Genomic DNA, 57,671 nt, shown 5'->3' with positions numbered 1-57,671 from the left:
TCACCGACCCGGACGAAGCGACGGCCGAGGCCGCCGGTCTGGAGTGGCTCGCCGAGGCCGAAGCCGACGGCGGCACCCGGATCGCCCGCGTGCTGGACCGTCCCGGCCCGACGGTCCTCGACCTCGAACTGATCTCGGACGGATCGCCGACGGCCGCCCAGGCCGAGCGCTTCGGCCGGTCGCTGGCGCACACCCACGCCGCCGGAGCACCGCACTGGGGCGCCCCGTCCCCGGGGTTCCCCGAGCACGGCGAACTCCGGATGGGTCGCTCCCGCACACCCTTCACGACCGCGGAGGACGCGCCGGGGACGTGGGGCGAGTTCTTCGCGGAGTACCGGATCCGTGACTTCGTCCGCCGCATCGTCGACGCCGGCGGCTTCGACCGTGCCGAGGCCGCGGTCTTCGACCGGGTGGCGGACCGCCTCGCGAGCGCCGAGCTCGGGTCGCCGCAGCCGGCGCTCGTCGGGGACCGTCCGGCGCGCCTGCACGGCGACCTGTGGGCGGGGAACGTGCTCTGGCCGACGGACGACGGCGGACCCACCGGTGCGGTGCTCATCGACGCGACCCCGCACGGCGGGCACGCCGAGACCGATCTGGCGCTGTTGTCGCTCTTCGGACTGCCGCGCCTCGAGCGGGTGCTGGCCGCGTACGACGCGGAGTCCCGGATCGCGGCGGGCTGGCAGGACCGGGTCGAACTGCACCAGCTCGCCCCGCTGCTCCTGCACGTGTTCCTGTTCGGCGGCTCGTACACGGGCGCGGCGCTCCGCGCCGCGAAGCGCTACGCCTGACCGGTCTTAGGAAGCGCCAAGGCGGGACATCGGGTCGTTCGGGGAACGCCCGGAATCCTCACTGCCATGACCACGTACCCGATACCCGTGACCGAGCGACCAGGCCGCGCGCACCGTGACGCGCGGGATCGGCGTGGCAAGCCCCTCGCACGCCTGTTCCTCGGCGAGCGCGAGGACGCCCGCTGGCTCCGGCCGGCGTTCTGGGCGCTCCTCGTCGTCACCGCCGTGGTGTACCTCTGGGACCTCAGCGCCTCCGGGTACGCCAACAGCTTCTACGCCGCCGCGGTCCAGGCCGGCACGAAGTCGTGGGAGGCGTTCTTCTTCGGCTCGCTCGACTCGTCGAACTTCATCACGGTCGACAAGCCCCCGGCATCGCTCTGGGTGATGGTGCTCTCGGCCCGGCTGTTCGGTTTCTCGAGCTTCAGCCTGCTGCTCCCCCAAGCCCTGATGGCGGTCGGTTCGGTCGCCCTGGTCTGGGGCACGGTCCGGAGGACGCTGGCCAGGCTCGGCGCCACGACGGCGAACGTCGGAGCGCTGCTCGCGGGCTTCGTCGTCGCGGCCACCCCGGCGGCCGCGCTCATGTTCCGGTTCGACAACCCGGACGCGCTGCTCGTCCTGCTCATGACCGCGGGTGCGTACTGCACCGTGCGGGCGCTCCCGCGGGGTAGCTGGAAGTGGATCGCCCTCGCCGGCGTCGCCCTCGGGTTCGCGTTCCTCACGAAGATGCTGCAGGGACTCCTCGTCCTGCCCGCGTTCGGGCTCGTCTACCTGTTCGCCGCTCGCACGACGTGGGCGAAGCGGGCGATCGGCCTGGTCATCGCCGCCGTCTCCCTCGTCGTGTCGGCCGGGTGGTGGGTGCTGGCCGTGTGGTTGTGGCCCGCGGAGTCCCGCCCCTACATCGGCGGCTCGACGAACAACACCGTGCTCGACCTGGTGTTCGGGTACAACGGCCTCGGGCGCATCTTCGGCGGCTCGGGCAACGGCGGTGGCGGCGGCATGGGCGGCGGCACCGCGGGTGGCTCCTTCGGCGGCTCGACGGGTCTCGACCGCCTGTTCTCGTCCGAGATGGGTCTCGAGATCTCGTGGCTCCTGCCCGCGGCGCTCCTCGCCCTGGTCCTCGGTCTGGTCGTCGTCGGCCGACGCGCTCTCGCCGACCCCGCCCGCGCCGGCCTCGTCCTGTGGGGCGGGTGGCTGCTCGTCACCGGACTCGTGTTCTCGTACATGTCCGGCACGATCCACCCCTACTACACGGTCGCGTTGACCCCGGCGATCGCCGGCCTCGTCGGCACCGGCGGCGCGCTGCTCTGGCAGGCGCGGGAACGCTTCACCGGGCGCATCGGTCTTGCCGCGATGATCGGGATCACGGCCTTCTGGGGCTGGTGCCTGCTCAACGAGAACCCGACGTGGCTCCCCTGGCTCCGCTGGGTGATGCTCTTCGGCGGTCTGCTCTCCGCGGCGGCGATCGTGATCGGCAGCGTCCCGACCCTCCGCCGGCTCGTCACGGTCGGTGTCCTCGCCGGCACGCTGTTCGGGCTCACCGGCACCACCGCCTACGCCCTCGCCACGACGACCGTCGCGCACTCCGGATCGATCCCGAGCGTCGGTCCGTCGGGCAGCGGCTCCGGCGGGATGGGCGGCGGCACGGGCGGACAGCCTGGAGGCGCGGGTGGCCCGGGCGGATCGGCCTCCGGTTCCGAGAGCGACGGCTCCGACAGCGCGGACGGCACCCAGCAGGGCCCCGGCGGGACGCCGCCCGAGGGCATGACCGGCGAAGCGCCGGAGGGCATGACCGGCGAAGCGCCGGAGGGCATGACCGGCACGGCACCCGGCGGCTCGACCGACGGGTCGACGGGTTCGTCCGACACGACGACGGACGGCGCTCCGAGCGGAACGGGCGGCGCGGGCGGCGGGACGACGACCTCCTCGGCGCTCGAGAAGCTGCTCGAGGCGTCCGACGCGAAGTGGGCGGCCGCGGTGAACGGCTCGCAGTCGGCCGCGCAGCTCGAACTCGACACCGACACCGCGGTGATGGCGATCGGCGGCTGGTCGAGCGACCCGGCACCGACGCTCGCCCAGTTCAAGGCGTACGTCGCGGACGGCGACATCGGCTACTACATCTCGTCCGGTTCGGGTGGCGGCGGGATGGGCGGGGGATCGTCCACGGCCTCGGCCATCCAGGAGTGGGTCGAGGCGAACTACAGCAGCACGACGGTCGGCGGCCAGACGGTCTACGACCTCAGCGACCCGAAGTGACCGACGACGAGGGCGCGGTGGATAGGCTCCGGGACATGCCCGCGTCACCGCTGCAGCGCACGGACGGCAGTCCGGTCCGCGCCCTCGTCGTCGACGACGAGCACGCCCTCGCGGACGCCGTCGCCCTCGCGTTCGAGGGCGACGGCTGGTCCGTACGGGCCGTGCACCGTGGTCGTGACGTGCTGTTCGCGGCCCGGGAGTTCCAGCCGGACGTGATCGTCCTCGACGTGATGCTCCCGGACATCGACGGGTTCGAGGTCCTCGAACGTCTCCGGGACGCCCGTGACGACGTGCGGGTGCTGTTCCTCACCGCCCGGGACGCCCCGGAGGACCGGCTCGCCGGACTCACCGGCGGCGGGGACGACTACCTGACCAAGCCGTTCGGCATCGACGAGTTGCTCGTCCGGGCCCGGATCCTCGCGCGCACCTCCGCACGGGTGGCGGCGACCGGCGGACCGTCGTCGGTCGAGGTCGGCGACCTGCGGCTCGACGAGGACGCCCGTGCCGTGACCCGAGCGGGCGATGCCATCGACCTCACCCCGACGGAGTACGAGCTGCTGCGGCACCTCGCCCGGAACGCGAACCGGGTGCTGTCGCGGGAACAGCTCCTCGCGAACGTCTGGGGGATGGACTTCGGCACGTCGTCGAACCTCGTGGACATGTACGTCTCGTACCTGCGGAAGAAGCTCGACGCCGGACGCGAGCCGATGCTGCAGACCGTCCGCGGGGCCGGGTACGTGCTCCGCCCGACGACGTGAGCCGGTCCGGGGAGGCGAGTCGCGCCTCCAGACCGACCCGCGTCTCCCGGTCGGAGCGCGCGCGGCGCGTGCCGTCGCTCCGCTGGCGGATCGTTGCGGCGGTGGCGCTCCTGCTCGTCGCGACCAACGTCGTCGTCGGCGCGGTGACGGTCGTCGCGTTCCGCGGGTACCTCGTGGGGCGGCTCGATGCCGAACTGGCGACAGCTGCGGACCGGACGGTCGGCGGCCCGGACGGCGAGCGACCACCGCCGACGAGCGGCACCGGTTCCGGGTCGGATCCCGACAACGCGTTCATCGGCGCTCCGGGACAGTCCGCCGGCACCGTCGTCGCGATCTTCCGCGACGGGAAGGCGGTCCTCGGTGGCTACACCGACGACGAGGGACAGCAGCACGGCCTGACCTCGGCGCAGGAGAAGACCCTCGCGGCGGTCGGCAGCGACGGCGAACCCGTCGCCGTCGACCTGGGGAAACTGGGCTCCTACCGGGCGCAGGCGATCGGCGACGACGGGGACGTGTTCGTCACCGCCCTGCCCCTCGGAGACCTCGACGCGGCCATCGCCCGACTCCTGCTCGTCATCGGCGTCGTCACCGTCCTGGGGCTGCTCGTCGCCGCCTGGGCGCTGACCCTGCTCGTCCGCCGGTCGCTCCGCCCGCTCGAGCGGGTCGCTTCCGTCGCCTCGGACGTCACCGCGCTCGACCTGGAGCGCGGCGACCCGGCGATCCCCGTGCGCGTCGCCCCCGCCGACCTGTCCGCGAACCGGGAGGTCGAGCAGGTCGGCACGGCGTTGAACCGCCTGCTCGGGCACGTCGCCCGCGCCCTCACGGTCCGGCGCGACGCCGAGGCCGGCATGCGCACGTTCATCGCCGACGCCTCCCACGAGCTGCGCACACCCATCGCGACCGTGCGGGCGTACGCCGAGCTCACCGCGTCCTCGTCGGACGTCGACGCCATCCACCGGAACGTCGACCGGATCGGACGGGAGGCCGTCCGGATGGGCGACCTCGTCGAGGAGCTGCTGCTGCTCGCCCGGCTCGACGCGGCGTCCACGGCGTCGGCCGGGTCCGCGCCGGCGGTCGTCGAGCCGGTCGACCTGACGTCGCTCGTGGTCGAGGCCACCATGGACGCCCGCGCGACCGCCCCCGGACACCGGTGGACGCTGCAGGTCATGGACGACCACCCGCTCGTCGTGGCCGGTGACGTCGCGCAGCTGCGGCGGGTGGTGACGAACCTCCTCGCCAACGCGCGGACGCACACACCCGCGGGCACCGCCGTCGTGGTGTCGCTCCAACGGATCGCCGCGTCCGGGAGCGGGCCGGGCGTCGTGCGCTTCGTCGTGGCGAACGACGGGCCGCCGATCCCGTCCGACGCTCTGCCGACGCTGTTCGACCGGTTCACCCGGGGCGAGGCGTCGCGCTCCCGGGAGAACGGGACGAGCGGGCTCGGTCTGGCGATCGTCCGCGCGGTCGTGACGGCGCACGGCGGCGTCGTCCGGGTGTCCTCGGAGCCGGGTCGCACGGCGTTCACGGTCGACCTGCCGGGAGGCGCCGGTTCTTAGGGGCGGCATAGGGCGCTGCAGCGGTCCCCGCATGCCCGCTGCCGAGCATGAGCGGCATGACGGAGACGAACCAACCCCTCGACATCGACATCGTCGTCCCCTGCTACAACGAGCAGGACACCCTCGCCGCCCACGTCCGACGCCTGCACGCGTTCTGCCGGACGTCGCTCCGGAACACCTGGCGCATCACCATCGCGGACAACGCCTCGACGGATGACACCGCACGGATCGCGGACGACCTCGCTGCGATGCTGCCCGACGTGCACACCGTGCACCTCGCCGAGAAGGGTCGGGGCCGGGCGCTGAAGGCGGTGTGGAGCGCATCGCCGGCGGCCGTGCTCGTCTACGTCGACGAGGACCTCTCGACCGACCTCGCCGCACTCGACCCGCTCGTCGCACCCCTGCTGTCCGGGCACTCCGACGTCGCGATCGGCACCCGGCTCGCGGACTCCTCGCGGGTGGTCCGGGGTGGGAAACGCGAGTTCATCTCCCGCTCGTACAACCTGCTGCTCCGGACGACGATGGGGGTCTCGTTCTCGGACGCGCAGTGCGGGTTCAAGGCCATCACCCGCCAGGCGGCGGAGCACATCCTGCCGCTGTGCGAGGACGACGCGTGGTTCTTCGACACCGAGCTGCTCGTGCTGGCCGAGCACGCCGGGCTGCGCATCCACGAGGTGCCCGTCGACTGGGTGGACGACGTCAACTCCTCCGTGCACATCGCCTCGACCGCCACCGAGGACCTCAAGGGCATGTGGCGCGTATCCCGCGGCATCGCGACCGGTCGGGTGCGGATCGGCGAGGTCTACGAGGCGATCGGCCGACGTCCGTTCACCCCGCCGCACGTGGGCATCGTCGGGCAGGTGCTGCGCTTCGGTGCGATCGGGGTGCTGTCGACGGTCGCGTTCGCCGTGCTGTACGCGCTGTTCCGGCCGGCCATCGGGGCGCAGACCGCCGACTTCCTGGCGCTCCTGCTCACCGCCATCGGGAACACGGCACTCAACCGGCGCTTCACCTTCGGCGTGCGCGGCCGTGCGGGGGCGGGACGGCACCACGTGCAGGGCCTCGTCGTGTTCGGCGTCGCCTGGGCCATCACGTCGGGGTCGCTCGTGGTGCTGCACAGCACGACGCCCAGCGCCTCGCACGGCACCGAGATCGTCGTGCTGACCGCCGCGAACCTCGTCGCGACGCTCGTCCGGTTCGTGCTGTTCAAGGCGTGGGTGTTCCGCTCGCGCCGGCGCCCGGAGCTCATCCGCCCGGGGACGACCCCGGCGGCGGACGCGAGCACTGCGGCGACCGAGCCGATCCCCGTCGACGAGCACGCGCTGGAGCGCTCGACGGAGCGCTCAGCCGGTGAGCGCGCGGCGTGACCACGCGGGTCGTGGACGTGCACCGCGACGGCCTGGAGGAACGGTGCGGGTCCGCACCGCGCCTCCCGGCCGTCGCGGTGTTGCGCGGGCGGTATACCGCGCCGTAGCATCACCTCACCGCACCACAACCCCACAGGGCCCGACTGCCACCACCGGTCCGCCCGCGGCGAGCGCTCCACTGATGCAGCCTGGCCGTCCGCTGCCGGCATCGCCCCACTGGACCCGCACGTGAACCCCTCCCCCTTCGGTCTCTACGACCCTGCCCGCGAATCGAGCGACTGCGGCGTCGGTTTCATCACCCGACTCGACGGCACGCCGAGCCACGACGTCATCCGCAAGGGCGACGAAGCGCTCTGCGCGATCCCCCACCGCGGCGGCAAGTCCGCCGAGGGTGTCGGCGACGGCGCGGGCGTGAGCGTCGACCTGTCGGTGGAGTTCTTCAGCGCGATCGCCGGCGAGGCGCTCCGCGCGGGGCACTTCGGCGTCGCGAACTGCTTCGTGCCGTCCGACGAGACCGAGCGCACCGCCGCCGTGCAGGTCGTGACGGCCGCGATCGAGGACGAGGGCTTCGAACTGCTGCTGGTCCGCGACGTCCCGGTGGACCACTCCGTCGCCCGTCCCGAGGCCGAGCGGTACCAGCTGCCGATCGTGCAGTGGGTCTTCCGCGCACCGGACGACTGGGAGCGCACCGAGGTCGACGCCGCGGCCAACCGTGCCCTGCTCGCGATCGAGGCGGTGTCGTACGCGCAGGCCGCCGAGCAGCGCGCCGAGCACGCCGCCCTGTACCCGCTGTCGCTCAGCGCTCGGACGCAGATCCTCAAGGGCCGTCTCAACTCGGGCGAGGTGATCGGGTACTTCACGGACCTGCGGGACCCGCGCCACTCGGTGCGGACGCTCTACTTCCACACCCGCTTCTCGACGAACACCGAGCCGCACCCGACGATGGCGCAGCCGTTCCGCCTGATGGCGCACAACGGCGAGCTCAACACCGACCGGAAGAACCGCCTGTCGGACGACGCGCTCGCTCGTGCCCGCACCCGCAGCATCGTCCGTCCCCCCGGGCAGTCGGACTCGAGCCGGCTCGACCAGACCCTGCAGAGCCGGGTGTTCGACGACGGTCTCGAGATCGTCGAGGCCGTGGTCTCGCTCATGCCGCCCGCGTGGGAGAACGACCGTACGCTGACGCCCGACGTGCGGGACATGCTCGAGTACTTCTCGCTGTACGAGGAGAAGAACGACGGCCCCGCGGCGGTGATCTTCAGCGACGGCGACGTCGTCGGCGCCCGGCTCGACCGCCTGGGGCTCCGCCCGCTGCGGTCGGTGCAGACCAGCGAGTACCTCATGGTGTCGTCGGAAGCCGGTCAGGTCACGTTCGACGCCGAGGACGTCGTGCACCGCGGCCGCATCGAGGCCGGCGGCATGCTCGTCGTCGACCACCGGAACGGCACGCTCATGCGTACGCGCGAGGTGCTCGACATGCTCGCGGCGCGCAGGCCCTACGCGGAGCTGCTCGACGCGGCGCGCGTGAACCTCGACGACCTGCCCGCGCCGGAGTACCAGCGCACCACGTCGACGCTCGGCTACGAGGGCGACCTGTCGCTCGCGGGCCGGTACGTGGCGTACTCGCTGAACCAGGAGAGCTTCCGGTTCATGCTCGACCCGATGCTGCAGAACGGCTCGGAGCGGATCTCGGCGATGGGCTACGGCAACGCGATCAACGCCCTGAGCGACACCGAGGGCGGCATGGCGAAGTACTTCTCGCAGCGCTTCGCCCAGGTGACGAACCCGCCGCTGGACTCGATCCGCGAGGCCGACGGCATGTCGATGCGCGTCGCACTCGGCGCCAAGCCGGACGGGACCGGGTCCACGAGCAGGCAGCTCGTCGTGCAGTCGCCGATCCTCGGGCACCTCGACATGGTGCGTCTCCGCGACCAGGACATCGTGCCGCTCGAGCGCTTCGACATGCTCTACCAGCCGGTGCTCGGCGACGAGCAGGCCAACGCCGACGCCGTCCGCTCGGCGACCGAGCGGCTCGCCGGCGCCGTCGCGGCCTTCGCGGAGCGGACCGGCGGCATCGCGGTGCTCACCGACCGTGGTGTCTCCTCGACGCATGCGCCGCTCCCCGTGATCCTCGCCGTCGCCGCGGTCAACCAGCGGCTCATCGAGACCGGTCTGCGCCTGCGGATCTCCGTCGTCGTCGAGTCCGGTCAGCTGCCATCGTCACACCACGTGGCGACGGCGCTCGGCTTCGGTGCCGCCGCTGTGTACAGCTTGAGCGCCCGGCTGCGTGCGGAGGAGAAGTACCCCGCCGCCCCGGCGCCCGCCGGTGAACTGACCGAGACGGACGCCGCGCTCAAGCGCTTCCGGAAGGCGGCCGAGAAGGCCCTCGCCAAGACCATGGGCCGCGTGGGCCTGTGCACCGCGGAGAGCTACATCGGCGGCGAGTTCTTCGAGCCCAACTACCTCGACACCCGCGACGACCTGTTCGCCCGGGTCTTCCCGCACATGCAGGCCCCGGTCGGCGGTGTCGGCTTCGCTCGCATCGCCCAGGCGGCGACGGACTGGCACGAGCGCGCGCGCACGGTCGAGTCCGAGGGCCAGGTGCCCCTGCTCGGCCTCTTCAAGGAGCGTTCGGACGGCGCCGGGCACTCGTTCGGCGTCGCGAGCGTCCGCGGCTTCGGCGGCATGACCGAGGAGCGACCGGCCTTCGAGCGCTCGGGTGACGCGGACGCGCTGCGCCTGCTCACGCTCGGTCAGCTCGACGATTCGTTCGGCATCACGGACGCCGCGTACCGCAACACCGGCTACGACCGGCTGAGCGACGCCGAGATCGACGCGCACCGGATCACCCCGGGCTACGTGACGTTCCTGCAGACCACGCACGACGAGCGCTCCCGCCGTCCCGCTGCGCTGCGCGACGTGCTCGCGCTGCCCGCCGACGTCACCGGCATCGACACGGCGGAGGACTTCGCCCGCGAACTCGGACGGTTCTCGACGAGCGGCAACGCCAGCGTCACGGTGCGCGGGCTCTCCGGCTCGCGTCCGTCGTCGTCGGACGGTCTTCCTGGAGGAACGGCGCGCTTCCGCCTGGAGCTCGCGTCGACGGGGACCACGGGTGCACTGCGCCACCGGGCCCTCGCGGACGGCCTCGCGCTGCTGCACCCCGGCCAGGTCGACGTCGACTCCGTCGACGAGACCGGGGTGACGCTGCGCGCCACCGGCTCCGCGGTGGAGTTGCTCGCCCTGTTCGAGAGCGCCCCGGACAGCGTCGATCTCGACGAGGTCCAGCCGGCGCACGAGATCACCCGGACCCTGGCGTCCGGCGCCATGAGCCACGGTGCCCTCGTCGCGACCGCGCACGAGGCCGTCGCGCACGGCACGAACATGGTCGGCGGCATGTCGAACTCGGGCGAGGGCGGCGAGCACCACTCCCGCTACGGCACCATCCGCGGCTCGCGCATCAAGCAGTTCGCCTCGGGCCGCTTCGGCATCTGGGCGGGCTACCTCGCGGACCCGATGCTCGAGGAGCTCGAGATCAAGATCGGTCAGGGCGCGAAGCCCGGCGAGGGTGGTCAGCTGCCCGCGCCGAAGGTCACGGTGGACATCGCCGCGGCCCGTGGTGGCACGCCCGGCGTCGAGCTCATCTCGCCGCCGCCGCACCACGACACGTACTCGATCGAGGACCTCGCGCAGCTCATCCACGACTGCAAGGCCGCCCGCGTCCGGGTGATCGTGAAGCTGGTGTCCTCCGAGGGCATCGGCACGATCGCGGTCGGCGTGGCGAAGGCCGGCGCGGACGTCATCAACGTCGCCGGCAACACCGGTGGCACGGGTGCCGCGGCGGTCACGAGCCTCAAGTACGCGGGTCGCTCCGCGGAGATCGGCGTGGCCGAGGTCCACCAGGCCCTCGTGGCGAACGGCCTCCGCCAGAAGGTCACGCTCCGCTGCTCGGGCGCGCACCAGACCGGGTCCGACGTCGTCACGAGTGCGCTGCTCGGCGGGGACTCGTTCGAGTTCGGCACGACCGCGCTCATGATGCTCGGCTGTGTCATGGCGAAGAACTGCAACGTGAAGTGCCCGGCGGGCCTCACCACGAACGCCGAGGCCTTCGAGGGCGACCCCCGCGCGCTCGCGCAGTACCTGCTCAACATCGCGCACGACGTGCGGCAGATCCTCGCCCGTCTCGGCCTGCGCTCCCTGCGCGAGGCCCGCGGTCGCACCGACCTGCTGCAGCTCCTCGACCACCCGGCGTCGGTGGGCCGCCTCGACGTGCGTGCGCTCCTCGCGCAGGTGCCCGAGAAGGTCGTCACGGACCCCGAGTACCTCGAGAAGGACTACCGCACCGACGACGCGCTCATCGAGCAGGTCCGCGCGGCGCTGGTCGACGGGCACGAGCACGTCCTCCGGATCGACGGCGTGCACCTCGGCAACGCGGACAAGTCCGTCGGCGGGCAGCTCGGCATCGACGTCGAGCGCATCCTCAACCACGAGTTGCGCGGCGTCGACCTGTCCGCGCACCCGGCGATCGCGACCGACGACCGCGGGCGTCGGCGCCTGGTCGACGGCGCGGTCACGATCCGGACCTCCGGCTCGGCCGGCCAGTCGTACGGCGTGTTCAACAACGACGGCATCGTGCTCGACCACACCGGCACGGCGAACGACGGCGTCGGGAAGAGCCAGACGGGCGGCCGGATCATCGTCCGGACGCCCGGCGGCGGCAGCACGGGAGCGGACGGCACGGCACCGGGCGGCAACGTCCTCGTCGGCAACTTCGCCCTGTTCGGCGCGACCGGCGGACGCACCTTCGTCGAGGGTGAGGCCGGCGACCGGTTCGCGGTCCGGAACTCCGGGGCGACCGCGGTCGTCGAGGGCATCGGCGACTTCGGGTGCGAGTACATGACGGGCGGTGCCGTGTTCAACCTCGGCACGTTCGGCAAGGGCCTCGGCAACGGCATGTCCGGCGGTTTCCTGTACCAGTACGACCCGTCCGGCCGGGTCAGCGAGCGGGCGAGCACCGACTCCCTCCTCGTGTTCCCGGTCACCGACACGGACCGCGGCGCCTTCCACGAGGCGGCCGCGAAGCTGCTGCTCGAGTGGCACCTCGAGGCCACCGGTTCGGCCCTCGCCGAACGACTGCTCGACGAGTGGGAGACCACGCGCGGGCACGTGTACGTCGGCATGCCGCGCGCGCTGCTGCTCTCCCAGGACTCCGACGAGATCCTCGCGGCGGCGACCCGGAACGAACTGCTCGACGAGCTGGCGAACTCGGTCGCCACCGACAAGCTCCGTGCGTTCAAGGTCGACTACCGCGACCAGCGCACCCTGCTCGGCGGTCGCGCCCCGGCACTCGGCGACCAGGGTGACGACACGTTCTCGCTGCTGTCCTCGTACGCGGTGCTCAGCGTCGCCCAGGAGCTCGCGCTGGAGCGCGTCCCGGGCGCGATGGGCCCGAACGACCCCAGGGTGGCGGAAGCGGTCAGGAACCTCATCCTGACCGAGGACTTCTCCGTGAAGCAGCGCGTGGTGAAGTACCTGCGCTCGACGCTCGAGAAGTTCGCGGACGACGAGCTCGCGACCCTCATCGCGATCAAGCGGCTCGACGACTCCAAGCGCGCGCTCACGCAGCGGAACAACCGCAGCATGGACGCGCCGGGCACCACCGGGTGGATCATGCACCAGAACGCCAAGAACGACGGCCGCGTCCGCGCTGCCCGGTTCGACGAGCTGCTCGCGAACGCGGCGCTCGAGGACATCGCCGGCCGCGCACCGCAGGCCCCGACCGAGGTGGTCTCGGCATGAGCCTGCTCCCCCCGACCGGCTCGCTGATCCCGGTCGACGCCCCGTTCTCCGCCGCCCAGGAGTCCTGGCTCGCCGGGTTCATCGCCGGGATCGCCGCCGCCGGCAGGCGTGCATCCGGCTCCGCCCCGACGACGACGATCGACGTGCTGTTCGGCACGCAGACCGGCAACGCCGAGTTCCTGGCCGACGAGCTCGTCGCCGGTGCGAAGGCCCGTGGGCTCGGCGGGCGGGCCACCGCGCTCGACGCCGTGACGCCGGAGCAGCTCGCCGGGATGTCGCACGTGCTCGTCGTCACCTCGACGTACGGCGAGGGCGAGATGCCCGACAACGCCGGACTGTTCTGGGAGGCGGTCCAGGCGACCACGGTGCCGCGTCTCGAAGGACTGCAGTACGCGGTGCTCGGCCTCGGCGACACCAGCTACGACGAGTTCTGCCAGGCCGGCAAGCTCCTCGACACCCGCTTCGAGCAGCTCGGTGCCACGCGGATCCACGACCGTGTCGACTGCGACGTCGACTTCGAGGACCCGGCCGCGCTGTGGAGCGCGGCGGTGCTGGACCGCCTCGCGGCGGAAGCCGGCGCACAGCCCGGTGCGTCCGTCGCCGACGCGGGGGCGGGTGCCCCCGCGACCGCAGCCGGCGGGGCGGGCGCGAGCCGCGCCTCCCGACCCGGTTCCCAGTGGAACAAGCGCAACCCGTTCCCGTCGCGCCTGGCCGTCAACCGGCTGCTCTCCTCGCCGCGCAGCGCGAAGGAGATCCGCCACTACGAGTTCGACCTCGCCGACTCCGGCATCGAGTACTCGGCGGGCGACGCCCTCGCGGTCGTGCCCGTCAACGACGAGGTGTTCGTCGGGGAGCTGCTCGAGCAGGTCGGTGCGAACGGCGGCGAGGAGCTCGACGGGCAGCCGATCGTCGATCTGCTGCGGACCGACCGCGAGATCCGGACCCCCTCGAAGGACCTCGTCGCGGACCTCGTGCAGCGCGCGCCGGCGAGCGAGCTCGCCGCCGTGGTCGCGCACGGCGACAAGCACGAGCTCGACCGCTGGCTGTGGGGCCGGGACGTCCTCGACCTGCTCCGTGACGCCGGATCCGCGGCGCCCGGACTCGACGAGCTGCTGCCGAACCTCCGGCCGCTGCAGGCACGGCAGTACTCGATCTCGTCGAGCCCGCTGGCGCACCCGGACCGCATCCACCTCACCATCGCGTCCGTGCGGTACGGCGATCCGCACCGCATGTACGCCGGCGTCGCGTCCACGTTCCTCGCCGACCGAGTCTCCCCCGACGGCACCGTCGACGTGTACCTCCAGCCGAACGCCTCGTTCGGGGTGCCGGCGGACGACAGCGCACCGATGATCATGATCGGCCCGGGCACCGGCATCGCCCCCTTCCGCGGGTTCCTGCACGAGCGTGCGGCGTCCGGAGCGACCGGCCGGAACTGGCTGTTCTTCGGTGACCAGCACCGCGAGACCGACTTCGTGTACGAGGACGAGCTGACCGAGTTGCAGGAGCAGGGCGTGCTGGACCGCCTCGACCTGGCGTTCTCCCGCGACCAGGCCGAGAAGGTCTACGTGCAGACCCGGATGCTCGAGCAGGCGTCGGAGCTGTACGCCTGGTTGGAGGACGGCGGCCACGTGTACGTCTGCGGCGACGCCTCGCGGATGGCGAAGGACGTCGAGTCCGCGCTCCTGTCGGTGATCGCGTCCCGGCGCGGGCGCGGTGACGACGACGCGCAGTCCTACCTCGCCGACATGCGCCGCGGCAAGCGGTACGTCCGCGACGTCTACTGACGCCGCCGGGGTTGTGCACCGGTCCACTCAGTCGTAACCTACAACCAAATGGTTGCACGAATCGAACTGAGTGACGCCGAGGTCGACCGGGTCTTCCACGCCCTGGCCGACGCGACCAGGCGCGACATCGTCCGTCGCACCCTCGTCGGCGAAGCGTCCGTGAGCGAGCTCGCGGACGCGTACACGATGTCGTTCGCGGCCGTCCAGAAGCACGTCGCCGTCCTCGAAGGAGCAGGGCTCGTGACCAAGCAGCCCCGAGGCCGCACCCGCATCGTGCGCGCCGAACCGGGACAGATCGACCGGGTCCGCGGACTGCTCGACGCCTACGCGGACCTCTGGCGCGGCCGGATCGACCGCCTCGACGCACTGCTGGAAGAAGACCGAGAGCAAGGGAGCTCATGATGCCGACCACGTCCGTCCACACCGACCCCGAGGAACTCACCATGACCCTCGTGGCCGAGTTCCCCGTCCCCGTCGAACGCCTCTGGGGCGCGTTCGCCGACGCCCGGCAGCTCGAGCGCTTCTGGGGCCCGCCCGGGTTCCCCGCGACGTTCACGACGTTCGAGCTTCGACCCGGGGGTCGAGCCGACTACCGGATGACCTCGCCGCAGGGCGAGCGCTTCCTGTCCCTGTGGCGGATCAGCGAGGTGGACGAGCCCCGGCGGATCGTCTTCGAGGACCTGTTCTCCACCGAGGACGGCGCAGTGGACGAGTCCTTGCCCGCGAGCGAGACCGTCCTGTCCTTCGAGAGCGTCGGCAGCGGCTCCCGCGTGACCGTGCTCACGTCGTTCGCGTCCTCCGCCGACCTCGCCCGGATGCTCGAGATGGGCATGCTCGAGGGGTACGAGCAGGCGTTCGGGCAGCTCGACACGGTCCTCGCCGACCTCCGCGAGTACGCGCTCGGCAAGGGCACCGTCACCGACCTCGTCGACGAGACCCACGTGCGCATCACCCGGGCGTTCGACGCGCCCCGACACCTGCTGTGGCGCGCGCACACCGAGCCCGAACTGATGCGGCGCTGGCTGCTCGGCCCGGACGGCTGGGAGATGACGGTGTGCGAGAACGACCTCGTCCCGGGCGGCTCCTACCGGAACGCGTGGGCCCCGGTCGGGGACACCGAGGGCGAGCCCTTCGGGTTCGAGGGCGAGAACCTCGTCGTGGACCCCGAGCGCCGCATCGTCACGACGGAGCGGATGACCGGAGCGCCCTTCCCGGCCAACACCAACGACCTGCAGTTCGACGAGGCCGACGGCGTCACGCTCCTGACGCTGCTCGTCACCTACCCGGACCAGACGCAGCGCGACATGATCCTCGCCACTGGCATGACCGACGGCATGGAGACGAGCTACCAGCGTCTGGAGCGCGAGGTGCTGCCCGCCACCGCGTGAGCAGGAGACGGCCCGGAGGAGCGGGGCGGCGCCGCCACGCGCCTCCAGGCCGTCGTCCCGCTAGATGACCCCCAGGGCGAGCATCGCGTCGGCGACGCGGGTGAAGCCCGCGATGTTCGCCCCGGCGACGTAGTCGTTCGGCACTCCGTACTCGTCCGCCGTCTCGAGCGCGCGGTCGTGCACCGCCCGCATGATCTGCTGCAACCGCCCCTCGGCGTACTCGAACGTCCACGAGTCCCGCGACGCGTTCTGCTGCATCTCCAGGGCGCTCGTCGCGACGCCGCCGGCGTTCGCCGCCTTGCCGGGTGCGAAGAGGACACCGGCCTCGGCGAGGACCCGGGTGCCGGCCGGCGTCACCGGCATGTTGGCGCCCTCTGCGACGATTCCGACGCCGTTCCGGACCAGGGCGGCGGCGGCGGCCTCGTCGAGCTCGTTCTGCGTGGCGCACGGGAGCGCGATGTCGACCGGGACGTCCCACACGCTGCCGCCGGCGACGAACCGCGCCGAGTCGCCGCGCGCGTCGGCGTAGTCGCTGATCCGGCCGCGCTTGACCTCCTTGACCTCCTTGAGCAGGTCGAGGTCCACGCCGGCCTCGTCGACGACGTAGCCGGACGAGTCCGAGGCGGTGACCACGACGCCGCCGAGCTGCTGCACCTTCTCGGTCGCGTAGATCGCCACGTTGCCGGACCCGGACACCGACACACGGCGACCCTCGAGCGACGAACCGCGGCTGCGGAGCATCTCGTCGACGAAGAACACCAGGCCGTACCCGGTCGCCTCCGGCCGGACCTGCGACCCGCCCCAGGTGAGCCCCTTGCCGGTGAGCACACCGGACTCGTACCGGTTCGTGATGCGCTTGTACTGGCCGAACAGGTACCCGATCTCGCGGCCACCGACGCCGATGTCACCCGCGGGGACGTCGGTGTGCTCGCCGATGTGCCGGTACAGCTCGGTCATGAACGACTGACAGAAGCGCATGACCTCACGGTCCGAGCGACCCTTCGGATCGAAGTCGGACCCGCCCTTGCCGCCGCCGATGGGCAGACCGGTGAGGGAGTTCTTGAAGATCTGCTCGAAGCCGAGGAACTTCACGATGCCCGCGTACACGCTCGGGTGGAAGCGGAGGCCGCCCTTGTACGGGCCGAGTGCCGAGTTGAACTCGATGCGGAAGCCGCGGTTCAGCTGCACCCGTCCCGCGTCGTCCTCCCACGGCACCCGGAAGATCAGCTGACGCTCGGGCTCGCACAGTCGTCGGATGACCTCGGCGTCGCCGTACTCGGGGTGCTTCCGGATCACCGGGCCGAGACTGCCGAGGACTTCGGCCACCGCCTGGTGGAACTCGTCCTCACCCTGGTTGCGGCGTACGACCTCGTCGAAGATCGACTCGAGATGGGCATCCAGCACTGGCATCGGCGGTGTTCCTCATTTCCTCACGTTGCACGACGAGCGTACGGGGTGGGCCGGGCGCGTTACGGAGCAGCCCGACTTCCTGTCAGACCACACAGTCTGCGGTAGGATCGCAAGTTCACCCTCGGGCGCGAAGCCCTGACCACGGGCGCGAAACCCCTGACCACGAAGGAGCCGACCATGAGCACGACCGAGACGACCTGGGTCCCTCCGAGCGTCCTCGAGCGCATGTCCGAAGAACTCGAGACCCTGTCCGCCGACCCCTCCCCGTCGCCGACCGTCGAGGAACGCATCCGTACCCTCCGCGACGCGATCCGGAACGCCGAGACGTCCGAGAAGCCCGACGACGGACTCGTCGAGGCCGGCATGCTCGTCACGGCCCTGTTCGCCGGGGACGAACATCCCACTTCCTTCCTCGTCGGCCCGCGCAGCCTGGTGGAGGCCGACCCCTCGATCGCCGTCGACGTGTACTCCCCCACGTCCCCGCTCGGACGCGCCATCGACGGCGCGCACGTGGGCGACACGGTCCGGTACGCGTTGCCCTCAGGCCGGTCGATCACGCTGCGGATCCTCGCCGCCGAGCCGTTCAGGGGATGAGACGGCGGCACCGGCCGCTGACCGGACGGGAGGCACGGTGCGGGCCCGCCCCGTGCCTCCCGTCCGTCGCTCAGGACGCTTCGTACTGACGCGCCCCGCCGCGCACGCCGGCGAACCGGAACGGCGCCGTCGTGACGTGCGGACGCTCGACGTCCTCGCTCGTCGCCGCCCCGGCGGCGTGCAGCTCCCGGTACGCGTCGACGGTCAGCGGGACGCGCGCATCGAGGAGGTTGCGCACGCGGCCGGTTCGACGGTGCTCACGGTACGAGGGCTGGACGATGCCCGTGATCAGCTCGCCGACACTGCCTGACCCGTAGCTGAACAGGGCGATGCGCTCCCCCGCGAGGTCGTCGTCGAGGTCGAGCAGCGCCGCGAGCCCGATCCAGAGCGACGCCGTGTACGTGTTCCCGGTCTGCCGGTTGTACGTGAACCCGATCGCGAGCTCGGACTCGTCGAACGGGACACCCACGTGCTGGGTGAGCTTCCGGTGCGCCTTGAGCGCCATCTTCGTGAAGGGCTGGTGGTGCACGAACCGCACGATGTCCCCGTACGCCGGACCGCCCTGCGCGGCGAGGTCGTCCCAGGCGCCGACGAAGGCGTCGACGTAGGCGCTGACGGAGAGGCGGCCGTCGACGAGCGCGGTCGACCGGTCGTTCGGTCGCCAGAAGTCGTCGACGTCGGCGGTGAAGACCCCCGCGGCGGGCTCGATCTCGATGAGGTCGGGGTCCGCCGACACCAGGATCGCGGCCGCGCCGGCGCCCTGCGTGGGCTCGGCAGCGGTGTCGACGTCGTAGCGGGCGACGTCGGCGGCGATGACCAACACGCGCTCGTGCGGCGCACGGGCGACGATGCCGAGGGCGAGCTGCACGGCCGCGGTTCCCCCGTAGCAGGCCTGCTTCAGCTCGACGACGCGGACGTTCTGCGGCAGGCCGAGCAGACCGTGCACGAACACCCCGGCTGCCTTCGACTGGTCGACGCCGGACTCGGTCGCGAACAACACCGTGCGGATGCCGTCGACACCGTGCCGGTCGATGATCTCCTTCGCGGCGGCGGCGCCCATGGTGACGATGTCCTCGTCGGGGGCGGGCACGCTGAACGCGTCCTGCCCGATGCCGACGTGGTACTTCGCCGGGTCCACCCCGAGCCGCTCGGCCAGGTCGTCGAGCTCGAGCACGTGGTGCCCGGTCGCGACGGCGAGGTCGTGGATGCCGATGCCGGTCATGCCGCACCTCCGGCCGGTCGGGAACCACGGCGTTCCATGGCGACGTGCGCGGCCATGAGTTCGCCGGGGTTGGTCTGGGCGGCGAGCAGCGAGAGCTCCCCGCAGAGGACCGTGGCGGCGCAGAGTGCGGCGAGGCGTCGCGCGTTCGCCCCGGGTTCGCGGTCCTCACGGCAGCCGAGGCGCACGAGGGCGTCCTCCACGACGGGCAGGTCGCCGCCCTTGCCGTTGCCGACGGTGCCGACGATGAGGTGCGGCAGCGCGGTCGAGAAGTACAGGTCGTCGCCGCGGGCCTCGGCGTAGGTGATGCCCTGGGAACCCTCGACGATGTTCGCGGCGTCCTGCCCGGTGGCGAGGTAGAAGCCGAGGAGCATGTTCGCGTAGTGGGCGTTGGCGGAGCGCAGGGCCCCGGCGATGGTCGAGCCGACGAGGTTCTTCGCGACGTTCAGCTCGGCGATGCGCGCCGCACTGCTGCGCAGCCGCTTCGAGACGATCTCGCCCGGGATGACGATCTCGGCGATGGTGTTCCGGCCGCGGCCACGGATGCCGTTCACCGCGGTGGCCTTCTTGTCGGTGCAGAAGTTCCCCGAGACGCTGACGTAGCGCAGCCCGGGCTCCCAGTCGAGGATCGCCGGCAGGAGCTTGTCCGCCGCCTGCGTGACCATGTTGTGTCCCGACGCGTCCCCGGTGGTGAACGCGAAGCGCAGGAACAGCAGGTCCCCGACGATCTCCGGGTGCACCTCGATGAGCTTCGCGAAGCGGCTCTGCCCGGCGACGATCGCCTCGAGCTCCGCCTGGCGACCGAGGATCCGGCCCGCTGCGATGTGCGCCGCGGCGGCGCTGTCCGCCTTGACCACGACCGATCGGGTCATGCGCTCGTCGACGACGGTCGCGACGATGCCGCCCTCGACCAGACGCGAGACACGGGCACCGCGGCCGACGGACGGCCACAGCGGCGACTCGTACGTCGCGAGCGGCACCTCGTGCTCGCCCTCCGCCGCGTTGCCGCTGATGCGGATCGGCCCCACCCACTTCGTGGGGATCGGGGTCAGCAGGTCAGTCATCGAGGTCTCCTTCTGGCGCCTGCACCGCGACGCTGAGGTGTCTGATGTCGTGCGCCTCCCAGGCGCGGTGGATGCCGGCGAGGTCGGTGTCCGCCGGGACGAGCGCGATGCCGCAGTCGCCGCCGCCGGCACCCGACGGCTTCGCCGCCCCGCCGGCCGCTTCGACGACGTCGCACAGTGTGGCGAGACGCTCGGTCTCGATCTGGGACCCGACGGACGTGCCGAGGCGCTGCAGGAGGCCCCGGGCGCGACGGAGCGCCCCGAGCGTGCGCTCGGCGTCGCCGGTCTGGAGGCCCGTGGTGAGGTCGTCGACGCAGGCGCGGCTCTCGTCGAGGAACGCCTGGTACCCGCCGTTGCGGTGGCGGCGCACAACCCCGACGAGCTTCGTGGTGGACGCCGGCGAACCGGTCCACCCGACGAGCAGCTCGAGGTTCTCGGGCGCGGGCAGACGCTGGACGTCGAAGCCGTCCCACGCGTCGCCGTCGGCGAGGATATCCGTCACCGTGCGGCTGTCCAGCTGCGCGGCGAGACGCTCGCGGTCGGGGGCGCTGTAGCGGAGCCACCCCCCGAAGGTGCTCGCCGCGAGGTCGCCACCGGATGCGCGAGGGTTCACCCGGATCGTGGCGAGGAGCGCCACCCGGAACCGGTCCCGCTGCGTCAGGCCGAGCCCGTAGAACCGATCGAGCGCGCCCACCGTGGCGACCGTGACCGCCGCGGACGAGCCGAGCCCGAACTTCCGGCCGCTGGCGTCGTCGAGCTGGCTCTGGATCCGCAGGTCGTGGAAGCGCGGGGCGATGCCCTGCTCGGCACGGAGCTTCTCGACGAGGTCGATCGTCGCCATCACGTAGTCGTAGGGGTGGTGCTCACGGTCGAGCGCGAGGCCGTCCTCGGCACGGGTCCAGGTCAGCGGCAGGTGTCCGTACTCCTCGGAGTGCACGCTGCCGGCGCCGTGGCCCTCGCTGACCCGAGCGGTGATCGCACGGTCGAGGGCGATGAGCACGGACGGCTGGCCGGGCTCGACCACGGCGTACTCCCCCGCGACGAACAGCTTGCCGTGGGCACGGAACTCGATCACTCGGCGGACTCCTCCGGTCGGACGGCACCCGGTACCGGTGCTCCGGTGTCTTCGGAGCGGACGAGGTGCGCGCCTGGTCCGGTGCCCGACTCGATGACGTCGCCGAAGCCGGCCAGCGCGGCCGCCACGGTGCCGCGGTCCTCCGGCTTCGTGAGGACGACGACGTTCGGGCCAGCGTCGGCGGTGGCGTACGCCTCGACCCCGGCGGCGCGGAGCTCGGCGACGGCGTCGAAGACCGCGACGCTGCGGGAGTTGAGGTAACGGATGGGCGGGAACGCGCCCTCGATCGTGGCGTGCATGCGCAGCGCGTTGCTCTCGGTCAGCTCGCCGATGCGGGTGAAGTCGCCGGCGGCGCAGGCGGTCAGCATCTCGCCGACGGTCTCGGTCGTCGAGGTGACCCAGGCGGGGTAGAACGGCGACGTCGCGATCGTGCGGCGCATCGCTTCGCGCGAACCGATGGGCTTCGGCCCCGCGTCGATCGTCACGACGACCATGGCCATCGGGGGCGCCGGGATCGGTTCGGCGTACGAGCCCTGGTCGTCGCCGGCGTGCCAGACGGCCACACCGCCCGGGATCGACCGGGTGGCCGAACCCGAACCGCGTCGGGCGAGCCGGGACAGGTCACGCTCGGCGAGGTCGAGACCGTACGCGGCCGCTGCCGCCGTGGCGAGCGCCGCGAAGCCGGAGGCGCTCGAGGCGAGTCCGGCTCCGGTCGGCACCGAATTCTCCGAGACGACGCTCGCACGCGCGGACGAACCCGCGAGCTCGCGCACGAGGTCGAGGAACTGCGTGACCCGCACCAGCGCACCGTCCTCGGCGACGTGACCGTTCAGCGTGAACGCATCTCCCCACGGTCTCGGCCTGCCCGCCGCTGCGCGACGGTCAGGTACCGGCCCGCGTGGGCCCAGCGCCTCCTGGTCGTCCGCGGCACCGCCGTCCACCGTGACGGTCGTCGTCGTGGGGAACACGTCGAGTCCCATCGAGACGCTGCCCGTGGCCGGGAGCGCGAGGTGCGCGTCCGCCTTGCCCCAGTACTTCACGAGGGCGATGTTGGGGTGCGCGACGGCCGTTGCGGTGGTCAAACGCGGTCTCCGATCGATGTGGTCCAGGTCGCTGCGGCACCTGCGCCGCGGAGGGCGGCCGCGATGCGGTCCGCGTGGTCGTCGTCCTCGGCGAGGGTGAGGACGCATCCGCCCCGTCCGCCACCGGTCAGCTTCGCACCGAGCGCGCCCGCACCGCGTGCGGCCGCGACGAGTCCGTCCAGGTCCGGGCTCGAGACGCCGAGCGAGGTGAGCAGATCGTGTGCGGCGTCCATGCTGGCACCGAGCGCCTGGACGTCACCGCCCTCGAGCGTCCCCCGCGCGTGCCGGGCGAGCGCACCGATGCGGTCGATCACGGCGCGGACCGTCTCCGGGTCGTGGTCGAGCCGCTCGCGGACCGACGCGACCGCCTCGCGCGTGTGTCCGGGGACGCCGGTGTCGGCGACCACGAAGACGAAGCGGGCACCGAGCGCGACGGGCTCGATGCGGCCGTCCTCGAACCACACCGGTGCGTCCGCGACGACCCCGCGGGCGTCGAGTCCGGACGGGCTGCCGTGGGCGACGCGCTCGCACTCCTGGATGAGTTCGTGGTGCGTCTCCGCGTCGAGGACCACGCCGAAGACGTCGGCGACGGCGGCCGTGACCGCAGCGGCGACGGCGGCGCTCGAGCCCATGCCGCGCGCGGTGGGGACCTGGCTGTCGACGCGGACGTGGACGGGCCGGTCGGTGACCCCGAGGTGCCGCAGGGTGGCGGTCACGGCGGTGACGGTCGGCATCACGGCAGCGGGGGCGAGGTCGAGCGGGCCCGTGTGCACGGTCGACTCGAGGTGGTGACCGGCGGCGCTGCCCGGAGCCGCGTCGGCGACGTCCTCGAGCGGTGTGACGGTCGCGACGACCTCGGCGTCGATGACCGGCAGCACGAGTGCGGGTGCGCCGTGGACCACGGCGTGCTCCCCGATCAGGATCGTCTTGCCGTGGGACGACGCCCTACCGGTGCGGCGGATGGTGCCGGCTCCAGTGGTCGCGGTGTGGTCGAGGTCGTTGCTGGTCATCGTGGGTCACGTCAGCCTAACCGCCCTGACCATGGGTCCGCTCGGCGGTGTCCGTACCCCGGCCGTGCGGCAGCCGAACGGGGGCCGGGCCGGAGCCCTGCGCGCCCCACTCAGACGAGCGGGGCGCGCCGGCGCTGGACCGCGATGACCGCGGCCACCACGAGCGCCCCGACCACGAGCGCCGCACCGCCGATCGCGACGGCCGACCCCACGCCCACCGCGGCGCCGAGGACCGCGAGCGTGATCCCGTTGCCGGTGCGCATGCCGCTGCCGAACATGTTGTAGACGCCCACGACCCGCCCGCGTTGCTCGACCGGCGCCCGGAGCTGCACGACCGCCTGGCCGATGGCGGTCGACGCCATGTTCGCGATCCCGCCGATGAACAGCGCCACGACCGCGACCACGAAGCTCCCGGTGACGGCGACCGCGAGGGTGGTGGCGCCGAAGAGCACCGTCGTCACCACGACCACCTTCGTGTTCGGCTTGAGCGCACCCGTCGCCTCGAGCAGGAAGCCGCCGAGCACACCGCCCGCGCCGTTCGCGAAGAGGAGCAGCCCGTACCCGAAGCCGGCGCTGCCGGCTCCGAGCGCGTCCGCGAAGGACGGGATCGACACCTGCAACGATCCGCCGACGCAGAGGGCGACCAGCCCGGCGAGGACGATCATCGCGACCAGCACGCGGTCCCCGCCCACCTGCCGGATCGTGCGGAAGCCGTCCGCGAGGGTGAGCCGGGCGCGGTGGACGTACCCGCTCCGGGTGTGCCCGGTGTAGGGCGTCCGGAGCATGAGGAGCGTCATCGGGAGGTAGAAGAGCACGTTCGCGAAGATCCCCCACGTGGACCCGAGGCCGAGCAGGAGCGCCGAGCCGACGACCGGGCCGGCGAGGACCCCGAGGCTCCGGAACGTCGCGTTGAGCCGCACGGCCCCGGGCAGCTCGGCCGGTTCCGCGAAGTCGTGCAGCAGCATCTGCTCCGCCGGTGCCCACAGCGCTCCCGCGCAGCCGTGCAGCACCAGCAGGACGCACGCCTCCCACACCTGCAGCGTGCCGGTGAGGAAGAGCACGCCCCAGCAGACCGACACCAGCATGAACAGCCCCTGCGCGATCTGCACGAGGCGCCGACAGTCGTACTTCTCCGCGAGGCCGCCGAACCAGACGGACAGCAGCAGGAACGGCAGCCAGTGGCTGATGACCTCGAACCCGACCAGCGCGGGCGAGTGGAACTCCTGCCAGAGCACCCAGTAGGTGATGACGTGCTCGATGTTGTCGCCCATCATCGAGAGCCCGGCGGTGAAGAGGTACGGCCGCGAGTGGCGGTCCCGGAGTGCGGCGAACCGGCGAGGGACCGTGGTCTCGCTCATCACACCTCCGGCTCTCGGTTCGACAACGGTACCTTCTCCCGAGGGTCCGCACTCCGCCGCGGAGCACCGGCCCCACGAAGGAAGGAACACCATGGAAGCCCTCGACACCACGATGCGCGCCGTCGTCCACGAGACCTTCGCCGAGCCCGCCGACGTCCTGACCGTGGCCGAACGCCCGATCCCGCAGCCCGGCCCCGGCCAGGTCCTCGTCCGGACGGTGCTGTCCCCGATCCACAACCACGACCTCTGGACCGTCCGCGGCACCTACGGCTTCAGGCCCGAGCTCCCCGCGCAGTCCGGCACCGAGGCCCTCGGCGTCGTCGAGGGACTCGGCGAGGGCGTCGATCGCCTGCAGGTCGGCCAGCGCGTCGCCGGCGGCACGTTCGGCGTCTGGGCCGAGTACTACGTCGCGGACGCCGCAGGGCTGATCCCGGTGCCCGACGCCATGCCCGACGAGGCCGCCGCGCAGCTCGTCTCCATGCCGTTCAGCGCGATCAGCCTGCTGCACTCGCTCGACCTGCACGAGGGCGACTGGCTCGTCCAGAACGCCGCGAACGGTGCCGTCGGCCGCATGGTCGCGCAGCTCGCCGCCGCCAGGGGCGTCAACGTCGTCGGGCTCGTCCGTCGGGCCGCCGGCGTCGAGGAGCTCCGCGGCCAGGGCATCGAGCGCGTGGTCGCCACCGACGCCGAGGACTGGCAGGACCGGGTCACGGCGATCACGGGCGGTGCGCCGATCGTCGCGGGCGTCGACTCCGTCGGTGGCGCGGCGGCCGGTGACGTCGCGAGCGTCCTCGGCGAGAACGCCACGCTCGTCGTGTTCGGCGCCATGGCTTCCCCCACGCTCGAGATCCCGTCCGGCAAGGTCATCTTCGGGCAGCTCACGGTGAAGGGCTTCTGGGGCAGCGTCGTCAGCAGGACCATGCCGGCCGAGACGAAGCAGCGGCTGTTCGGCGAGCTCATCACGCGCGTGCTCGACGGCTCGCTGACGCTCCCCGTCGCCGACGTGTTCACCTTCGAGGACGTCCGGGACGCGGTGCGCGCGAACGACACCGCCGGCCGTGTCGGCAAGGTGCTGCTGCGTCCGTAGACGCGACCGACGACGGACGGGAGGCGCGGTGCCGGCCCGCGCCGCGCCTCCCGTCCGTGCTCCCGCTCACATCGCCTCCTTGATCCCGCGTCGGACCAGCCAGGCGTTGACCGGGTAGGAGCACACGAAACCGGCCACCATCGCGAACTGCATCGCGACCCAGAACTCCGGCGAGAAGACGTCGGCGCGACCGTCGAACAGCACCGGGAACACGGCGAGCTGCCACACCGCCATGAGGCCGTACATCCCGACCTGCCACGCCGTGATCGACAGCGTGTCCGCCTTGAGCGCGGCGACCAGACCCGCGCGGACGCCGAGGCCGCGCATCGGGGCGATGGCGAAGTACTGGAAGGCGATGCCGAGCACGAACGCCACGACGAAGTCGATCACCCACCCGGCGACCATCCGGTCCTGGTAGAGCGAGCCGAGGCCGACCACGACCCCGAGCGCCGGGAACGCCGCCAGGCCGAACTCGCCGACGAGGTCTCCCAGGGCGCAGCCGGCACCGCAGTGGCTCGTGTCGATCGCGGTCCCCGCCCAGCGGCCGTGACCGGGCGCGGTGGCTCGTCCCCGACGCAGGTAGAACACGAGCCAGACGACACTGCCGAACAGCATCGTGAGCGGCCAGACGAACGCCATCACGCGCATGTGCTGCGGGCGGCGGACGACGTCGATCGCGACGAAGACCGCGCACGCCACGGCGACGACGAGCAGCACCGTGCAGACGACGGTCAGGGGCACCGGGAACGCCGCGGTGCGTCCGGACGCGAGGCCGACGCTCGTGGTCAGCGGGGTGGGATGCACGGAGCCCTTCGGATCGTCTGCACGAGTACGAACGAGGAGCGTAGGACGAGACGGCTCACGTCGCGTTCAGCAAGCGACCGCAGACGGACTGGAGGCGCGGTGCCGGTCGGCACCGCGCCTCCGGTCCGTGGTGGAGTGCGTCAGCGAGTGCGTCAGCGCGTCATCGGCGCGCCGTCTTCGCGGGGACGGTGAAGATGTTGCCGGTGGTGACGCCCTCCTCGACCTCCTCCAGGGTGCGCCCGCGGCTCTCCGGCACGAACTTCCAGATGAAGACCAGCGCGAGGAGCCCGATGACACCGAAGCCGAAGAAGGTCCCGGTGATGCCCGCCGCCGCGACGATCGTCGGGAAGTACAGTCCGAGGAACGCGTTCGCGATCCAGAGGCAGAACACCGCGATGCCCATGCCGAGCGCCCGGATCTGGGTCGGGAAGATCTCCGACAGGATCACCCACGTGGCGATGTTGAGGAACGTCTGCATCGAGCCGACGAAGGCGACGACGAGGAACAGGATCACCCACGGTCGGGCCGGGTTGCCGTCCACGAGTGTGACCGACGCGATGCCGATGAGGAAGTGGCAGACCGTCGTCAGCGAGTAGCCCAGGATGAGCGTGGTGCGGCGGTTGATCTTCTCCATGTTGTAGATGGCGATGACGCCACCCACCACGGCGATGACACCGGGCGCGATGTTCGCGATGAGGGCGGCCGACTGCTGGAAGCCCGACTCGATGAGGACGGTCTGGCCGTAGTACATGATCGAGTTGATGCCGGTGAGCTGCTGCGCGACGCCGATGCCCGCCCCGATCAGCACGATGCGGACGAGCCACTTGTTGCCGAGGAGGATGCGCCAACCGCTCTGCTTCTGGACCTTCGCCTCGAACTCGTTCGTGCGCCTGATGTCCTCGAGCTCGGCGGCCGCACGCTCCTTCGACCGGATCTGCCCGAGCACCGCGAGCGCCTCGTCGTTGCGGCCCTTCGAGGCCAGCCATCGCGGCGACTCCGGGACGCGGAGCATGCCGATGAAGAGCGCGATCGCGGGGAGCGCACACACGGCGAGCATGACGCGCCAGACGCCGTCGCCCTCGCCCCAGAGGTTGCCGATGATCGCGTTCACCACGAAGGCGGCGAGCTGACCGATCACGATCATGAGCTCGTTGCGGCCGGAGAGCGACCCGCGGATCTCGTACGGGGCGAGCTCGGCGAGGAACACCGGCACGACCGTGGACGCACCGCCGACGGCGAGACCGAGGAGCACACGGCCGACGACCATCACGCCGAAGGCCGGGGCGAAGACACAGGTGAGCGTGCCGACGAAGAACGTGACCGCGAGCAGGATGATCGTCTTCCGGCGACCCCACCCGTCGGCGATGCGCCCGCCGAGCATGGCGCCGATGGCGGCACCGAACAGGAGGGAACTGGTGACGACGCCCTCGGTGAGGTTCGTGAGACCGAGCTCCTGCTTCATCGGCAGGAGCGCGCCGTTGATCACACCGGTGTCGTAGCCGAAGAGCAGGCCGCCGAACGTGGCGACGAGGGCCAGGACGCCGAGGCGGCGGACGTGCGGCCCCTGGCCCACCGGCGGCAGTGCGGTGTTCGGGGCTGTCGGTTTGATGTCGACCATTCGGGTGACTCCTTCGTCAGTGATGAGAGGGCTCCATCGCTTGGAAGGATCGTAACCCGTTTTCATGTCCTGTCAATCGCACATGAGGACATCCTGTCGATTGGATCGCTCCACGAAAGTCCTGGTCAGCGAGGGAGCGGTCCGTCACTCGCCATCGCGGCCCGGTTCGTCCAGCACGTCCCCCAGTGACGCCACGTCCGCTCCGTGGTCCGTGTAGCGGCGGACCGTCCGGCGAGCGGCGGCACTCGCCGCCCCGGAGAGACGCGGGTTCCGACGTGCGGCGTCGGCGACCCGTCCGGCGTGCCCGGCGGTGGAGAGCAGGATGTTCGCCAGGGCACGGGCATCACCCTGTTCGGGGACGCCCGTGACGGTCCAGGCCGTGCGGACCTGCTCGTCGGGCGTGACCCCGCGACGGGTACCCATCCGGTGCCAGTCCGAGAGCGAGCCCTCGGTACGGGAGGCGGCCCGGTCGGCCTCTCCCGCGCGGCGGCGTTCGGCGTCGCGGTCCCCCTCGGCCGTGGCCTCGCTCCGCTCGATCCTGTCGATCAGGCCGTCCGCCCGCTTCCGGACGCTCTCGGCCCGTTCACGCGCGGCGGCATCGTCACCACCCGCCTCGGCGATGCGGGCGGCGTGCGCGGCAGCCGCCGCGGCGAGGATCTCCGAACGCTCCATGCACCGACGGTAACCCGTCCGACCGACAGGAGCTCCCACTGCATCCGGAGACACATCCCGGACGCACGACTCCCTCGAGCGCACGGTGCTCGGCTAGCATCGTCGTGAGGGGGAATCATGAATCGGATCGTGACGGTCGGTGCCGTCGTGCTGGCCACCGTCGCGCTGTCCGGTTGTTCGTTGCTGCGCGGGTCGGACGGGGCGCTGCCCGCTCCGTCCAGCCCGCCGGCGACGACGACCCCGACGCCGACCCCGACCGACACCGCGACCGCCGACGGCGAATCGGCAGCGGACCTCCTCGAGGCCTCCGCGAACCCCCGCACCCCGACGCCCGAGCCGACCGAGGCCGCAGCTCCCGCCCCGACGCTGACGCCCATCCCCGCCGGAACGGTGCTCGCCCAGGGCGACGTCGCCTCCCCGAAGGGCAGCATCCACTTCCACTTCCGGATGGTCGCGAACGGCGACGACACGTTCACCGCGCAGTACTCCGGCGTCACGTCGACGCTGCCGGTCCCGATCGGCGTCGGACTGTTCGACCTCAGCCGCAAGGTCGGCGACGGCCTCACCTACCACGGGGTCGGCGACCACACCCTCGGCGGCCCCACGAGCACTGCCGTCTCCGCGAACGTGCCCCTCGCGGGCTCCGGCGTGGACCCGTCGCACCTCGGCACCCTCGTGACCTACTCCGCCGCGGCTCCCGGGCAGGACGTCCCCGTCGAGATCGCCAGCGACAAGGTGCTCGCGGTCACGACCGTCCGCTGGTCGGTCCCGGCCCGGACGACGAACGTGCACCCGAAGGACTCCGGTGCCCGGGCGAACGCCACCGGGCCGGTCACCGCGACCACGGCGGGCGGTGCGCCGAAGTCCTACACGGTCGCGCCGGACGACCTCATCGGCGACGTCGCCGCGCGGTTCGGGATCACCGTCCGGGCACTCGTGTGGCTGAACGAGGGCGTCCAGGTCTTCGGCGAGGACCAGCACCTCTACGAGGGCACGACGCTCAACCTCGACCCGCTGGGTCGCTGAGCAAACCCTCCACCGCGCGCCCCCTCCCCGCGCCCCCTCCGCGCTTGTCCCGTCCGCGAAAGCGACAGAATCCCGCCGGGGTCCGGCGGGATTCTGTCGCTTTCGCGGGAGGCTCGAGCGCGGATGCGGTGGAACTGTCGCTCTGGCAGAACCGACGCCACGCGCCCGCCCCGCGGCCGACGCGACCAGCAGACGGACTGGAGGCGCGGTGCCGGCCGGCACCGCGCCTCCAGTCAGCGCATGCGTGCGTTACTCGCCGCGCAGCTCCAGGTACTTCGCGATGAGCGCCTTCGTCGACGAGTCCTGCGCGTCGAGCGCAGCCTGATCGCCGTCGACCGCCGGGGCGATCTGCAGCGCCAGCTGCTTGCCGAGCTCCACGCCCCACTGGTCGAACGAGTCGATGCCCCAGATGGTGCCCTCGGTGAACACGATGTGCTCGTAGAGGGCGATGAGCTGACCGAGGACGCTCGGGGTGAGCTCCGGCGCGAGGATCGACGTCGACGGCTTGTTGCCCGTGAAGGTGCGTGCCGCGACGATGGCTTCGTCCGTGGTGCCCTCGGCGCGGACCTCGTCCGCCGTCTTGCCGAACGCGAGTGCCTTCGTCTGTGCGAAGAAGTTCGCGAGGAACAGCGCGTGCACGTCCTGCCCCGGCTGCACGGCCTTGCCGTCGCCGGTCTCGTCCTTCAGCGGACGGGCCGGCTTCGCGACCGTGATGAAGTCCGTCGGGATGAGACGCGTGCCCTGGTGGATGAGCTGGTAGAACGCGTGCTGGCCGTTCGTGCCCGGCTCGCCCCAGAAGACCTCACCGGTCTCGGTGGTGACGGGCGAGCCGTCCCAGCGGACGCGCTTGCCGTTCGACTCCATCGTGAGCTGCTGCAGGTACGCGGCGAAGCGGTGCAGGTACTGCGTGTACGGCAGGACCGCGTGGCTCTGCGCGCCGAGGAAGTTCGAGTACCAGACGTTGAGCAGGCCCATCAGGACCGGGACGTTCTGCTCGAGCGGCGTCGTGCGGACGTGCTCGTCGACGGCGTGGAAGCCCGCGAGGAACTGCTCCCAGTTCTCCTTGCCGATCGCGATGACGACGCTCGTGCCGATGGCCGAGTCGACCGAGTAGCGGCCGCCCACCCAGTCCCAGAAGCCGAAGGCGTTCTCCGGGTCGATGCCGAACGCGGCGACCTTGTCGAGCGCGGTCGACACTGCGACGAAGTGCTTCGCGACGGCGTCCGACTTCTCGTCGTCGCTCGCGTCCGTGAGGCCCAGCTTCTCCCACAGCCACTGGCGGGCGAGACGGGCGTTGGTGAGGGTCTCGAGCGTGCCGAAGGTCTTCGACGCGACGATGAAGAGCGTGGTCTCGGGGTCGAGGTCCGCCGTCTTCTCGTAGATGTCCGCGGGGTCGATGTTCGAGACGAAGCGCGCCTCGAGCCCGGGCTGCACGTAGGGCTTGAGGGCCTCGTACACCATGACCGGGCCGAGGTCCGAGCCGCCGATGCCGATGTTGACGACGGTCTCGATGCGCTTGCCCGTGACACCGGTCCACTCGCCGCTGCGCACCTTGTCCGCGAAGGCGTAGACCTTGTCGAGCGTGGCGTGCACGTCCGCGTCCACGTCCTGACCGTCGACGACGAGCGCCGGCGTGGCGCCCTTCGGACGGCGGAGGGCGGTGTGCAGGACGGCGCGGTCCTCGGTGGCGTTGATGTGCTCGCCGGCGAGCATCGCCTGGAAGCGCTCGGCGACGTGCGTGTCCTTCGCGACCTGGAGCAGGGCGCCGAGGATCTCGTCGTCGACGAGGCCCTTCGACAGGTCGACCGTGAGGTCGGCGGCCTGGAGGGTGTAGCGCTCGGCACGACCGGGGTCGCTGTCGAACCACCCTCGCAGGTCCGGGGTGAAGCCGGCAGCGATGCCGTCCAGCTTCTTCCAGCCTTCGGTCGATGTGGGGTCGACGGGAGCGGATTCGGTCACTTCGGTCCTCCTGGGTACCTTCAAGACGTACAAGCCCGCGGGTCACCGCAGCGCTGCGTCGCGGACCGTCTCCGAGCGTAGTGCCGTCGCGGGTGCGGCGCGCACAGGTCCGGCGGGAGGCGCGGTGCAGGAACCGCACCGTGCCGCCCTCCGCCTCGGTCCGCTGCTCAGGGCTGCGGGGCGAAGCGGCGCAGGCGCAGGCTGTTGGTCACGACGAAGACCGACGAGAACGCCATCGCGGCGCCGGCCAGCACCGGGTTGAGCAGGCCCGCCATCGCGATCGGGATCGCCGCGACGTTGTACGCGAACGCCCAGAACAGGTTCCCCTTGATCGTGCGCAGCGTGGCACGGGAGAGCCGGACCGCCTCGGCGACGACCGTGAGTCGCCCGCTCACCACGGTGATGTCGCTCGCCGCGATCGCCGCGTCCGTGCCGGCGCCCATCGCGATGCCCAGGTCGGCGGCGGCGAGCGCCGCGGCGTCGTTCACGCCGTCGCCGACCATCGCCACGCTCCGGCCCTCGGCCTGCAGCCGACGGACGGTCTCGAGCTTCGACGCCGGGGTGGCCCGCGCGTGCACCTCGTCGATGCCGACCTCCGCCGCGACCGCTCGGGCCACGCCGTCGTTGTCGCCCGTGAGCAGGACCGGGTGCAGACCGAGCGCCACGAAGCGCCGGACGGCGTCCGCGGCGTCGGGCTTCACCGTGTCGCCGACGACGACCACGCCGAGCGCGGCGCCGTTGCGGGCCACCACGACCGCGGTGCCGCCGTCGGCCTCGGCAGCGTCGACCACCACTGCGACGGCCTCGGGGACCGTGATCGACCACGACTCCCCGAGCCACCGTACGGTGCCGACGAGGACGACGTCGCCGTCCACCACGGCCTGGACGCCGGCGCCGGGCGTCGCGGTGAACTGCGTCGCGCCGGACACGTCGACCCCCCGGGCACGCGCGGCCTCGACGATCGCCCTCGCGAGGGGGTGCTCGGACCCGTCCTCCACCGCAGCCGCCAGTCGCAGGACGGCGTCGTCGTCGATGTCGACGCCGGCGTCGGTCCTCGCCGTGACGGAGCGGAGGGCCATCGATCCGGTGGTCACGGTGCCGGTCTTGTCGAGCACGATCGTGTCGACGCCACGGGTCCGCTCGAGGACCTGCGGTCCGCCGATGAGGATCCCGAGCTGCGAACCGCGTCCGGTGCCCACGAGGAGCGCGGTCGGCGTGGCGAGCCCGAGCGCGCACGGGCAGGCGATGATGAGCGTCGCAACGGCGGCGGTGAACGCCGCGGTCACGGAGCCGCCGAGCACGAGCCACCCGACGAACGCCAGGACCGCGAGCCCGATGACGATCGGCACGAAGACCCCGGAGACCCGGTCGGCCAGACGCTGGACCTCGGCCTTCCCGGTCTGCGCGTCCTCGATGAGCCGGCCCATCCGCGCGAGCTCGGTGTCGGCGCCGACGCGGGTGATCGCGACGACGAGCCGTCCGCCGACGTTGATGGTCGCGCCGGTGACGCCGTCGCCAGGACCGACCTCGACCGGGACGGACTCGCCGGTGAGCATGCTGAGGTCGACGGCCGACGAGCCCTCGCGGACGGTGCCGTCGCTCGGGATCCGCTCGCCAGGACGGACGACGACCACGTCGCCCACGACGAGCGACGCAGCGGGGACGCGGGTCTCGATCGCCCCGGAGGCGCCGTCGCGCAGCACGGTCGCGTCCTTCGCCCCGAGCTCGAGCAGGGCGCGGAGTGCGGCTCCGGACTGCTGCTTGGCACGGGCCTCCATGTACCGACCGGCGAGGATGAACACCGTGACGGCGGTGGCGACCTCGAGGTAGAGGTCACTCGCCTCGGGATCGGTGGCGAACCACGAGAAGGTCATGTGCATGCCGGTCCTGCCGGCGTCGCCGACGAACAGCGCGTACAGCGACCAGCCGAACGCCGCGAGGACACCGACGCTCACGAGGGTGTCCATCGTGGCGGCGCCGTGCCGGGCGTTCACCCACGCGGCACGGTGGAACGGCAGAGCACCCCACACGGCGACGGGCGCGGCGAGCGCCAGCGCCAGCCACTGCCAGTTCGGGAACTGCAGCACGGGCACCATGGACAGGACGACGACCGGGACGGCGAGCACCGCCGAGACCACGAGCCGCTGCCGGAGCGGTGCGGACGGGTCTTCGGCGCGGCCACCGGTGACGTCCGTTCCCGGCTCCGTGACGGGCGGTGCCGGCACCGAGGCGCCGTACCCGGCGGACTCCACCGCGGCGATCAGCGCGGCGGTGTCGGCGGGCTCGGGCCCGTCGACCTGCACCTGCGCCTTCTCGGTGGCGTAGTTGACCGTCGCCGTGACGCCGGGGAGCTTGCCGAGCTTCCGTTCGATGCGGTTCGCGCACGAGGCGCAGGTCATCCCGGTGATGTCGAGTTCGACGACGCCGTCCGTCATGACCGCACGACCTCGTACCCCGCCTCGGCGACCGCGCCGCGGAGGGCGTCGGCGTCCACGGGGGCGTCCGAGGTGACCGTGACCCGGGAGGCACCGCCCGGCACGAGCTGCACCGCGACGTCGGACACCCCGTCGATCTCGGTGAGTTCCTCGGTGACGCTCATCACGCAGTGTTCGCAGGTCATGCCCTCGACGAGCAGGAGTTCGGTGTTCATGGTGGTTCCCTTCTGGATGCGGATGGGCGTCAGGAGCGGACGAGTCGCGCGATGGCCTCGCTCGCCTCGCGCACCTTGACGTTCGCGGCATCGCCGCCCTCGGCGACGGCCTCGGCGACGCAGTGCTTGAGGTGATCCTCGAGCAGCGACAGGGCGACGCGTTCGAGCGCCCGGTTCGCCGCGGAGATCTGGGTGAGGACGTCGATGCAGTACGTCTCGTCCTCGACCATGCGGGCGATGCCGCGCACCTGTCCCTCGGCTCGACGGAGTCGCTTGAGCAGGTCGTCCTTGTCGCCGATGTAGCCGACGTGTTCGTGCATGCTGTCCTCCGTCGTGTTCAATACGGTACCCCCCTAGGGTATTCCCACGGAAGCACGCTGTCGCCCCTGCTCGGGCACCTCACCGGCGGTGGGCGCTCCGCGCACGGTACCGCTGCACGGCGTCCCGGTTCCCGCAGGCGGCCGAGCAGTAGGCTCGCCGACCGTTCTTGCTGACGTCGGCGAACACACAGTCGCATCCCTGGCGGGCACAGATCCCCATGCGCCCGCCGCCCGCCTCGGTGGCGAACACCGCGAGCCCGCCGGACGTCATCGCCCGGACCCGGTCCAGCACCCCGGACTCGTGGTCCGCGAAGTGCAGGTGCGGGGGCAGGCCGTCGTGGGTCGCGAGCTGCACCTTCCGGACCCCGACCGCCAGCACAGCGTTCACCGACGCCATCCGACCGTCGACGTCGTCCGCCGCGAAGACCGTGCGCAGCTCGGAAGCCCACGCCGAGAGACCACGCTCCAGCTCCGGGTCGACCGTGTCGAACCGGACGAGGGCGTCGTGCAGCGCGCTCGCGAGGGCCTCGGACGTCCACGACCGGGTGGCCCGGAGGTTCACGAGCCGTTCGGCGAGGCGGACACCGATCATGTTGTCATGGTTGAACGGCACTGACCCATGACACCACACTCGGGGCCATGACCATCCAGCACCGGACGATCCCCACCGACCACGCCGCCCGCGAGGCGTTCCGAGCCTCCGTGCAGCGCCGGGTCGTCGTGGCGGTCGTGACGACGCAGGTCCTCGGCGGCGCGGGACTCGCCGCCGGGGTCACCGTCGGGGCCCTCCTCGCCCGGCAGATGTTCGGCGGGGACGCCCTCGCCGGGCTGCCCGCCGCGGTGCTCACCCTCGGGTCCGCCGCCACCGCGTACGTGGTCGGACGGGTCAGCCAGCGGTGGGGGCGACGGCCAGGGCTCGGCGGCGGGTTCATCGCCGGGGGTCTCGGCGCCGTGGGGGTCGTGGTCGCCGCGACCACCGGGTGGATCCCGCTGCTCTTCGTGTCTCTCCTCGTCTACGGTGCGGGCACCGCCACGAACCTGCAGGCACGGTACGCCGCGACCGACCTCGCCCCGAGCCACCGTCGGGGTTCCGCCGCGAGCATCGCGATGGTGTCGACGACCCTCGGTGCGGTCGTCGGACCGAACCTCGTCACACCGATGGGCGGTGTGGCCGCGGCCTGGGGCATCCCGCCGCTCGCCGGTCCGTTCCTGCTCGGCGCGGCGGCGTACCTGGCCGCCGGCGTCGCCCTGCTCGTGCTCCTGCACCCCGACCCACTCCTCCTCGCCGAGCGGCTGCGCGCGGATCCCTGCGCCGATGCCCCGGTGACGAGCAGCACCCCGGTCGCCGCGAAGCCCGGCGGTCGGCTGCGACGGGGCATCGTGCTCGGCGCGCTCGTCATGGTGGTCGCCCAGATCGTGATGACCGGCATCATGACGATGACCCCCGTGCACATGCAGATGCACCACCACGGGCTCGGCGCGGTCGGAGCGGTCATCGGCGCGCACGTCGCCGCGATGTACCTGCCCTCGCTCGTCACGGGCATGCTCGTGGACCGGGTCGGACGGGTGCCCATGGCGGTCGCCTCCGGGGTCGTCCTGGTCGCGGCGGGGACGGCGGCGGCGCTGCTCGGCGACTCGTTGACCGCGTCGCTCGTCGCCCTCGTCCTGCTCGGCTTCGGCTGGAACCTCGGCCTGATCTCCGGCACCGCGATGATCGTGGACGCCACGGATCCCGACGAGCGAGCCCGAGTGCAGGGCTCCGTCGACGTGCTGATCGCCCTGGCGGGAGCGAGCGGCGGCGCCCTCTCGGGGATGGTGATGGCCGCGTCCGGCTACCAGGCGCTGGCGTGGACCGGCGCCGTCGTGGCCGTCGCCCTCGTACCGGTCGTCGCACTCACCTCACGGTCGGTCCGTTCGGTCCGACCGGTCTGATCCGACCGTGATCCGCGACGGGACGGCGCGAACCTGCGGTCAACCGGCCGCGGCAGCCAGGCGGGCGAGCCCCTCGTCGATCGAGATCCCCGGCGTCCAGTGCAGGTCGCGACGGGTGCGACGCTGGTCGAACCAGTGCGCCGTCGACAGCTGCTCGGCGAGGAACCGGGTCATCGGCGGCTCGTCCTGGCCCGGACGCACCCGCCACACCGCCTCGACGAGCGATCCCGCGACCCGGGCGACGCCGGCCGGCACGTGCAGCCGCGGTGCCGGCACCCCGGACGCGGTGCAGATGCCGGCGAGGAGGTCGCCGACCGGGCGGGGCTCCCCGTTCGTCACGACGTAGGCGTTGCCGTGCACGCCCTCGTCGGCGGCGTGGTCCAGCGCGGCGACCATCGCGGACGCTGCGTTGTCGACGTAGAGCGTGTCGATGAGCGCGGCACCCGAGTCGAGCAGCGGCAGGCGTCCGGAGCGGGCACGATCGACGATCCGTCCGACGAGCTGGGTGTCGCCCGGGCCCCACACGAGGTGCGGGCGGACGGCGACGACGGCGAACTCGGGGTCGTCGGCGCCGAGGGCGATCAGTTCCGCGGCGGCCTTCGTCCGCGCGTAGTCGCCACGAGCACGCGAGGGCTCGGCGGGCGCGGCCTCGGCGCCGACGAGCGACGAACCGGTGTGCGCGACGGACGGCGACGACACGAACACGAACCGACGGACGCCGGCCTCGCGGGCCGCGGCGACGATCGACCGTGTGCCGTCCACGTTCACCCGGACGAAGTCCGCGGGGTCGCCGGCGAGCGACACCTTCGCCGCCAGGTGGACGACGGCCTCGACACCGTCGACCGCGCGCGCCACGGCGGCGGCGTCCGTCATCGTCCCGAGCACGTCAGAGACTCCGGGCACGTCAGAGACTCCGGGCGCGTCGGATACCCCGGACAACCCCGACGCTCGCCGCTGGAACGTCCGGACCTCGTGCCCGGCGTCCCGCACCGCGGCCGCCGTCGCGCGCCCGAGGAACCCGCTGGCACCCGTGACGAGGACCTTCACGGCCGGACCATCCGTCCCCCGGACAGCACCGAGGCCGCCCACCGCGACAGCCGCGCACGGTCGACCTTCGAGTTGTGCCGGATGTCGGTCGGCAGCACGGGCACGGTCAGCACGGCGGCGACGGGCACGCCCGCGGCGGCGCGCACCGCGGCGGACAACGCCGGCGAGGCCAGCCCCGGCCGACGCGTCGACGGCACCGTCTCGACGACGGCGACGACCTGCTGCGTGCCGTTCGGTCCGATGCCGGCGATCCCGGCGCGGCCGACCCCGTCGACCGCCTCGATGCGCTGCTCGGGGCCGACGGGCGTGACGACCCCGTCCACCGTGGTGACGACGTGCTGCAGACGGCCCTCGACCCACAGACGGCCCGACGCGTCGAGGTGCCCGACGTCGCCGGTGCGGTGTCCTCGCGGGTCGTTCACCCCGAGGCGGGAGACCCGGTTCTGCCGCCAGAGCCGGTCGTACCGGTCGCGGACGTGCGGCGCAGCGACGACGATCTCGCCGGTCACGCCCGGCTCCTCCGTCAGGCCCCCGGTCGGCAGTCCGCCGGCGTCGAGCGGGGCGATGCGCACGCGGACGTTCGCGGCGGGGCGCCCCACGCAGATGCCCTCGTCGGAGGACGCTGCCGCGGCCCGGACGCCGTCCAGGTCGACGTCGGTCATCAGCAGCCCCTCGGTCATGCCGTAGGGGGTGTGGGCGCTCGCGTTCGGCATGAGCTCGGTCGCGGCGGCCAGGAGCGCGGCCGACACGGGAGCACCCGCCGACAGGAACAGGCGCACGCGACCGAGTGCCGCACGATCGTCGTCGGTCAGGGCGGACGCCGTCGCGACGACGTTCGCGAGCGCCGCCGGCGACAGGAACACCACCGTGGCGTCGGCCGCCGTCACGGAGTCGGCGACCGCCCGGGCCGTCAGCGTCCGGGGTGCGGTCACGTCCATGTCCGGCGCCACCGACCGGGCGCCGAGCGCGGGGCCGAGCAGGGCGAACGGTGCGAAGCCGGCGACGAGTCCGGTGCCGACACCGACGTCGTACTGCGTGGCGAGGGCGTCCCGGACGGCACCGAGCTGGCCGTGGGTGTAGACGACGCCCTTCGCCGGACCGGTGGAGCCGGACGTGAAGAGCACGGCGGCGGGCGCATCCGACGCCGGAGCACCGGGCAGCGCGGCACCCTCGGCGAGACGTCGTGCACCACGGCGGGCCACGTCGAGCAACGTGTGCTCGACCCGGAGCGCACGTCGAGCGGGAGCGGGCAGCGCCACGGTGGCGATGCGCCGTCCGGGCCAGCCGAGCGCGCGGGCGGCTCCGAGCCCGGGCAGGGCTCCGATGATCCAGTCGGGTCTGGCTCCGCGGACGGCACGGGTCAGTCCGCGCAGTCCGAGTCCGGCATCGGCCACGACGACGACCGCGCCGATCCGAATGCAGGCGTACAGGACCGCCGTCAGATCCGCTCCGGGCGTGACGAGCAGTGAGACACGGTCACCCGCGCGCACACCGAGATCCGCGAGCCCGGCCGCGATCTCGTCCACCCGTCGGGCGAGCAACCGCCACGAGACGGTGCGGGGACCGCCGGGGGCGGCCATCTCGACGAGCGCGGGCTCGTCGCTGTCGCGCAGCTCGTCGAGGGCCGCCCACAACGGACGTGTCGGTGCGGTGTCGGCGTGTTCCGGGAGGCGCGGCTCGGCCCCGGCGGGCGCGTGGCCGTCCGGCAGGTGGTCGCCGAGCCAGTCGAAGACCGTCCCGGCGACGTCGGCGTCGTCCGGCAGCAGGTGCCCGGCGCCCTCGAAGCGGTGGACGTCGGCGTGCGGCAGGCGCTCCGCGAGGTCGTCGAGGTAGCGCTCGAGGAACACGGGGTCGCGCGGCCCCCACATGATCAGCGCCGGGACGTCGAGCGCAGCGACGCCGGCCGCGATCCGGTCGAGCTCCGGCGCGCTCGGATGCGCGGCGTCGACCGGGATGTCCGCGACGAAGCCGCCGATGCCCCCGCGCCGGACGGCACCGCGGTAGGGCGCCCGGTAGGCGTCGGCCACCGGTCGGTCGAGCCGGGGGTGCGCGATGGCGAGGGTGGTCTCGAGGAACGCCGGCGTCAGGACGGTCGCGCGGCCGAGCAGCTGCGGGCGGAGCGCGAGTCGGAGGGGAGCCGGGATCGGGGCGTCGTCGGGCTGGTGCACGGCAGTGTTGCACGTCGTGACGGCCACCACGAGGTCCGGGTGGTCGACCGCCCACCCGAGGGAGACGACACCGCCCCAGTCGTGTCCGAGGGTGACCACCGGGCCGGACAGCTCGAGTTCGTCCGTCAGCGCCCCGAGGTCCCGCACGCGGTCGGCGAGCCCGTGCTGCTGACCCGTCCGCTCGGAGAACCCCATGTCGAGCTGGTCGACCGCGACGACCCGCCACGCCGGACCACCGGCGGCGGCGAGCTCGAGCGAGGTGCGGAGCACCGACCGCCACAGGTACGACCAGGTCGGGTTGCCGTGGACGCACAGCAGCGTGCCGACCGGGTCCACGCCGAGTGCGGCCAGGGAGCCGGCCGTGTCGAGGAGGTGCCATGAGCGCTCGGGGCGATCCGCGCCTCCCGTCAGACCGTGACGGGCCGGGACGGTGACGAGCCGCGACCATGCGGGGTCGAGTCCGGGCAGGGGCGGCGGAGGCGTCGCCGGAGCCGTGGCAGCGGCGACGCGCGGGAGGCCGGACCTCACCAGCGCAGTTCCATCATCGCCGTGTTGATGCCGGAGCCGACACCGCCGAGGAACACCCGGTCGCCGGGGCGGATCGCACCGCGTGCGACCTCGTCGGCGAGCGTGATCGGGATCGACGCCGGGCCGACGTTGCCGAACCGCTGGTACGTGGTCGGGACCTTGTCCCGCGGGACGCCGATCGCCTCGACGAAGGCGTTCGTGTGCACGTCGGAGACCTGGTGCAGGACGTAGCGGTCCATGTCGGCCCAGTCGAAGTGCGAGCGGGCCTCGTTCCAGGCGGCGACCACGAGTTCCATGCCGCCCTTCAGCAGCATCTTCGCGTCCGTGAACATGCCGTCGACGCTGCCGACGCAGAGGTCGTACCACTGGGTCGCCGCGCGGGTGACGCCGCCGACGATCCGGTGTCCGGCCGGGTGGGCGTCGGCCGGTCCGAGCACGGCCGCGGCCGCACCGGAGCCGAGCGTGAGGCTCGCGAACTCGCTCATGAAGTCCTTGCGGTTCCGGCCACCCTGGTTCAGACGCTCGATCGTGTTGATCTGCACCTGGTCGGCGTCCTCACCGTCGACCACGAGGGCGTACTTGATCTGCCCGGAGTCGATCATGCCCGCCGCCACGCTCATGGCGTTGACGAAGCCGAGACACGCGTTCGCGATGTCGAAGTTGATCGCCGACGAGGGCAGGCCGAGGCCGTGGTGCAGCCGCACCGCGACCGAGGGCTCGAGGTGCGGGCGGGTGACCGACGTGTTGATCAGCAGGCCGACGTCCTCCGGACCGATGCCCGCCTCGGCCATGGCGCGACGCCCGGCGTCGATGGCGGCGTCCTGGAAGGACTGCCCCTCACCCCAGTTCCGGCGTTCCTTGACCCCGGCCACACGCTCGAGCAGGCCCATGGGCAGACGCAGCCGGCGCAGCACGCCCCGGAGCCGTTCCTCGATGTCCGCGGACGTCGTCACGCGCTCGGCCACGGTCGTCGCGACCGAGAGCAGCGCGACGTTGTCGTGTTTGGCCGTGGCGTTGCCGGGGCGCTCCGGCTCGCTGCTCGTCGTCGGGTCGACCGGCCGTTCCGTCATGATCGTCACCGACACATACTTCCGCATCCGTCCTGGATGCGCGATCCGGAAGCGCTGAACACCGGGGGACAGTGCGCATCCTGGCCGCGTCAGGCCTCCGGCTGGCGTGGCTCCTTGGGCAGCTTGCGGAGCTTGGCGCGCCGCTTGCGCCGCTCCGGGATCATCGAGCGCATCTCCTCGAGCTTGCCGAAGCAGAGCAGGCGGTCGCCGGGCTCGAGGGCGACGCCGCTGCGCGGGTTCGGGATGACGCTCGAGCCGCGGTGCAGCGTCAGGACCGTGATGTCGCGGTCCCAGAGCCCCGACTCCTTGATGGTCTTCCCCACGAGGTCGGCGTTGGTGTGCACGAGGAGCTCCGCGACGCCGTAGCCCGTCGACACCGACAGCCGCTGCCGCACGTCGATCTCCGGGAAGGCGACCTGGTTCGCGATGAAGTCGATGATCGCGCCGGCGATGTCGAGGCCCGTGGCGCGCTCGATGCCCTCGAGACCCGGCGACGAGTTCACCTCCATCACGAGGGGTCCCTCGTTGCCCTCGAGCATGTCGACGCCGGCGACCCGCAGGCCCATGATCTGCGCCGAGCGGACCGCGGCCTCCTCGTACTCCGGCGTCAACGTGACCTTCTCGACCGTCCCGCCGCGGTGCACGTTCGACCGGAACTCGTCGCCCGACGCACTCCGGCGCATCGCCGCGACGACCCGGTCGCCGACGACGAGCGCGCGGATGTCCCGGCCGCGGCTCTCCGAGATGAAGCTCTGGATGAGGACGTTCTGCTTCGTGGAGTGCAGCGTCTCGACGATGGACTCGGCGACCTTCGCCTCGGGAGCGAGGATCACGCCGATCCCCTGCGTGCCCTCGAGCAGCTTGATCACGACCGGTGCTCCCCCGACCCGCTCGATCGCCCCCCGGACGTCGGCGCGACCGTTCACGAAGGTCGTCGCGGGCATGCCGATGTCGTGCCGGGACAGGATCTGGTTCGCCCGGAGCTTGTCCCGCGAGTTCGTGATCCCGTTCGCGGTGTTCGGCGTGTACACGTCCATCTGCTCGAACTGCCGCACCACCGCGGTGCCGTAGTACGTGATCGAGTTCCCGATGCGCGGCAGGATCGCGTCGTAGTCGCTCAGCAGCTTGCCGCGGTACTGCAGGTCCGGGTCGTCGCCGGTCAGGTCGATCGCGAACCGCAGCGTGTTCAGCACCTTGACCTCGTGCCCGCGGTCGATCGCGGCCGCCCGGAGGCGCTCCGTCGAGTACGCGTGCGGGGCACGCGACAGGATGGCGAGTTTCATCGGTGGGGCTCCGCGGGGTTCGGGTTATCGACGGCGACGCTCCATCCAAGCATGCGACAGGATGGGGGCATGGCCCGAGAACCGAAGTCCCCGAACGGCGGTCTCGTGGTCGCCGGGTGGCGGGAGTGGGCCGCGCTGCCGGGCCTCGGCATCCCGTGGATCAAGGTCAAGCTCGACACCGGCGCCCGCAGTTCGGCGCTGCACGCGTTCGACCTCGAGGAGCTCCCCGGCGACCGGGTGCGGTTCTCGGTGCACCCCTGGCAGGACACCGACGCCGACGCGGTCACGATCGAGTGCGACGTCCACGACCGGCGCACCATCCGCAGCTCCTCGGGGCACACGCAGGAACGGATCGTCGTCCTGGCGGAGATGACCCTCGCCGGCCGCGTGTTCGAGGCCGAGGTCACGCTGAGCAACCGCGACCAGATGGGCTTCCGGATGCTGGTCGGGCGCGAGGCGCTGCGCAACGGCTTCCTCGTCGATCCTGCGAGGTCCTTCATGGCCGGCCGGGCCCCGAAGGAGATCCGGCGCCGGAACCGCGGACGCGCCTGATGGCCGACGCCCCGGCCGTGCTGGAGCGCATCGTCGCGGACATCGACGCGGAGCACCTCGGTGCCCACGGCGTGCACGTGCGGATCGGCGACGACGAGGCCGAACACCGTTGGCGCAGCGACGAACGCGAGAACCTCTACTCGGTGTCGAAGGGCGTGTGCGCGCTCGCGGCCGGCATCGCGGTCGACGAAGGACTGCTCTCGCTCGACACCCGGGTGCCGGAGCTGCTCCCCGAGGTCCGGCTCGGCGCGGGCGTCGAGGCCGTCACGGTCCGGCACCTGCTCACGATGACGAGCGGCATCGACTTCGCGTGGTTCGGCGACGAGGTCGTCCCGTGGCCCGACCTGGCCGCCGAGATGCTCGGCCATCGGACCGTCGGCCCGGGCGCGGTCTTCCGGTACAGCGACGCGAGCCCCTACGTCGCGATGCGCATGCTCGGAGCCGTGGTCGGCGACGTCCGCGACTGGCTGCTCCCCCGGCTCTTCGAGCCGCTCGGCATCCACAACCCGCAGTGGCACCGGTGCCCGCTCGGTTGGATCGTCGGCGGCAGCGGCCTGGAGCTCCGGACCTCCGAGCTCGCCCGCATCGGCGCGCTCCTGCGCGACCGCGGCCGGTGGGGCACCACGCAGCTCGTGTCGGCCGCGTGGGTCGACGGGATGCACACCGACTGGGTCGAGACCGGCGGCGGCGCACCGTTCGAGCGGTACGGGTTCGCGGTGTGGGACGGTCCCGGGGACGCGTGGCGGCTCGACGGTCGCTACGGCCAGTACGTCGTCGTCGACCAGGCCCGCGCGGCGGTGGTGACGATCACGGCGCACGAGGAGTCGCGGGACCACCGGCTCGCGGAGCTCGCGGCGGACGCGGTGCGCGCGATCGCCTGATCCGGCGTCCGCGGGACGGTCGGGGCCCGGATCGGGTGCGGCTCTCGAACGCGACCCGTCCACGGACTGGAGGCGCGGTGCGGGCCCGCACCGCGCCTCCAGTCCGTCGCCGGTGCCCGTCTCGGGCGGGCGGGTGGACGTCCAGGTGGCGCGCGGACGCGTGTCAGATCAGCGCGGCGGCGATCGTCCGGGCCGTCTCGGTGCCCAGGCCCGGGTCACGGAGGCGCATCGCGAGGTACCCCGACACGACGAGCAGGAGCTGGTCGGCGAGCGCCGGTGCCCGCTCGGCGCCGACGAGGGGCTCGGCGAACGCGGCCAGGCGTTCTCGGAGTGTGCCGGTCTCGAGGTCGAGGACCCCGCGCACGTCAGCGGGGGCGTCGACGTACTCGGCGGCCGTCCCGAGGAACGCGCACCACCGCGAACCGGACGGCGTGGAGCGGTACGCGTCGAGCGCGTCGAACACCGCCAGGAGTCGACCGCGATCGTCCGTGGCCCGGTCCACGGCCCGGTCCCACGTCGCGAGCCAGTCGTCGTGCCGTCGTCCGAGCGCCGCGGCGACGAGGGAGTCCTTGCTGGCGTACCCGCGGTAGAGCGTCGCGCTGGAGATCCCGGCGCGCTCGAGCACGGCGTCGATCGGGGTCGCGGCGATGCCGCGGGTGAAGAAGAGTTCCTCCGCGGCGTCGAGGAGCTTCTGCTCGGTCCCTGGACGCATCGCCATGAGGGCACCCTAGGCTCTGAATAGTGAAACGACCGTTTTCGTTGCAACAGCGTGTCCTGCTCGCGAGCGGGCTCGGCCTGATCGCCGCGACCTACGGCCTGGTCCGGCTGGCGTACGGGCTGTTCCTGCCCGACGTGCAGCGCGACCTCGGGCTGTCGTCGGATTCAGCGGGGTGGATCTCCTCCGGTGCGTCGGTGCTCTACTGCCTCGGCGCGCTCGGCGGGTTCCTGCTCGCCGCACGGCTCCCGCGGTTCCTGGTGCTCGCGGCCGCACTCGTCGCCGGGGGCGGGGCGCTCGGGATGGCGGCTGCTCCGGACACGACGGTGTTCGGGTCGGCCTCGGTGATCGGATCGGCGGGTGCGGGACTCGCCTCGCCCGCACTCGTCCGGCTCGTCGCCGAGCAGGTGCCGGACGCCGTGCAGGGTCGGGCGCAGTCGATCGTCAACGCGGGCACCGGACCCGGGCTGGTCGGCGCGGGCGTCCTCGCCCTCGTGCTCCTGCCCGACTGGCGCGCGGCCTGGGCGTGCTCGGGGGTGTTCGCGATCGCCGTCGGGAGCGTGCTGCTGTCCGCGTCCCGAGCTGCAGACGGCCACCGCGCCGGACCGGTGCCGCGGTCCGGCACCCCGGCACGGTGGTTCGCCGCGCACCGTGGAGCCCTCGCCGTCGCCCTGCTGTTCGGCGCCGGGTCCGCGGTCGTGTGGACGTACGGACGCTCGGTGCTCGTGCACGCGGGTGCCTCGGTCGTGGTGTCGGTGTCGGCCTGGGTCGCACTCGGCCTCGGCGGGGCCGCGGTCGTGGTCACCGCGCGGTGGACCAGCCGCCTCCGCGCCCGGACGCTCTGGGCCGTCACGACCGCCGCCGTGACACTGGCCGTCCTCACCCTGGGGACCGTGCCGCAGTGGACGGTGCTCGCCCTGCTGTCCTGCGCCGTGTTCGGTTGGGGATACACCGCCGCGACCGGAGCCCTGATCGCCTGGACCACCGAGATCGACGCCGAACGGTCCTCCGCGGGCACGTCGATGCTGTTCGTGGCGCTCGTGCTCGGGCAGGCGGCGGGGGCGGCCGGCGCCGGGGCGGTCGTCACGACGGGTGGCTACCCCGCGTCCTTCGTCGCGGGCTCCGCGGTGACCGCCGTCAGCGCCGCGGCGGTCCTGTTCCGGCGCCGCGTCAGAGCAGCGGGCGGAGCTCGATCTTCCGGTTGCACGCCACCGACGCCTCGTTCGCGACGCGGAGAGCGGTCTCGGTGTCCGGCAGGTCCATGACCCAGAACCCGGCGACGAACTCGGCGGGGTCGCCGACGAGCCCCGAGGTCGTGGCCGGTGTGCCGCCGCGTGCGTCGACGACGGTGGCGTCCGCCGGCGCGGACACCCCGGCGGCGAAGACGACCGCGTCCCCGAGCCGTTCGTTGAGCGCGTCGACCGCGTCCATCTCGGCCCGGGTCGCGGACTCGGTCCGACCGGCGGCGTCGGCCTGCCCGTCGTCGACGACGTTGACGAGGAACTGCATGGCGTCTCCTCTGCTCGTTGGCGGGAGGCTACTCCTGGAGGCGCGCTCCGGCAGACGTGCCCGCTAGCGTGGTGCGCATGGGGACGGTGGCGGAGTGGTCGCGGCTGCCGGTGGGGCGCCGGGAGCACCGGCAGGATGCCGTGCTCGCGATCGTCCTCGGCTCGGGCCTGGCGATCACGACGACGCTCTACGGCTCCGCCGGCACCTACGGCGACGACCAGGCCGCGTGGTGGGTCTCCGCACTGATCGTCGTGGCGAACGCCGCCCCGATCGCGTTCCGCCGGCGCTGGCCGATGAGCGTCGCCGTCGTCTCGGCGCTGGCCTTCGCGGCCACGCAGGTCCTGCACGTGCCCGAGGTCTTCCTCGTCAACTTCACCCTGTTCATCCCGCTGTACACCGTCGGGGCGTGGTGCTCCGACCGGGTGCGAGCCGAGGTCGTCCGCTGGGTCGTCATCGGCGGGATGTTCGCATGGCTGTTCCTCGCGATCGCGTTCGGCTGGGCCGTGCCGAACGCGCTGCCGAACGACGACGGCGGGCTCATCCCGCCGTACATCGCGCTCTCGCTGCTCAACATCGTCATCAACGTCATCTACTTCGGCGCCGCCTGGTACGCGGGCAACCGGGCATGGGCGTCGGCGGTCGCGAAGCACCAGCTCGACGAACGGACCGCCGAGCTCGCCGCGGAACGCGAGCGGAACGCTGCCCAGGCCGTGACGATCGAACGCGTCCGGATCGCCCGCGAACTCCACGACGTCGTCGCCCACCACGTGTCGCTCATGGGGGTGCAGGCCGGAGCTGCCCGGCGGGTGGTCGACCGCGACCCGGAGCAGGCGACGGCCTCGCTCGGCGTGGTCGAGGAGAGCGCCCGCACCGCGGTCGAGGAACTCCGTCGGATGCTCGGCACGCTGCGGTCCGACCACGACGACGACGGACAGCGCGGGGACGAGCACGGCGACGGCCCGAGCACGGAGGGCCTCGGGCGCATCGGCGAGCTCGCGGACTCGGCACGCACGGCCGGCCACCCGACGGAGTACGTGGTCGTCGGCGACGCGCGCGACGTCCCGCCGACGGTGTCCGCCGTGGCCTACCGGATCGTGCAGGAGGCCGTGACGAACGTCCTCAAGCACGCCGGCCCGAGCGCTCGCGCCGACGTCCGCGTGCGGTACCTCGACGACGGCGTCGAGGTCGAGGTCACCGACGACGGGCACGGCGAACGGCCGCCGCGGACCACCGCTGGCAGCGGACTCGGCCACGTCGGGATGCGCGAACGCGTCGGCGCCGTGGGCGGACGGATCGAGATCGGGCCGCGCGCCCGGGGAGGCTACCTGGTGCGGGCATGGCTACCGACGACCTGACCATCGTGCTGGCCGACGACCACGACCTCGTCCGGGCCGGGTTCCGCGTCATCCTCGAGTCCGAGCCCGGGTTCCGGGTGGTCGGCGAGGCCGCGGACGGTGCCGAGGCGGTCCACGCCGTGCGCGCGCACCGCCCGGACGTGGTCTGCCTCGACGTCCAGATGCCGAACGTCGACGGACTCGAGGCGGCCCGGCGGATCGCAGCGCTCCCGGATCCGCCGGCCGTGCTGGTCCTGACGACGTTCGACCACGACGACGCCCTCTTCCAGGCGCTCGAGGCCGGCGCCAGCGGCTTCCTGCTGAAGAACGCCTCCCCCGAACGCCTGATCGACGCCGTCCGCACGGTGGCGGCGGGCGACGCGCTGCTGGCCCCGGACGTGACCCGCCGGGTGATCAGCCGCGCGACGGCGGCCCCGTCGGCGCCGTCCACCACGCGCGGGGACGACGCCCTCGCCGCCGCCGGGCTCACCGACCGTGAGACCGACGTGCTGCGCCTGCTCGCCCGGGGCCTGAGCAACGCCGAGATCGCCACCGAGCTCTACGTCGGCGAGGCCACGGTGAAGACGCACGTGTCGAACGTGCTGCAGAAGCTCGGGCTCCGCGACCGCATCCAGGCCGTCGTCTGGGCCTTCGAGCACGGCGTCGCCGGTAACCCGGCCTGACACGTCCGGTACCCGCGCCCCATCCGCTCCCCGCCGGCTCCCCCGCACGGCGGACCCGTGATCCCCGCCGTCCGCGGGAGGTGGTCGATCGTCCCCGCGCAATAGCGTCGACGCAGGCGGTGCACACCGCCGCGAGAGGGGAACGAGATGCTCGCCATCGACGGGGTGACGAAGCAGTACGGCGACCGTCGGGTGCTCGACGACGTGACGTTCACGGTCGGCGACGGTCGCCTGACCGGGTTCGTCGGCGGCAACGGCGCCGGCAAGACCACCACCATGCGGATCCTGCTCGGCGTGCTGCAGGCCGACGCCGGCACGGTGTCGATCGACGGCGCGACGATCGGACCGGCAGACCGACGGCGCTTCGGCTACATGCCCGAGGAGCGCGGCCTCTACCCGAAGATGCCCGTGGCCGAGCAGATCGCGTACTTCGCGCGGCTGCACGGCGTCGACAAGAGCACGGCCGCCACCCGCACGGCCGACCTGCTCGAGCGGCTCGGTCTGACCCCGCACGCGGACGACGCCGTCGAGAAGCTGTCCCTCGGCAACCAGCAGCGTGTGCAGGTCGCGGCCGCGTTGGCGCACGACCCCGAGGTCCTCGTGCTCGACGAGCCGTTCTCCGGCCTCGACCCGATGGCCGTCGACGTGGTGCTCGGCGTCCTCCGTGAAGTCGCCGCCCGCGGTGTGCCGGTGCTCTTCTCGAGCCACCAGCTGGACGTCGTCGAGCGGCTCTGCGACGACGTCGTGGTGATCGCCGACGGCACGATCCGCGCCGCCGGGCCGCAGGACGAACTCCGGAAGCAGGCCGGCCCGGCGGCCTGGGAGCTCCTCGTCGACGGCGACGTGGCGTGGCTCCGCGACGAACCGGGCGTCACCGTCCGGGAGTTCGACGGCGGCTACGCCGTGTTCGAAGCCGAGGACGCCACCGCCCAGCGCGTCCTGCAGCACGCCGTCCAGCACGGCACCGTCGGATCGTTCTCCCCGCGCGTCCCCCGGCTCAGCGAGGTCTTCCGGGAGGTCGTCCGGTGAACGCCTCGTTCGTCCGGTCCGTGCAGCTCGTCGCCGCACGCGAGATCCAGGCACGCATCCGCAGCAGGGCGTTCGTCGTGTCCGCCTGCATCCTCATCCTCATGGTGGTCGCGTCCATCGTCGTCGGCGGCATCGTCGGCAAGGCCACCGCGGGTGACACCACCCCGGTCGCGGTCGTCGACGGCGTCGCGCTGCCGACCAGCAAGGGCCTCGACGTCACCGAGGCCCCGACCGCGGCCGCCGCCGAGCGCCTGGTCGAGAACGGCGACGTCGAGGCGGCGGTCCTGCCCTCCGACGACCCGCTCGGTTACAGGGTCGTCGGGCTCGACGACGCCCCGACCGACGTCGTCCAGGCGCTCAGCGTCTCGCCGCGCATCGAACTGCTCGACCCGAACGCGATCCCCGGCGGACTCGTCTCCATCGTGGCGCTGGCCTTCGGCGTCGTGTACTTCGCGTCGGCGGTGACCTTCGGCCAGTCGATCGCGCAGAGCGTCGTCGAGGAGAAGTCCACCCGCGTGGTCGAGATCCTGATGGCGGCGATCCCGGCACGGGCACTGCTCGCGGGCAAGGTCCTCGGCAACAGCGTCATGGCGTTCGCGCAGATCGTCGCGGTGGCGATCGCGGCCGCCGTCACCCTCGCGGTCACCGGCCAGGACAACATGTTCACCGTGCTCGGCCCGAGCATGCTCTGGTTCGTCGGGTTCTTCGCGATCGGGTTCGTGCTCGTCGCCTCGCTGTTCGCGGCGGCCGCGGTGCTCGTGTCCCGGCAGGAGGACGTCGGCAGCGTCACGACCCCGGTGATGATGCTCGTGATGATCCCGTACATCCTGATCATCGTCGCCTACGACGACCCGACGGTCCTGGGCATCATGTCGTACGTGCCGTTCGGTGCACCGATCGGGATGCCGATGCGGATCTTCCTCGGCACGGCCGAGTGGTGGGAGCCGGTCCTGTCCCTCGTGATCGTGGCGGCCTCGGTCGTGCTCGTCGTGGTCGTCGGCGCACGGATCTACGAGAACGCACTGCTGCGCACCGGCGGCCGTGTGAAGCTCGCGGAGGCGCTGCGCGGCTGACGCCGTGGTGCTCGCACCAGCCAGCCGAGCGGCGCTGCGCGGATGCTCCTCCCCGTCCACAGAGTTCTCGGCGTATTCTTGGGTTCGGAAGCAACGACGATTCCGGCCATGCCTCGTCGTGCTCACCTTCCCCACCGCTCGACGGGCGCGAACTGCGAACCAAGAGCCCTTCGTGTCAGAACACCTCATCGAGTACGTCGCCCGTGACCGCACGGGCATCACCGCCGTCGTGACGCCCACGAGCGTCATCGACGTCGACACCGTCATCAGGAACATCCACGCCGGGCACGCCGGGTACTACGTCGCAGCCGACTCGTGGAAGCGCACCCCCGTCCGGAGCATGTCGTTCCTCGGCGGGGCGTACCTGTTCGCGAACTGGGACGGCTCGAAGCGGAACATGCTGCACGACCTCGCGTTCCGTGCGCCCACCCGGTCGATCGAGATCACGCCGCAGCCGCAGCCGCGGTTCTCCCGGGTGCTGGCCGCGCTCTTCGGTCGTCGGCGCTCCCCGCAGCGCTGAGGCCTCCCTCGCCCGCGGAGCGCGCGCACGGGGACCGCACCGTGTGCGCGCCGCGATGACCGGCGGGCCAGGATGGACCCGTGGAGTACGCGGCGGACCGGTGGGTGCGGCGGCTGCGCGACGGTGTCGTCCCGAAGCCGTGGCCCGTGCTCGTCGGAGCAGCCCTGCTGACGATCGGCGCAGCGGTCGCCCTCGTCGCCGAGTTCTCCGGTCCCGGGTTCTTCGACCACGTCACGGGATCGCGCGCCCAGTCCTCGGTCGTCCTGTTCCCGGCGTTCCTCGTCGTGCTCGGGGTCGGCATCGTCATCGGCACCGGGTGGAGCGGTCGGCGTGACCGTCGGACCCTCGCCCGCATCCGGGGCAGCGGTCGCACGCCGGCGTTCTTCCTCCCGGTGTGCGCCAAGACCCCGTGTTCGATCTCCCGTGGGCGGACCACCGGAGGATCGACGTCGCCACGAAGGACTCCCGCGGCATGCGGATCGACTACGCGCTCTGGTTCGACCTGGCCGACGGTGGCACGCTCGTCCTCTCACCGCGAACGACGCTCGGCCGTCCCTTCGAGGCCGGGCAGACGAAGCTCGACATCCTCATGCGGGTCCTGCGGTCGCTGCGGCGCGAACTGGAGCGCTGAGGACGCGGGCGGACCGAACCCGTAACGCATCGGGGGTTGCATGCGGCATTTCACTGGGTAGAGTGGTGTCGATCGAGGGGGGGGATCATGAGTCGAGGGTGGAAGGTCGACATCGCCGGTTCGAAGGCGATCATCGACAAGACCGCGAACGCGGGTTCGTGCATGCAGGACGCGTCGGTCGACGTGGACGCCGCGCTTCGGGCCGTCGTCAGCGCGCTCACCGGGACGGATGCAGCGGGTTCGGCGCAGGGCTTCCTGAACGCGCGCCAGGGGGACGCGACGGCAGCAGTCCGTGCCGTCCAGCGGGCGATCACGGCGGCGACCGGCGCGATGAGCGCCTTCGCCGAGGCGGATGCCACGATGGCCAGCCACACCGCGGTTGCCAGCGCTGACGCCGGCGGGCGGGGGAAGCGGTGAGCGCAGGACTCATCGACGAGAGCGCGCTCCCGACGGTGACCTCGTCGAACGCCGCCGTCAGCGACAGTGCGACGGCCCTCCGGTCGTCGACGGCCCAGGTGCAGCAGGCCGCCGGTGATGCGCAGAGCTCTTGGAGCGGTATCGGCGGTGCGCTGTCGTCCCCCGGCGCGACCGACGCCATCCCCGACGCGATGCACGGCGCGACGGAGAAGTCCCGTGACCTGGCCGCCGCCGGCTCCGCGGTCGCGACGGCGCTCGACGCCTTCGCGGACGAGGTCACCGCGGTCCGGCGCACCCGTCGATCGCTGTCCGCCGACATCGAGGAACTCCGGGCACGGGTCGCGTCGTCGGACAGCGACGAGGCGGTCCCTGCCGAGTTCCGAGCGCTGAACGAGGACCTGCACGAACGGGCACGCCGGCTGCGCACCAGGTGGCGGACGGCGCAGGACGACCTCAGCCAGGCGATCCGTGCCCAGGTCCGTGGGGGCCCACAGCTGTTCCCGACGCTGAGCGGGAACACCCTCGCGGCACCGTTCGCCAGGGTCGACTTCGGGGCGGCTGCTCTGGCGTTCGGCGATGCTGCCCGTCTTCCGGTGCTCGCCCGCCTCGCTGCGAAGGGTCCGGACGCCCTCCGGAAGTGGGCGGCGGACCACCCGGATGAAGCTCAGCGCATGCTCGAGCACCCTCCCTCCACGGTCGACGTCAAGTCCTGGTGGTCGGGTCTCGACGCCGACGAGCGCACGGCCCTCGTCACCGGGCTGTCCATGGTCGTCGGCAACCTCAACGGCGTGCTCTACGCTGACCGCGCACGGGCGAACCGGCACACCCTCGACACGGAGCTCAAGAAGGCGCGAGCCCGGCACCGGAACCTCATCGCCAAGGCCAGCCTCGGGACACCCCTTAACCCCATCGAGCGGGCCGAGTTCGATCGCTTGCTCGAACGGATGGATGCGCTCGAGGCACTCAACAGGACGCTGCTCGCGAGCACTGCCGCGGCGCCGCGCACCATCGTTTCACTCACCCTCGGGCACCCTCCGCTCGCCGCCGTCGCAATCGGTGACCTCGACACCGCACGCAACATCACGGTGAACGTGCCGGGCATGGGCAACACCGTCGCTGACAGCATGGAGGGGTGGACCGGCGGCGCCGACAACCTTCTGGGCGAACAGCGGCGAGCAGCCGCACGGCAAGGCGCTGACCAGAACTTGGCTACGATCGCGTGGATGGGATACGACACCCCGGACATGCCGCCGAGCATCGATGTCCTCAGCTCTACGAAGGCATCGGCCGGAGCTCAGAACCTGAGCCGTTTCCTCAGCGGGGTCTCCGACAGCCGCGGCTGGGATGGCGGGTCGCACCTCTCCGTCGTGGCGCATTCCTACGGCACCACGACGGCAACACTCGCCGTGGCGAAGACTCCGGTGGCGAACCTCACGCTGCTCGCATCAGCCGGGATCGATCCGCACGTCCCCGACGTGCACGCCGTCGATGTGCCGCGCGGGCACGTATGGGCTTCCCAGTCGAAGAAGGACCTCATCGCGAACATCGGTCGAGGCGCCGTTGAACTCCCTCGTCTGGGGTTCGGCGGTGAGCAGCCGATCAACACAGCAAACCCGTTCACGTCCAATCGCACCTTCGTCCTCGCACTACCCAGCGCACACACCCTCAACCCGAGCGATCCGGCCTGGGGTGCACGGACGTTCTCGTCGAACGACGTCAACATCGGTGGCGAGTCCTACGTGGGGTCCGACGGCCACGGGGCGACTCCTGCTACCGAGGCCGCCCTCGCGAACAAGAGCGTGACGGCGTACGGCTACCTCGACGTAGGGACGTCCTCGCTCAGGAACACCGCGTACACGAGCCTCGGGTACACGCCGGCCGGAAAGAAGATTCCATGAGGCTTCGAGGGCGCAACCTCATCCCGATCATCCCTGCCGCATTGCTCTGCATCACGGTCGTGGGTTGCTCGTCTGTCACGCACACTCCACAGGAGGCAACAATGTCGTCAACGGCCTCATCGGATGCGAAACGCGTCTGGGATGAGATGAACTCCCGAGCCGAGACAAGCCAGGCGCTCGTCGGAGGGGATTGGCTCGCATCGGATACGTCCGCTCGAGTGTGCGGAACCGGCGGCGTGCAGTGGGCAGTGAGCCGGATCGGGCCGGGTACGAGCGCTGACGATCGCGTGAGCGTGGCCGACAAGGTCGAGTCGCAGTGGCGCGAACTGGGTTGGAAGCCCGTGCGCTCAGAGCTCACCGGAGACGCTCCGGGCCTGCAGTTGCGATACCCAGGAGCGGGCACCTTCGAGGACGGGTTCTACGTCGAGTTCGCAACCACGGAGCACGGGTCGACCATCGCCTTGCAGACGCCGTGCACCCCCGGCGACGTCGACTCCCTCAACCGAGAGAAGTACGCCGAGAAGCACACGAACACCCCGCCCGACGTCCCCGGGGCCTCGTCGACGGGAGCGACTCCGTGAGCGCCACGATGGGCAAGGACTACTGGGCTCGCGAGCAGGAACGCCTCGAACGTCCACGCAGCTGGTGGATCGCCGGCCCGGGCATCGCGGCGCTCGTGATCGGTGCCATCGCGCTCATCGTGGTGAGCCGCTCGCCCGAGCACCTCTGGTTCCTCCCGGTGATCGCGCTCGTCCAGGCGGGCCTGCTCGTGTGGACAGCGGTGGCGCTGGCGAAGGTCCGCGGACGCCGCCCGCTCGCGCGCACGGTCGGCATCGCGGGGATCGTCGCCGCGGCGATCTGCATCTGGCAGTCGCTCGGGTTCCTGTTCGCAATGGTGCTCCTCAGCGGAGCGGCCTGAGCGCTCACCGGCGCAGAACGACGTCAGTCAGGACACCGACCTGGCCGGCAGCCACTCGCGGGACTGGGTCGCACCGACCACGACGGGCCGCGGGGACGAGATCGGACGGACGGACGATGACGGCTAGGACGAGACTCCGCCGGGCCGTGATCCCCGCCGTCCTCCTGGGGGCGACCACGACTGCACTGCTCACGGGTTGTGCGATGGCTGACGACACGACCACCACCGAACCATCGACCCCGGCGCGCACGAACACGTCGCAGAGCACCGATGGCGATCCGATGACCGCGGAGTCCGCGAACGCCGAGCAGATCGCGTTGCTCGACGCTCTGACCGGTGCCGTCCCCGGATCGTGGGGCGAAGCGACCGTGAACCGGTTCCGGACCTGCACCACGCCCTCGGCCGGGAGCGGAGTTCAGATCACTCGAGAGGTCCGCGGCGACGGGGTCCCGGACCCGGCTGCGGCTGCCGAGGCATTCCGGTCCGTGCTCCTCGAGCGTGGGTTCGACGCTGAGGTCCGCCGCGGCTCCGAGGTGGTCGGCACCGGCGACGCGCACCGGTACGCCGCGTTCAACGCCGACGGGACAGCGTCCATCATCCAGGCGTACAGCGCCTGCTACGCGTTCGACTCCACGTCGGGTACGCCGAGCGTCCCGCCCACGCCCGCGGAGTGAGGACGACGCCTCCGAGCGGTTCTCGATGCACAACGGCTTCTTCGTCGAGTTCGGCGCCACGGGAGCCCACTCCGTGAGCGCCACGATGGGCAAGGGCTACCGGGTCCGCGAGCAGGAACGCCTCGAACGTCCGCGCAGCTGCTGTATGGCCGGCGCCGGTCTCCCGGAACGACGTCCGCAGGCGCAACTACACGCTGACTGCCTCCAGCGTCGCCGCGAACGGGTCGAAGTCCTCGGGCAGCGCCCCGATCGGCGCCACCGTCGACTCCACCTCGACGAACGACCGCCGCTCGATCGACTCCTCCACCGCGACCATGGCGTCGAGCACGTGGTACCCGACCTCGCCCGTCGCGATGTGCGAGCCACCGCCGCGGATCGCCCGCGCCATGTCGAGCACGCCGAGTCCGCGGCCGACCGTCGGCTCCTCGTCGAGGAGCACGTCGAACTCCTGCGAGAACGGGAACGACGCGTCGGCCGTGAGCGGCCGGGCGATCCGGATCGGGTGCCCGCCGCCGAAGGTGTTCGGGTCGGGCAGGACGATGGTGCCCTCGGTCCCGTTCACCTCGAACACGCCGTGCCGGAACAGCGGGGTGTCGAACGACAGCAGCGACTGCGCGTCGCCGCCCTGCTCGAACGAGGTCAGGACGGACACGTGGGTCGGCACCTCGACCGGGAACGACTCTCCTGCGCGGGGGCCCACGACGAGCGAACGGGTCTCCCGCGACTTCGACCCGGTGGCGACCACGGAGTCGATCGGACCGAGCAGGTGCACGAGGGCGGTGAAGTAGTACGGGCCGATGTCGAACAGCGGCCCGGCCCCCTTCGCGTAGAGGAACGACGCGTTCGGGTGGAACACGTCGGGTCCTTGCCACTGCATGCTCGTGACCGCGGTCAGCGGGGTGCCGATCGCGCCGGACTCGATCGCACGCTTGGCGGTCTGCCATCCCGGGCCGAGCACGGTGTCGGGCGCGATGCCGAGCTTCAAGCCGAGGGAGTCGGCGAGCGCCACGAGCTCTGCAGCCGAGGCCCGGTCGACACCGATCGGCTTCTCGCTCCACACGTGCTTGCCCGCGCGCAGGGCCGCCGTCGACACCTCGACGTGCGTGGCCGGCAGTGTGAGGTTGACGACGATCTCGACGTCGGGGTCCTCCAGCACGGAGGAGCCGTCGCCGGACGCGGGGACGCCCCACTTCTCGGCGGAGGCCGCGGCGCGCGCGGTGTCGATGTCGCCGATGCGGACGACCTCGATGTCCGGGAACGCGGTGAGGTTCGTGAGGTACTGCTCGCTGATCATGCCGGCGCCGATGAACCCGACGCCGACCTTGCCCGTGCGGGTCATGCGGCCACCTCCTCGGAGAGCTGCGCGGCGAGCCACGCGTACGACTGCGCGACACCGTCGAAGATGTCGCCCGAGAACCCGTCGAACTCGATGACGGCGTACTCGAGCGAGGGCGCCGCGGCGAGCGCCTCGGCGAGCTTGACGTCGCCCTGTCCGGCCGGGGTCTGGTCCTGCGGGACCTGCGCGGTGGAGATGTTCCCGGTCATCGGGCCGTCCTTGACGTGCACGGCGACGATGCGGTCGCCGAGCTCCTGGATGAACGGCACGAGGTCGATGCCGGCGGCCGAGGCCCAGTACAGGTCGAGCTCGAGCACGACGGCGGGGTCGAGCAGCGTCGCGAGCACCTGCAGCGCCGGCTTTCCGTCGATTCGCGGGCGGAGCTCGTGGTCGTGGTTGTGGTACCCGACACGGAGCCCGTGCGCAGCGGCCTCGGCAGCGGCCGCGTTGAGTCGGGCGGCGACGCGCTCGACGCCCTCGCGGGTGGTCCACGCGTCGGGCCCCACGAAGGGGTCGATGACGATCTCGAGGCCGAGTTCCTTCGCGGCGGCGAACGTGTCGGCGTGCGAGGGCGCCGTCATGACGCTGCCGTCGGGCAGCGGGATCGTCTCCTCGACGAGGAAGGCGTGCCCCGTCTTCGCGGAGATGCCGTGCGCGTCGAACGCGGACTTGAGCTGCGCTGCCCGGTCCACGAACGCGAACGCCTCGACGGTGTCGAAGCCGATCTCGGCGAGGCGACGGACGCCGCCGTCGAGGTCGGGCTCCAGCGCGGCGTTCACCGTGTAGAGCTGCAGGGAGATGGCGGGTGCCATGTCGGGTCCTTTCCGTCGG

At 72.0% G+C, this 57,671-nt stretch carries 50 protein-coding genes (1 of these 50 running past the window's edge); 27 read left to right on the top strand and 23 right to left on the bottom strand.

The features are described 5' to 3' along the window. From HP507_RS12855 to HP507_RS12815, 9 genes are all read left to right on the top strand, one after another. Window positions 1–788: the 3' portion of a fructosamine kinase family protein gene (locus HP507_RS12855; RefSeq protein ID WP_175352187.1), read on the top strand. It extends 25 nt beyond the left edge of the window; the window shows 788 of its 813 coding nt (coding positions 26–813); the start codon falls outside the window, past its left edge; it ends in the stop codon at window positions 786–788. Between the two features lie 66 nt (window positions 789–854). Continuing rightward, window positions 855–3,041: an ArnT family glycosyltransferase gene (locus tag HP507_RS12850; RefSeq protein ID WP_175352186.1), complete on the top strand. Its 2,187-nt coding sequence runs from the start codon at window positions 855–857 to the stop codon at window positions 3,039–3,041. Window positions 3,042–3,076: 35 nt separating this feature from the next. Then, window positions 3,077–3,799, top strand: a complete 723-nt coding sequence (locus HP507_RS12845; RefSeq protein ID WP_271207272.1) for a response regulator transcription factor — start codon at window positions 3,077–3,079, stop codon at window positions 3,797–3,799. A 68-nt stretch (window positions 3,800–3,867) separates the two neighbouring features. Beyond that, window positions 3,868–5,355, top strand: coding sequence for a sensor histidine kinase (locus HP507_RS18450; protein ID WP_175352185.1), 1,488 nt, complete (start codon window positions 3,868–3,870; stop codon window positions 5,353–5,355). Window positions 5,356–5,402: 47 nt separating this feature from the next. Beyond that, a complete protein-coding gene (locus HP507_RS12835; protein WP_175352184.1) occupies window positions 5,403–6,722 on the top strand; it encodes a bifunctional glycosyltransferase family 2/GtrA family protein in 1,320 nt (439 codons plus the stop codon). Window positions 6,723–6,950: 228 nt separating this feature from the next. Then, a complete protein-coding gene (locus HP507_RS12830; protein WP_175352183.1) occupies window positions 6,951–12,521 on the top strand; it encodes a glutamate synthase-related protein in 5,571 nt (1,856 codons plus the stop codon). After that, on the top strand, window positions 12,518–14,305 hold the full coding sequence (locus tag HP507_RS12825; RefSeq protein ID WP_175352182.1) for a sulfite reductase subunit alpha: 1,788 nt from the start codon (window positions 12,518–12,520) through the stop codon (window positions 14,303–14,305). Before HP507_RS12830 ends, HP507_RS12825 begins: the two co-directional genes overlap by 4 nt. 48 nt (window positions 14,306–14,353) lie before the next feature. Then, window positions 14,354–14,707: an ArsR/SmtB family transcription factor gene (locus HP507_RS12820; protein ID WP_175352181.1), complete on the top strand. Its 354-nt coding sequence runs from the start codon at window positions 14,354–14,356 to the stop codon at window positions 14,705–14,707. Further along, complete coding sequence (locus HP507_RS12815) at window positions 14,704–15,693, top strand: SRPBCC family protein (protein WP_338085242.1); 990 nt, start codon at window positions 14,704–14,706, stop codon at window positions 15,691–15,693. Before HP507_RS12820 ends, HP507_RS12815 begins: the two co-directional genes overlap by 4 nt. 60 nt (window positions 15,694–15,753) lie before the next feature. Here the strand turns inward: HP507_RS12815 and gdhA are convergent, their stop codons facing one another. Beyond that, on the bottom strand, window positions 15,754–17,103 hold the full coding sequence (gdhA, locus tag HP507_RS12810; protein ID WP_175352180.1) for an NADP-specific glutamate dehydrogenase: 1,350 nt from the start codon (window positions 17,101–17,103) through the stop codon (window positions 15,754–15,756). Window positions 17,104–17,280: 177 nt separating this feature from the next. On the opposite strand from gdhA, the gene HP507_RS12805 reads away from it, so the two are divergent. Continuing rightward, window positions 17,281–17,697, top strand: coding sequence for a GreA/GreB family elongation factor (locus tag HP507_RS12805; protein ID WP_175352179.1), 417 nt, complete (start codon window positions 17,281–17,283; stop codon window positions 17,695–17,697). A 70-nt stretch (window positions 17,698–17,767) separates the two neighbouring features. On the opposite strand, the gene HP507_RS12800 is transcribed toward HP507_RS12805, so the two are convergent. The 6 genes from HP507_RS12800 to HP507_RS12775 form a co-directional block, all read right to left on the bottom strand. Continuing rightward, window positions 17,768–18,919, bottom strand: coding sequence for a hydroxymethylglutaryl-CoA synthase (locus HP507_RS12800; RefSeq protein WP_175352178.1), 1,152 nt, complete (start codon window positions 18,917–18,919; stop codon window positions 17,768–17,770). Then, window positions 18,916–19,980 carry a hydroxymethylglutaryl-CoA reductase gene (locus tag HP507_RS12795; protein ID WP_175352177.1) on the bottom strand — a complete coding sequence of 355 codons (1,065 nt, stop codon included), beginning with the start codon at window positions 19,978–19,980 and terminating at the stop codon, window positions 18,916–18,918. Before HP507_RS12795 ends, HP507_RS12800 begins: the two co-directional genes overlap by 4 nt. Continuing rightward, window positions 19,973–21,055 carry a phosphomevalonate kinase gene (locus tag HP507_RS12790; protein WP_175352176.1) on the bottom strand — a complete coding sequence of 361 codons (1,083 nt, stop codon included), beginning with the start codon at window positions 21,053–21,055 and terminating at the stop codon, window positions 19,973–19,975. The genes HP507_RS12795 and HP507_RS12790 overlap by 8 nt, the downstream gene beginning before the upstream one ends. Beyond that, window positions 21,052–22,137: a diphosphomevalonate decarboxylase gene (gene mvaD / locus HP507_RS12785; protein WP_175352175.1), complete on the bottom strand. Its 1,086-nt coding sequence runs from the start codon at window positions 22,135–22,137 to the stop codon at window positions 21,052–21,054. Before mvaD ends, HP507_RS12790 begins: the two co-directional genes overlap by 4 nt. Further along, entirely contained in the window at window positions 22,134–23,147 is a 1,014-nt protein-coding gene (gene mvk / locus HP507_RS12780) for a mevalonate kinase (protein WP_175352174.1), read from the bottom strand. Before mvk ends, mvaD begins: the two co-directional genes overlap by 4 nt. A 110-nt stretch (window positions 23,148–23,257) precedes the next feature. Further along, window positions 23,258–24,505, bottom strand: a complete 1,248-nt coding sequence (locus HP507_RS12775; RefSeq protein ID WP_175352173.1) for an MFS transporter — start codon at window positions 24,503–24,505, stop codon at window positions 23,258–23,260. 112 nt (window positions 24,506–24,617) lie between these two features. Here HP507_RS12775 and HP507_RS12770 point away from each other — a divergent pair, with 112 nt between their 5' ends. After that, window positions 24,618–25,592 carry a zinc-binding dehydrogenase gene (locus HP507_RS12770; RefSeq protein ID WP_175352284.1) on the top strand — a complete coding sequence of 325 codons (975 nt, stop codon included), beginning with the start codon at window positions 24,618–24,620 and terminating at the stop codon, window positions 25,590–25,592. 66 nt (window positions 25,593–25,658) lie between these two features. Here the strand turns inward: HP507_RS12770 and HP507_RS12765 are convergent, their stop codons facing one another. From HP507_RS12765 to HP507_RS12755, 3 genes are all read right to left on the bottom strand, one after another. Then, a complete protein-coding gene (locus HP507_RS12765) occupies window positions 25,659–26,396 on the bottom strand; it encodes a DUF4396 domain-containing protein (protein WP_271207274.1) in 738 nt (245 codons plus the stop codon). A 160-nt stretch (window positions 26,397–26,556) separates the two neighbouring features. After that, window positions 26,557–28,014, bottom strand: a complete 1,458-nt coding sequence (locus tag HP507_RS12760; protein WP_175352172.1) for a sugar porter family MFS transporter — start codon at window positions 28,012–28,014, stop codon at window positions 26,557–26,559. A 144-nt stretch (window positions 28,015–28,158) separates the two neighbouring features. Continuing rightward, window positions 28,159–28,686, bottom strand: coding sequence for a hypothetical protein (locus HP507_RS12755; protein WP_175352171.1), 528 nt, complete (start codon window positions 28,684–28,686; stop codon window positions 28,159–28,161). A 117-nt stretch (window positions 28,687–28,803) separates the two neighbouring features. On the opposite strand from HP507_RS12755, the gene HP507_RS12750 reads away from it, so the two are divergent. Next, on the top strand, window positions 28,804–29,712 hold the full coding sequence (locus HP507_RS12750; protein WP_175352170.1) for a LysM domain-containing protein: 909 nt from the start codon (window positions 28,804–28,806) through the stop codon (window positions 29,710–29,712). Window positions 29,713–29,961: 249 nt separating this feature from the next. Here the strand turns inward: HP507_RS12750 and pgi are convergent, their stop codons facing one another. From pgi to HP507_RS12725, 5 genes are all read right to left on the bottom strand, one after another. Further along, the gene (gene pgi / locus HP507_RS12745) at window positions 29,962–31,671 is read right to left on the bottom strand and encodes a glucose-6-phosphate isomerase (RefSeq protein WP_175352169.1); all 1,710 of its coding nucleotides are present in this window, start codon (window positions 31,669–31,671) and stop codon (window positions 29,962–29,964) included. Between the two features lie 167 nt (window positions 31,672–31,838). Further along, on the bottom strand, window positions 31,839–34,106 hold the full coding sequence (locus tag HP507_RS12740) for a heavy metal translocating P-type ATPase (RefSeq protein WP_175352168.1): 2,268 nt from the start codon (window positions 34,104–34,106) through the stop codon (window positions 31,839–31,841). Continuing rightward, window positions 34,103–34,321, bottom strand: a complete 219-nt coding sequence (locus tag HP507_RS12735; protein ID WP_175352167.1) for a heavy-metal-associated domain-containing protein — start codon at window positions 34,319–34,321, stop codon at window positions 34,103–34,105. The genes HP507_RS12740 and HP507_RS12735 overlap by 4 nt, the downstream gene beginning before the upstream one ends. A 29-nt stretch (window positions 34,322–34,350) precedes the next feature. Then, entirely contained in the window at window positions 34,351–34,641 is a 291-nt protein-coding gene (locus HP507_RS12730) for a metal-sensitive transcriptional regulator (protein ID WP_175352166.1), read from the bottom strand. Window positions 34,642–34,720: 79 nt separating this feature from the next. Beyond that, on the bottom strand, window positions 34,721–35,233 hold the full coding sequence (locus HP507_RS12725) for a CGNR zinc finger domain-containing protein (protein WP_217508779.1): 513 nt from the start codon (window positions 35,231–35,233) through the stop codon (window positions 34,721–34,723). A 47-nt stretch (window positions 35,234–35,280) separates the two neighbouring features. Between HP507_RS12725 and HP507_RS12720 the strand changes: the two genes are divergently transcribed. Next, the gene (locus HP507_RS12720) at window positions 35,281–36,573 is read left to right on the top strand and encodes an MFS transporter (protein WP_175352164.1); all 1,293 of its coding nucleotides are present in this window, start codon (window positions 35,281–35,283) and stop codon (window positions 36,571–36,573) included. 39 nt (window positions 36,574–36,612) lie between these two features. On the opposite strand, the gene HP507_RS12715 is transcribed toward HP507_RS12720, so the two are convergent. The 4 genes from HP507_RS12715 to rimK all read right to left on the bottom strand — a co-directional run bounded on the left by HP507_RS12715 (window position 36,613) and on the right by rimK (window position 42,669). Then, complete coding sequence (locus tag HP507_RS12715; protein WP_175352163.1) at window positions 36,613–37,620, bottom strand: NAD-dependent epimerase/dehydratase family protein; 1,008 nt, start codon at window positions 37,618–37,620, stop codon at window positions 36,613–36,615. Further along, window positions 37,617–40,316 carry an alpha/beta fold hydrolase gene (locus HP507_RS12710; RefSeq protein ID WP_175352162.1) on the bottom strand — a complete coding sequence of 900 codons (2,700 nt, stop codon included), beginning with the start codon at window positions 40,314–40,316 and terminating at the stop codon, window positions 37,617–37,619. Before HP507_RS12710 ends, HP507_RS12715 begins: the two co-directional genes overlap by 4 nt. Then, a complete protein-coding gene (locus HP507_RS12705) occupies window positions 40,313–41,386 on the bottom strand; it encodes a 3-oxoacyl-ACP synthase III (protein ID WP_175352282.1) in 1,074 nt (357 codons plus the stop codon). Before HP507_RS12705 ends, HP507_RS12710 begins: the two co-directional genes overlap by 4 nt. Before the next feature lie 89 nt (window positions 41,387–41,475). Beyond that, the gene (gene rimK, locus HP507_RS12700) at window positions 41,476–42,669 is read right to left on the bottom strand and encodes a 30S ribosomal protein S6--L-glutamate ligase (protein WP_175352161.1); all 1,194 of its coding nucleotides are present in this window, start codon (window positions 42,667–42,669) and stop codon (window positions 41,476–41,478) included. 69 nt (window positions 42,670–42,738) lie between these two features. Between rimK and HP507_RS12695 the strand changes: the two genes are divergently transcribed. Beyond that, window positions 42,739–43,221, top strand: coding sequence for an ATP-dependent zinc protease family protein (locus HP507_RS12695; RefSeq protein WP_175352160.1), 483 nt, complete (start codon window positions 42,739–42,741; stop codon window positions 43,219–43,221). Beyond that, window positions 43,221–44,102: a serine hydrolase domain-containing protein gene (locus HP507_RS12690; RefSeq protein ID WP_175352159.1), complete on the top strand. Its 882-nt coding sequence runs from the start codon at window positions 43,221–43,223 to the stop codon at window positions 44,100–44,102. Before HP507_RS12695 ends, HP507_RS12690 begins: the two co-directional genes overlap by 1 nt. 163 nt (window positions 44,103–44,265) lie before the next feature. Here HP507_RS12690 and HP507_RS12685 read toward each other — a convergent pair whose 3' ends face one another. After that, entirely contained in the window at window positions 44,266–44,820 is a 555-nt protein-coding gene (locus HP507_RS12685; RefSeq protein WP_175352158.1) for a TetR/AcrR family transcriptional regulator, read from the bottom strand. A 23-nt stretch (window positions 44,821–44,843) separates the two neighbouring features. Here HP507_RS12685 and HP507_RS12680 point away from each other — a divergent pair, with 23 nt between their 5' ends. Next, a complete protein-coding gene (locus HP507_RS12680) occupies window positions 44,844–46,082 on the top strand; it encodes an MFS transporter (protein ID WP_217508778.1) in 1,239 nt (412 codons plus the stop codon). Here the strand turns inward: HP507_RS12680 and HP507_RS12675 are convergent. After that, entirely contained in the window at window positions 45,988–46,326 is a 339-nt protein-coding gene (locus HP507_RS12675; protein ID WP_175352157.1) for a YciI family protein, read from the bottom strand. The genes HP507_RS12680 and HP507_RS12675 overlap by 95 nt on opposite strands. 77 nt (window positions 46,327–46,403) lie before the next feature. Between HP507_RS12675 and HP507_RS12670 the strand changes: the two genes are divergently transcribed. From HP507_RS12670 to HP507_RS12620, 11 genes are all read left to right on the top strand, one after another. Beyond that, on the top strand, window positions 46,404–47,681 hold the full coding sequence (locus HP507_RS12670; protein ID WP_217508777.1) for a sensor histidine kinase: 1,278 nt from the start codon (window positions 46,404–46,406) through the stop codon (window positions 47,679–47,681). Further along, complete coding sequence (locus tag HP507_RS12665) at window positions 47,663–48,343, top strand: response regulator (RefSeq protein WP_175352156.1); 681 nt, start codon at window positions 47,663–47,665, stop codon at window positions 48,341–48,343. Before HP507_RS12670 ends, HP507_RS12665 begins: the two co-directional genes overlap by 19 nt. A gap of 147 nt (window positions 48,344–48,490) precedes the next feature. Then, on the top strand, window positions 48,491–49,372 hold the full coding sequence (locus HP507_RS12660; protein ID WP_175352155.1) for an ABC transporter ATP-binding protein: 882 nt from the start codon (window positions 48,491–48,493) through the stop codon (window positions 49,370–49,372). Then, on the top strand, window positions 49,369–50,445 hold the full coding sequence (locus HP507_RS12655) for an ABC transporter permease (RefSeq protein WP_175352154.1): 1,077 nt from the start codon (window positions 49,369–49,371) through the stop codon (window positions 50,443–50,445). Before HP507_RS12660 ends, HP507_RS12655 begins: the two co-directional genes overlap by 4 nt. A 172-nt stretch (window positions 50,446–50,617) precedes the next feature. Next, complete coding sequence (locus tag HP507_RS12650; RefSeq protein ID WP_175352153.1) at window positions 50,618–50,965, top strand: hypothetical protein; 348 nt, start codon at window positions 50,618–50,620, stop codon at window positions 50,963–50,965. 409 nt (window positions 50,966–51,374) lie between these two features. Next, window positions 51,375–51,596, top strand: a complete 222-nt coding sequence (locus tag HP507_RS12645) for a hypothetical protein (RefSeq protein ID WP_175352152.1) — start codon at window positions 51,375–51,377, stop codon at window positions 51,594–51,596. An 87-nt stretch (window positions 51,597–51,683) separates the two neighbouring features. Then, window positions 51,684–52,013: a hypothetical protein gene (locus HP507_RS12640; RefSeq protein WP_175352151.1), complete on the top strand. Its 330-nt coding sequence runs from the start codon at window positions 51,684–51,686 to the stop codon at window positions 52,011–52,013. Further along, window positions 52,010–53,911: an alpha/beta hydrolase gene (locus tag HP507_RS18445; RefSeq protein ID WP_175352150.1), complete on the top strand. Its 1,902-nt coding sequence runs from the start codon at window positions 52,010–52,012 to the stop codon at window positions 53,909–53,911. The genes HP507_RS12640 and HP507_RS18445 overlap by 4 nt, the downstream gene beginning before the upstream one ends. A 293-nt stretch (window positions 53,912–54,204) precedes the next feature. After that, window positions 54,205–54,492: a hypothetical protein gene (locus tag HP507_RS12630; RefSeq protein WP_175352149.1), complete on the top strand. Its 288-nt coding sequence runs from the start codon at window positions 54,205–54,207 to the stop codon at window positions 54,490–54,492. Continuing rightward, entirely contained in the window at window positions 54,489–54,830 is a 342-nt protein-coding gene (locus tag HP507_RS12625; protein ID WP_175352148.1) for a hypothetical protein, read from the top strand. Before HP507_RS12630 ends, HP507_RS12625 begins: the two co-directional genes overlap by 4 nt. A 203-nt stretch (window positions 54,831–55,033) precedes the next feature. Then, complete coding sequence (locus tag HP507_RS12620; RefSeq protein WP_175352147.1) at window positions 55,034–55,504, top strand: hypothetical protein; 471 nt, start codon at window positions 55,034–55,036, stop codon at window positions 55,502–55,504. 187 nt (window positions 55,505–55,691) lie between these two features. Here HP507_RS12620 and HP507_RS12615 read toward each other — a convergent pair whose 3' ends face one another. Both HP507_RS12615 and HP507_RS12610 read right to left on the bottom strand, forming a co-directional pair. Then, complete coding sequence (locus tag HP507_RS12615; protein WP_175352146.1) at window positions 55,692–56,843, bottom strand: Gfo/Idh/MocA family protein; 1,152 nt, start codon at window positions 56,841–56,843, stop codon at window positions 55,692–55,694. Next, entirely contained in the window at window positions 56,840–57,652 is an 813-nt protein-coding gene (locus tag HP507_RS12610; RefSeq protein ID WP_175352145.1) for a sugar phosphate isomerase/epimerase family protein, read from the bottom strand. Before HP507_RS12610 ends, HP507_RS12615 begins: the two co-directional genes overlap by 4 nt. Window positions 57,653–57,671: the final 19 nt, after the last annotated feature.

Origin of the sequence: Curtobacterium pusillum (assembly GCF_013359865.1) — a bacterium.
GTDB classification, from domain to species: domain Bacteria; phylum Actinomycetota; class Actinomycetes; order Actinomycetales; family Microbacteriaceae; genus Curtobacterium; species Curtobacterium pusillum.
The sequence above is the reverse complement of the archived record's forward strand: the minus strand, read 5'-3'. Positions and strand labels throughout refer to the sequence as shown.

Coding starts and splice junctions, on each gene's coding strand:
- HP507_RS12850 (WP_175352186.1), top strand. CDS start 855: ATGACCACGTACCCGATACCCGTGACCGAGCGACCAGGCCGCGCGCAC.
- HP507_RS12845 (WP_271207272.1), top strand. CDS start 3,077: ATGCCCGCGTCACCGCTGCAGCGCACGGACGGCAGTCCGGTCCGCGCC.
- HP507_RS12835 (WP_175352184.1), top strand. CDS start 5,403: ATGAGCGGCATGACGGAGACGAACCAACCCCTCGACATCGACATCGTC.
- HP507_RS12825 (WP_175352182.1), top strand. CDS start 12,518: ATGAGCCTGCTCCCCCCGACCGGCTCGCTGATCCCGGTCGACGCCCCG.
- HP507_RS12820 (WP_175352181.1), top strand. CDS start 14,354: ATGGTTGCACGAATCGAACTGAGTGACGCCGAGGTCGACCGGGTCTTC.
- HP507_RS12815 (WP_338085242.1), top strand. CDS start 14,704: ATGATGCCGACCACGTCCGTCCACACCGACCCCGAGGAACTCACCATG.
- gdhA (WP_175352180.1), bottom strand. CDS start 17,103: ATGCCAGTGCTGGATGCCCATCTCGAGTCGATCTTCGACGAGGTCGTA.
- HP507_RS12805 (WP_175352179.1), top strand. CDS start 17,281: ATGAGCACGACCGAGACGACCTGGGTCCCTCCGAGCGTCCTCGAGCGC.
- HP507_RS12800 (WP_175352178.1), bottom strand. CDS start 18,919: ATGACCGGCATCGGCATCCACGACCTCGCCGTCGCGACCGGGCACCAC.
- HP507_RS12795 (WP_175352177.1), bottom strand. CDS start 19,980: ATGACTGACCTGCTGACCCCGATCCCCACGAAGTGGGTGGGGCCGATC.
- mvk (WP_175352174.1), bottom strand. CDS start 23,147: ATGACCAGCAACGACCTCGACCACACCGCGACCACTGGAGCCGGCACC.
- HP507_RS12775 (WP_175352173.1), bottom strand. CDS start 24,505: ATGAGCGAGACCACGGTCCCTCGCCGGTTCGCCGCACTCCGGGACCGC.
- HP507_RS12770 (WP_175352284.1), top strand. CDS start 24,618: ATGCGCGCCGTCGTCCACGAGACCTTCGCCGAGCCCGCCGACGTCCTG.
- HP507_RS12760 (WP_175352172.1), bottom strand. CDS start 28,014: ATGGTCGACATCAAACCGACAGCCCCGAACACCGCACTGCCGCCGGTG.
- HP507_RS12755 (WP_175352171.1), bottom strand. CDS start 28,686: ATGGAGCGTTCGGAGATCCTCGCCGCGGCGGCTGCCGCGCACGCCGCC.
- HP507_RS12750 (WP_175352170.1), top strand. CDS start 28,804: ATGAATCGGATCGTGACGGTCGGTGCCGTCGTGCTGGCCACCGTCGCG.
- HP507_RS12740 (WP_175352168.1), bottom strand. CDS start 34,106: ATGACGGACGGCGTCGTCGAACTCGACATCACCGGGATGACCTGCGCC.
- HP507_RS12735 (WP_175352167.1), bottom strand. CDS start 34,321: ATGAACACCGAACTCCTGCTCGTCGAGGGCATGACCTGCGAACACTGC.
- HP507_RS12730 (WP_175352166.1), bottom strand. CDS start 34,641: ATGCACGAACACGTCGGCTACATCGGCGACAAGGACGACCTGCTCAAG.
- HP507_RS12725 (WP_217508779.1), bottom strand. CDS start 35,233: ATGATCGGTGTCCGCCTCGCCGAACGGCTCGTGAACCTCCGGGCCACC.
- HP507_RS12720 (WP_175352164.1), top strand. CDS start 35,281: ATGACCATCCAGCACCGGACGATCCCCACCGACCACGCCGCCCGCGAG.
- HP507_RS12705 (WP_175352282.1), bottom strand. CDS start 41,386: ATGACGGAACGGCCGGTCGACCCGACGACGAGCAGCGAGCCGGAGCGC.
- rimK (WP_175352161.1), bottom strand. CDS start 42,669: ATGAAACTCGCCATCCTGTCGCGTGCCCCGCACGCGTACTCGACGGAG.
- HP507_RS12695 (WP_175352160.1), top strand. CDS start 42,739: ATGGCCCGAGAACCGAAGTCCCCGAACGGCGGTCTCGTGGTCGCCGGG.
- HP507_RS12690 (WP_175352159.1), top strand. CDS start 43,221: ATGGCCGACGCCCCGGCCGTGCTGGAGCGCATCGTCGCGGACATCGAC.
- HP507_RS12685 (WP_175352158.1), bottom strand. CDS start 44,820: ATGGCGATGCGTCCAGGGACCGAGCAGAAGCTCCTCGACGCCGCGGAG.
- HP507_RS12675 (WP_175352157.1), bottom strand. CDS start 46,326: ATGCAGTTCCTCGTCAACGTCGTCGACGACGGGCAGGCCGACGCCGCC.
- HP507_RS12670 (WP_217508777.1), top strand. CDS start 46,404: ATGGGGACGGTGGCGGAGTGGTCGCGGCTGCCGGTGGGGCGCCGGGAG.
- HP507_RS12665 (WP_175352156.1), top strand. CDS start 47,663: ATGGCTACCGACGACCTGACCATCGTGCTGGCCGACGACCACGACCTC.
- HP507_RS12660 (WP_175352155.1), top strand. CDS start 48,491: ATGCTCGCCATCGACGGGGTGACGAAGCAGTACGGCGACCGTCGGGTG.
- HP507_RS12640 (WP_175352151.1), top strand. CDS start 51,684: ATGAGTCGAGGGTGGAAGGTCGACATCGCCGGTTCGAAGGCGATCATC.
- HP507_RS12620 (WP_175352147.1), top strand. CDS start 55,034: ATGGCTGACGACACGACCACCACCGAACCATCGACCCCGGCGCGCACG.
- HP507_RS12615 (WP_175352146.1), bottom strand. CDS start 56,843: ATGACCCGCACGGGCAAGGTCGGCGTCGGGTTCATCGGCGCCGGCATG.
- HP507_RS12610 (WP_175352145.1), bottom strand. CDS start 57,652: ATGGCACCCGCCATCTCCCTGCAGCTCTACACGGTGAACGCCGCGCTG.